The sequence below is a fragment of the Nocardiopsis chromatogenes YIM 90109 genome, from assembly GCF_000341185.1.
Taxonomy (GTDB): domain Bacteria; phylum Actinomycetota; class Actinomycetes; order Streptosporangiales; family Streptosporangiaceae; genus Nocardiopsis_A; species Nocardiopsis_A chromatogenes.
On the sequence record NZ_ANBH01000246.1, the window covers coordinates 1 to 55,476 of the forward strand.

48 protein-coding genes and 2 pseudogenes (1 of these 50 only partly in view) are annotated in these 55,476 nt (G+C 75.2%); 28 read left to right on the forward strand and 22 right to left on the reverse strand.

Annotation, left to right across the window (positions count from 1 at the left end; all coding sequences use genetic code 11):
- Nucleotides 1-94 precede the first annotated feature (94 nt).
- The gene (locus tag D476_RS0122480) at nt 95-1,924 is read right to left on the reverse strand and encodes a helix-turn-helix domain-containing protein (RefSeq protein WP_017626172.1); all 1,830 of its coding nucleotides are present in this window, start codon (nt 1,922-1,924) and stop codon (nt 95-97) included.
- Between the two features lie 474 nt (nt 1,925-2,398).
- On the opposite strand from D476_RS0122480, the gene D476_RS0122485 reads away from it, so the two are divergent.
- From D476_RS0122485 to D476_RS0122495, 3 genes are all read left to right on the forward strand, one after another.
- Nucleotides 2,399-4,096, forward strand: a complete 1,698-nt coding sequence (locus D476_RS0122485) for an ABC transporter transmembrane domain-containing protein (protein ID WP_017626173.1) — start codon at nt 2,399-2,401, stop codon at nt 4,094-4,096.
- Nucleotides 4,093-5,844: an ABC transporter ATP-binding protein gene (locus D476_RS0122490; RefSeq protein WP_017626174.1), complete on the forward strand. Its 1,752-nt coding sequence runs from the start codon at nt 4,093-4,095 to the stop codon at nt 5,842-5,844. The genes D476_RS0122485 and D476_RS0122490 overlap by 4 nt, the downstream gene beginning before the upstream one ends.
- Nucleotides 5,845-5,939: 95 nt before the next feature.
- Complete coding sequence (locus D476_RS0122495) at nt 5,940-7,445, forward strand: sodium:solute symporter family protein (protein WP_017626175.1); 1,506 nt, start codon at nt 5,940-5,942, stop codon at nt 7,443-7,445.
- Nucleotides 7,446-7,452: 7 nt separating this feature from the next.
- On the opposite strand, the gene D476_RS0122500 is transcribed toward D476_RS0122495, so the two are convergent.
- On the reverse strand, nt 7,453-8,172 hold the full coding sequence (locus tag D476_RS0122500; RefSeq protein ID WP_026123757.1) for a L,D-transpeptidase family protein: 720 nt from the start codon (nt 8,170-8,172) through the stop codon (nt 7,453-7,455).
- A 56-nt stretch (nt 8,173-8,228) separates the two neighbouring features.
- Nucleotides 8,229-9,143, reverse strand: coding sequence for a class A beta-lactamase (gene bla, locus D476_RS0122505; RefSeq protein WP_017626177.1), 915 nt, complete (start codon nt 9,141-9,143; stop codon nt 8,229-8,231).
- Nucleotides 9,144-9,283: 140 nt separating this feature from the next.
- Between bla and D476_RS0122510 the strand changes: the two genes are divergently transcribed.
- Together D476_RS0122510 and D476_RS0122515 are read left to right on the forward strand one after the other, a co-directional pair.
- Nucleotides 9,284-10,171, forward strand: coding sequence for a LysR family transcriptional regulator (locus tag D476_RS0122510; RefSeq protein ID WP_017626178.1), 888 nt, complete (start codon nt 9,284-9,286; stop codon nt 10,169-10,171).
- An 18-nt stretch (nt 10,172-10,189) separates the two neighbouring features.
- Nucleotides 10,190-11,092: a serine hydrolase gene (locus D476_RS0122515; RefSeq protein WP_017626179.1), complete on the forward strand. Its 903-nt coding sequence runs from the start codon at nt 10,190-10,192 to the stop codon at nt 11,090-11,092.
- Between the two features lie 4 nt (nt 11,093-11,096).
- On the opposite strand, the gene D476_RS0122520 is transcribed toward D476_RS0122515, so the two are convergent.
- Complete coding sequence (locus D476_RS0122520) at nt 11,097-11,858, reverse strand: SDR family NAD(P)-dependent oxidoreductase (RefSeq protein ID WP_017626180.1); 762 nt, start codon at nt 11,856-11,858, stop codon at nt 11,097-11,099.
- A 168-nt stretch (nt 11,859-12,026) separates the two neighbouring features.
- On the opposite strand from D476_RS0122520, the gene D476_RS0122525 reads away from it, so the two are divergent.
- A complete protein-coding gene (locus tag D476_RS0122525) occupies nt 12,027-12,605 on the forward strand; it encodes a TetR/AcrR family transcriptional regulator (protein ID WP_017626181.1) in 579 nt (192 codons plus the stop codon).
- A 7-nt stretch (nt 12,606-12,612) separates the two neighbouring features.
- Here the strand turns inward: D476_RS0122525 and D476_RS0122530 are convergent, their stop codons facing one another.
- Complete coding sequence (locus D476_RS0122530; RefSeq protein ID WP_017626182.1) at nt 12,613-13,527, reverse strand: LysR family transcriptional regulator; 915 nt, start codon at nt 13,525-13,527, stop codon at nt 12,613-12,615.
- A 108-nt stretch (nt 13,528-13,635) separates the two neighbouring features.
- On the opposite strand from D476_RS0122530, the gene D476_RS0122535 reads away from it, so the two are divergent.
- A complete protein-coding gene (locus D476_RS0122535; protein ID WP_017626183.1) occupies nt 13,636-14,718 on the forward strand; it encodes a tartrate dehydrogenase in 1,083 nt (360 codons plus the stop codon).
- A gap of 124 nt (nt 14,719-14,842) precedes the next feature.
- Here D476_RS0122535 and D476_RS40165 read toward each other — a convergent pair whose 3' ends face one another.
- Nucleotides 14,843-15,145, reverse strand: coding sequence for a DUF418 domain-containing protein (locus D476_RS40165; protein WP_394296941.1), 303 nt, complete (start codon nt 15,143-15,145; stop codon nt 14,843-14,845).
- A 975-nt stretch (nt 15,146-16,120) separates the two neighbouring features.
- Here D476_RS40165 and D476_RS0122545 point away from each other — a divergent pair.
- Nucleotides 16,121-16,426 carry an AbrB/MazE/SpoVT family DNA-binding domain-containing protein gene (locus D476_RS0122545; RefSeq protein WP_017626184.1) on the forward strand — a complete coding sequence of 102 codons (306 nt, stop codon included), beginning with the start codon at nt 16,121-16,123 and terminating at the stop codon, nt 16,424-16,426.
- Here D476_RS0122545 and D476_RS0122550 read toward each other — a convergent pair.
- Entirely contained in the window at nt 16,403-17,281 is an 879-nt protein-coding gene (locus D476_RS0122550) for a helix-turn-helix domain-containing protein (RefSeq protein ID WP_017626185.1), read from the reverse strand. The genes D476_RS0122545 and D476_RS0122550 overlap by 24 nt on opposite strands.
- 116 nt (nt 17,282-17,397) lie before the next feature.
- On the opposite strand from D476_RS0122550, the gene D476_RS0122555 reads away from it, so the two are divergent.
- Together D476_RS0122555 and D476_RS0122560 are read left to right on the forward strand one after the other, a co-directional pair.
- Nucleotides 17,398-18,204 carry an NAD(P)H-dependent oxidoreductase gene (locus D476_RS0122555; protein WP_017626186.1) on the forward strand — a complete coding sequence of 269 codons (807 nt, stop codon included), beginning with the start codon at nt 17,398-17,400 and terminating at the stop codon, nt 18,202-18,204.
- A 50-nt stretch (nt 18,205-18,254) separates the two neighbouring features.
- Entirely contained in the window at nt 18,255-18,896 is a 642-nt protein-coding gene (locus D476_RS0122560; RefSeq protein WP_017626187.1) for a suppressor of fused domain protein, read from the forward strand.
- Here D476_RS0122560 and D476_RS0122565 read toward each other — a convergent pair.
- Nucleotides 18,893-19,357 (reverse strand): PPOX class F420-dependent oxidoreductase, encoded by a 465-nt coding sequence (locus D476_RS0122565; protein WP_017626188.1) that lies wholly within the window; start codon nt 19,355-19,357, stop codon nt 18,893-18,895. The two genes, D476_RS0122560 and D476_RS0122565, sit on opposite strands and share 4 nt — an antisense overlap.
- 403 nt (nt 19,358-19,760) lie before the next feature.
- On the opposite strand from D476_RS0122565, the gene D476_RS0122570 reads away from it, so the two are divergent.
- The 4 genes and pseudogenes from D476_RS0122570 to D476_RS39310 all read left to right on the forward strand — a co-directional run bounded on the left by D476_RS0122570 (nt 19,761) and on the right by D476_RS39310 (nt 26,109).
- Nucleotides 19,761-22,664 (forward strand): glycoside hydrolase family 48 protein, encoded by a 2,904-nt coding sequence (locus D476_RS0122570; protein ID WP_017626189.1) that lies wholly within the window; start codon nt 19,761-19,763, stop codon nt 22,662-22,664.
- 217 nt (nt 22,665-22,881) lie between these two features.
- Nucleotides 22,882-23,742 (forward strand): annotated as a pseudogene (locus tag D476_RS39300) (glycoside hydrolase family 5 protein); the annotation flags it as partial.
- Nucleotides 23,743-23,968: 226 nt separating this feature from the next.
- Nucleotides 23,969-24,223, forward strand: coding sequence for a cellulose binding domain-containing protein (locus D476_RS39305; RefSeq protein WP_239648800.1), 255 nt, complete (start codon nt 23,969-23,971; stop codon nt 24,221-24,223).
- 119 nt (nt 24,224-24,342) lie between these two features.
- Complete coding sequence (locus tag D476_RS39310) at nt 24,343-26,109, forward strand: glycoside hydrolase family 6 protein (protein WP_026123760.1); 1,767 nt, start codon at nt 24,343-24,345, stop codon at nt 26,107-26,109.
- Between the two features lie 112 nt (nt 26,110-26,221).
- On the opposite strand, the gene D476_RS0122580 is transcribed toward D476_RS39310, so the two are convergent.
- Genes D476_RS0122580 through D476_RS0122600 form a run of 5 tightly spaced genes read right to left on the reverse strand, consistent with a single transcriptional unit; the run spans nt 26,222 to nt 32,542 of the window.
- Complete coding sequence (locus D476_RS0122580) at nt 26,222-27,130, reverse strand: aldose 1-epimerase family protein (protein WP_017626191.1); 909 nt, start codon at nt 27,128-27,130, stop codon at nt 26,222-26,224.
- 31 nt (nt 27,131-27,161) lie between these two features.
- Nucleotides 27,162-29,507: a glycoside hydrolase family 3 N-terminal domain-containing protein gene (locus D476_RS0122585; protein ID WP_017626192.1), complete on the reverse strand. Its 2,346-nt coding sequence runs from the start codon at nt 29,505-29,507 to the stop codon at nt 27,162-27,164.
- 43 nt (nt 29,508-29,550) lie between these two features.
- Nucleotides 29,551-30,375 carry a carbohydrate ABC transporter permease gene (locus tag D476_RS0122590; RefSeq protein WP_017626193.1) on the reverse strand — a complete coding sequence of 275 codons (825 nt, stop codon included), beginning with the start codon at nt 30,373-30,375 and terminating at the stop codon, nt 29,551-29,553.
- Nucleotides 30,375-31,220: a carbohydrate ABC transporter permease gene (locus D476_RS0122595; protein ID WP_017626194.1), complete on the reverse strand. Its 846-nt coding sequence runs from the start codon at nt 31,218-31,220 to the stop codon at nt 30,375-30,377. Before D476_RS0122595 ends, D476_RS0122590 begins: the two co-directional genes overlap by 1 nt.
- A 20-nt stretch (nt 31,221-31,240) precedes the next feature.
- Nucleotides 31,241-32,542 carry an extracellular solute-binding protein gene (locus D476_RS0122600; protein WP_017626195.1) on the reverse strand — a complete coding sequence of 434 codons (1,302 nt, stop codon included), beginning with the start codon at nt 32,540-32,542 and terminating at the stop codon, nt 31,241-31,243.
- Between the two features lie 188 nt (nt 32,543-32,730).
- Here D476_RS0122600 and D476_RS0122605 point away from each other — a divergent pair, with 188 nt between their 5' ends.
- From D476_RS0122605 to D476_RS0122615, 3 genes are read left to right on the forward strand one after another with little or no spacing between them, the layout of a single operon-like run.
- Entirely contained in the window at nt 32,731-33,771 is a 1,041-nt protein-coding gene (locus D476_RS0122605) for a LacI family DNA-binding transcriptional regulator (RefSeq protein ID WP_017626196.1), read from the forward strand.
- A gap of 52 nt (nt 33,772-33,823) precedes the next feature.
- Entirely contained in the window at nt 33,824-34,147 is a 324-nt protein-coding gene (locus D476_RS0122610) for an ArsR/SmtB family transcription factor (protein ID WP_017626197.1), read from the forward strand.
- Nucleotides 34,144-35,043 (forward strand): SRPBCC family protein, encoded by a 900-nt coding sequence (locus D476_RS0122615; protein ID WP_017626198.1) that lies wholly within the window; start codon nt 34,144-34,146, stop codon nt 35,041-35,043. Before D476_RS0122610 ends, D476_RS0122615 begins: the two co-directional genes overlap by 4 nt.
- Here D476_RS0122615 and D476_RS0122620 read toward each other — a convergent pair whose 3' ends face one another.
- Entirely contained in the window at nt 35,044-35,847 is an 804-nt protein-coding gene (locus tag D476_RS0122620; protein WP_017626199.1) for a helix-turn-helix domain-containing protein, read from the reverse strand.
- A 130-nt stretch (nt 35,848-35,977) separates the two neighbouring features.
- Between D476_RS0122620 and D476_RS0122625 the strand changes: the two genes are divergently transcribed.
- The gene (locus D476_RS0122625) at nt 35,978-36,613 is read left to right on the forward strand and encodes a YHS domain-containing protein (RefSeq protein ID WP_017626200.1); all 636 of its coding nucleotides are present in this window, start codon (nt 35,978-35,980) and stop codon (nt 36,611-36,613) included.
- A 5-nt stretch (nt 36,614-36,618) separates the two neighbouring features.
- On the opposite strand, the gene D476_RS0122630 is transcribed toward D476_RS0122625, so the two are convergent.
- On the reverse strand, nt 36,619-38,127 hold the full coding sequence (locus D476_RS0122630) for an MFS transporter (protein WP_017626201.1): 1,509 nt from the start codon (nt 38,125-38,127) through the stop codon (nt 36,619-36,621).
- 130 nt (nt 38,128-38,257) lie between these two features.
- Here D476_RS0122630 and D476_RS34210 point away from each other — a divergent pair, with 130 nt between their 5' ends.
- From D476_RS34210 to katG, 3 genes are all read left to right on the forward strand, one after another.
- The gene (locus tag D476_RS34210; RefSeq protein ID WP_017626202.1) at nt 38,258-40,861 is read left to right on the forward strand and encodes a BTAD domain-containing putative transcriptional regulator; all 2,604 of its coding nucleotides are present in this window, start codon (nt 38,258-38,260) and stop codon (nt 40,859-40,861) included.
- A gap of 110 nt (nt 40,862-40,971) precedes the next feature.
- Nucleotides 40,972-41,403, forward strand: coding sequence for a Fur family transcriptional regulator (locus tag D476_RS0122640; RefSeq protein ID WP_017626203.1), 432 nt, complete (start codon nt 40,972-40,974; stop codon nt 41,401-41,403).
- An 82-nt stretch (nt 41,404-41,485) separates the two neighbouring features.
- Nucleotides 41,486-43,681: a catalase/peroxidase HPI gene (gene katG, locus D476_RS0122645; protein WP_017626204.1), complete on the forward strand. Its 2,196-nt coding sequence runs from the start codon at nt 41,486-41,488 to the stop codon at nt 43,679-43,681.
- Nucleotides 43,682-43,755: 74 nt separating this feature from the next.
- On the opposite strand, the gene D476_RS0122650 is transcribed toward katG, so the two are convergent.
- Nucleotides 43,756-44,616 carry a helix-turn-helix domain-containing GNAT family N-acetyltransferase gene (locus D476_RS0122650; RefSeq protein ID WP_017626205.1) on the reverse strand — a complete coding sequence of 287 codons (861 nt, stop codon included), beginning with the start codon at nt 44,614-44,616 and terminating at the stop codon, nt 43,756-43,758.
- Nucleotides 44,617-44,710: 94 nt separating this feature from the next.
- Here D476_RS0122650 and D476_RS0122655 point away from each other — a divergent pair, with 94 nt between their 5' ends.
- The 3 genes and pseudogenes from D476_RS0122655 (at nt 44,711) to D476_RS39335 (ending at nt 48,348) form a co-directional block, all read left to right on the forward strand.
- Nucleotides 44,711-46,078 (forward strand): NAD(P)-binding domain-containing protein, encoded by a 1,368-nt coding sequence (locus tag D476_RS0122655; protein ID WP_017626206.1) that lies wholly within the window; start codon nt 44,711-44,713, stop codon nt 46,076-46,078.
- 125 nt (nt 46,079-46,203) lie between these two features.
- Nucleotides 46,204-47,319 (forward strand): annotated as a pseudogene (locus tag D476_RS39955) (MFS transporter).
- A gap of 402 nt (nt 47,320-47,721) precedes the next feature.
- Nucleotides 47,722-48,348 carry an NAD(P)-binding domain-containing protein gene (locus D476_RS39335; RefSeq protein WP_239648802.1) on the forward strand — a complete coding sequence of 209 codons (627 nt, stop codon included), beginning with the start codon at nt 47,722-47,724 and terminating at the stop codon, nt 48,346-48,348.
- Between the two features lie 18 nt (nt 48,349-48,366).
- Here D476_RS39335 and arsB read toward each other — a convergent pair whose 3' ends face one another.
- Nucleotides 48,367-49,473, reverse strand: coding sequence for an ACR3 family arsenite efflux transporter (gene arsB / locus D476_RS0122670; protein ID WP_017626211.1), 1,107 nt, complete (start codon nt 49,471-49,473; stop codon nt 48,367-48,369).
- Nucleotides 49,474-49,600: 127 nt separating this feature from the next.
- On the opposite strand from arsB, the gene D476_RS0122675 reads away from it, so the two are divergent.
- Nucleotides 49,601-50,032 carry an arsenate reductase ArsC gene (locus D476_RS0122675; protein ID WP_026123764.1) on the forward strand — a complete coding sequence of 144 codons (432 nt, stop codon included), beginning with the start codon at nt 49,601-49,603 and terminating at the stop codon, nt 50,030-50,032.
- Here the strand turns inward: D476_RS0122675 and D476_RS0122680 are convergent.
- Together D476_RS0122680 and D476_RS35750 are read right to left on the reverse strand one after the other, a co-directional pair.
- On the reverse strand, nt 50,017-50,334 hold the full coding sequence (locus D476_RS0122680) for an ArsR/SmtB family transcription factor (protein WP_017626213.1): 318 nt from the start codon (nt 50,332-50,334) through the stop codon (nt 50,017-50,019). The two genes, D476_RS0122675 and D476_RS0122680, sit on opposite strands and share 16 nt — an antisense overlap.
- 78 nt (nt 50,335-50,412) lie before the next feature.
- Complete coding sequence (locus D476_RS35750; protein ID WP_152529412.1) at nt 50,413-52,131, reverse strand: DUF6745 domain-containing protein; 1,719 nt, start codon at nt 52,129-52,131, stop codon at nt 50,413-50,415.
- Nucleotides 52,132-52,144: 13 nt separating this feature from the next.
- Between D476_RS35750 and D476_RS37600 the strand changes: the two genes are divergently transcribed.
- A complete protein-coding gene (locus tag D476_RS37600) occupies nt 52,145-52,387 on the forward strand; it encodes a hypothetical protein (RefSeq protein WP_152529413.1) in 243 nt (80 codons plus the stop codon).
- Between the two features lie 27 nt (nt 52,388-52,414).
- Here the strand turns inward: D476_RS37600 and D476_RS0122690 are convergent, their stop codons facing one another.
- Entirely contained in the window at nt 52,415-53,113 is a 699-nt protein-coding gene (locus tag D476_RS0122690) for a class I SAM-dependent methyltransferase (protein WP_017626215.1), read from the reverse strand.
- Nucleotides 53,114-53,288: 175 nt separating this feature from the next.
- Between D476_RS0122690 and D476_RS0122695 the strand changes: the two genes are divergently transcribed.
- Entirely contained in the window at nt 53,289-53,612 is a 324-nt protein-coding gene (locus tag D476_RS0122695; protein WP_026123766.1) for a MerR family transcriptional regulator, read from the forward strand.
- 91 nt (nt 53,613-53,703) lie between these two features.
- Here the strand turns inward: D476_RS0122695 and D476_RS0122700 are convergent, their stop codons facing one another.
- On the reverse strand, nt 53,704-53,907 hold the full coding sequence (locus D476_RS0122700) for a cold-shock protein (protein ID WP_017626217.1): 204 nt from the start codon (nt 53,905-53,907) through the stop codon (nt 53,704-53,706).
- Between the two features lie 293 nt (nt 53,908-54,200).
- On the reverse strand, nt 54,201-55,298 hold the full coding sequence (locus D476_RS0122705; RefSeq protein ID WP_017626218.1) for an alkene reductase: 1,098 nt from the start codon (nt 55,296-55,298) through the stop codon (nt 54,201-54,203).
- Nucleotides 55,299-55,389: 91 nt separating this feature from the next.
- Between D476_RS0122705 and D476_RS34235 the strand changes: the two genes are divergently transcribed.
- Nucleotides 55,390-55,476 carry the 5' portion of a MerR family transcriptional regulator gene (locus D476_RS34235; protein WP_017626219.1) on the forward strand. 348 nt of this gene lie beyond the right edge of the window, so only the first 87 of its 435 coding nucleotides appear in the window; its start codon is at nt 55,390-55,392; the stop codon falls past the right edge of the window.

The following is a 55,476-nucleotide window of genomic DNA, read 5'->3' on the forward strand; positions in this document are numbered from 1 at the left end:
CGCCGCGCACGCGGTGCAGGCGCTCGCCGGGGCCGATGCCGCCCGGCGGGTGCCCGCCTGAGCCGTCGGCCCCGCCTCGGCCGGGGGCGCCGCCTCAGCCGGGGGCGCCGACCAGGTCGCGCAGCCGGGTGAGGCGCAGGGCCAGGTGCAGCTCCATCGCCCGCTCCGGGTCCTGCCAGTCGGGGCCGAGCAGGTCGCCGATGCGCTCCAGGCGGCGCGAGACGGTGTTGGGGTGCACGTGCAGGCGCCGGGCGGCGTGCGTGGGGCTGCCCCCGGTGGCCAGGTAGGCCTGCAGGGTCGCGGCCAGCTCGGTGCAGTGCTGGCGGTCGTAGGCCAGCAGCGGCCCCAGCTCGGCGTCGACGAACTCGCCCACGCCCCGCCGGTCGGACAGCAGGGCGCCGAAGAAGCCGAGGTCGCGGGCGCAGGCCGCGGCCCCCTCCCGGCCCAGGGCGCCCAGCGCCTCCAGGGTGCGCAGCGCCTCCTCGTGCGCCCGGCGCACCTGCTCGATCCCGGAGGCCGGGCCCGCGCCGCCCGCGCTGACCGGGCGGCCGCACACCCGGCCCAGCTCGGCGGCGACCTCGGCCGCGGCGGCCCCCGGATCGTCGCCGGGCAGCAGGAGGGCCAGCCGCTCCCCCTGCACGGTGCGCAGCCCGCCGCGGCGCCGTACGTAGGCGTCGGCCCAGGACAGCGCGGTGGCGGACGGCTCGCCCGGCCCGCACTCGGCGGCGACGGCCACATGCGGCTCGGCCAGCTCGATCCCCAGGTGGCGGGCGCGCTGCTCGCGCCGCCGCGCGGCCTGCGGGTCGGTGGCCGTGGACTCGGTCAGGAGCTGGCTGAGCAGCTCATCGCGGATCTGCGCCTCGGAGATCGGGCCGTGCACCCGGAGCAGGGCGGTCACCGACAGCGCCTTGGCGGCGGCGCGCACGCGCTCGCCCGCATCGGCGCCGCCCGGCTCCTCGAAGACGGCCAGCAGCAGCCCGAAGTCGTCCGCCCCGGCGCGGATCGGCGCCGCCCAGGTGCGCCGGTCCACCGCGACGGGGGCTCCGGTGGGGCGGGTCCAGGGGGCGGCGCGGCGCACCTCCTCGGGGTCGGGCCAGCCGTGCTCCGGGGTGCCGGCCCGCGCCAGTTCGCGGCCGTCGGCGGAGCGCACGCACACCGCTGCCGCCAAGCGCTCGGCGATCTCGGCGGCGAGCGCGGACAGCTCGGCGCCGCCGAGCACGGCCGACAGCAGCCGGTCGAGCAGCGAGGGGAGGCCCTCGCGGGTGCGCGCCTCGGCGCGCTCCAGGCGGCGCTGCAGCTCCCCGCGGGCGGTCTCGGCCTCCTCCATGGCGGTGTACCGGCGCAGCAGGGCCCCGGCGACCTGGCCGAGGGTGCTGGCCAGGGAGACCTCCTCGGGCGTGAAGGAGCGGACGCTGCGCGCCCCGGCGTACAGGGTGGTCGAGGAGGCGGGGTCGCGGGCCAGGGGGACGGCGATCAGGCCGCGGAGCCCTTCGGAGAGCATCACGTCGTCGATGACCTCGTCGTGCTCGAAGCGGTCGTCGGCCAGGTAGTCGGCGGTCCAGGCGGGCGCGTTCGCCTGCACCGCCCAACTGCCCAGGCCCACCCCGGCGGGGGTGGCCATGCCCATGTTGAGCATGGTGGACACGTGGCCGTCGGGCGCGTGCACCACCCGGGCGCCGTCGGCTGACTGCACCCCGATGAAGGCCGCGTCCAGTCCCAGCAGCAGGCGCATGCGCCGGGTGAGCATCCGCTCCAGGTCCGTCCGGGTCTGCTGCTCGGCCAGCTCCCGGACCGTGTCGATCAGGCCGTTGAGCGCCCCCTCCCGCTCCCGTCTCTCCTCCAGTTCCTGGTGGACGCGGGCCACGTTCTCCACGACCTCGTCCAGTTCCGACTGCCCCGACCGCTGTTCTCGCCCCGTCGTCACGCCCTCGCCTTCCCGAGTCCCCGGCGGCGTTTTCTCTATTTCGCCTTTTGGTGACGAACATGATGATTTGGCTGAAGTGGGGGTGATGATAACGGATTATGGTGGTCTGGTGCATGTCAGTTAACGGTGTCGCCGTATCCGCTGGTCGGGGCATGATCAAGAATGGCGGGGCCGTGGAATTCCTGGTCAGGGGGTGGGTGGGAAGGCGCGGCCGGGGAGTGGGCCCGGCACGCGGAAGGCATCGAATTCGGTCGATGCGTGCGGGATCCGGGCGAGAGGAAAGGGGAGGTCCGCGGCGGTGCGCGCGGCGCGGCCGGACGAATTCCAGCGCGGAAGATTTTTTCTCGGCAGACACCGCCGGACCGCTCCGGGCGGGGCGCCGCCGCGCGGGCGGCCCCGGGCGGAGGGAAAACCGGTGGGCTCCACCGGAGCGGTGAGGATAACCTAACCGGGTTTGCTCGACCGGGGAGGGACATGTCCGAATCGCCCCTGAGGCGTGCCGTGCGGCGGAACCGGCGCGCCGTGGCGGTGTCGGCGCTGGGCCACACGCTCTACCAGGTGTGCGAGACGCTGGTGCCGGTCGCCATCGGAGTGGTCGTCGACCGCGCGGTGGCCACCGGCGACACGGCCGCGCTCGCGGTCTCGGTGGCGGGGCTGGCCGCCCTGTTCACCGTGCTCACCCTGTCGTGGCGGTTCGGCGCGCGCGCGTCCGTGCGCGCCGCGGAGTCCGAGGCGCACCTGCTCCGCGTGGAGGCCGCCGACCGCGCTCTGCACCCCCGCGCCCCCGCCACCGGGCTGGGCGCGGGCGAGCTGCTCACCGTCGCCACCACCGACGCCGACCGCACCGCCCAGGTCCTGCACCCGCTGACCGGCGTGGTCGGCGCGGTGGCCGGGCTGGCCGTGGCGGCCGCGGTCCTGCTGCGGATCGACCCGGTCCTGGGCGGCGGCGTGCTGGTGGGCGTGCCCGTGCTGGTGGCCATCGTGCAGCTCGTCGGCCCAGTGCTCACCCGGCGCACCGCCGCCCAGCAGGAGGCGCTGGCCCGCGCCTCCGGGCTCGCCGCCGACCTGGTGCGCGGCCTGCCCGCGCTGCGCGGCGCCGGTGCCGAGGAGCAGGCCGCCGCGCGCTACGCCGAGGCCAGCGCCGGTGCGCTGCGCGGCGCCCTGCGGGCCGCCGTGCCCCGGGGGCTGTACCAGGGCGCCACCGGGCTGGCCGGGGGCCTGCTGCTGGCGGCGGTGGCCGCGGGCGCCGGGGTCTTCGCGCTGCAGGGCCGGATCAGCGTCGGCGAGCTGGTCACCGTGGTGGGCCTGGCCCAGTTCCTCACCGAGCCGGTACGCGAGGTGGGCTACGCCGCCATGGAGCTGGCCTCCTCCCGGGCCTCCGCGCGGCGGCTGGAGAAGGTGCTGCACGCCCCCTTCCGGCTGGAGGCGGGCGAGCCCGGGGCGCCGGCGCGCGTCGGTGCGCCCGGCGCCTGCCCCGTCGAGCTGAAGGGGGTGGGCGGCCCCCTGGGCGGCCTGGACCTGCGGGTGGGGCCGGGGGAGTTCGTCGGGGTGGTCTGCTACGACCCGGCCGACGCCCGCGCCCTGGCCGACGTGCTGGCCGCCCGGGTGCCCGCCGCCGACCACGGCGGCTCCTACCTGGTCGACGGGGTCCCGGCGGAGGCTCTGGGGCCGGAGGAGGTGCGCGCCCGGGTGCTGGTCGAGCCGCACGAGCCGGACCTGTTCGAGGGCACCCTGGCCGCGAACGTGCTCACCGGCGCCGCCCCCGGGGCCGACCCCTGGCCCGCGCTGCGCGCGGCCGCCGCCGACGAGGTGGTGCGCACCGTCCCCGGCGGACTCAGGGCCGCGGTGACGGACCGGGGCACCACCCTGTCCGGCGGGCAGCGCCAGCGCGTGGCCCTGGCCCGGGCGCTGGCCGCCGACCCGCCGGTGCTGGTCCTGAACGACCCCACCACCGCGGTGGACGCCGTGACCGAGGAGGCGGTCGCCGCCGGGGTGCGGGAGCTGCGCCACGGCGGCGCCGGCCGCTGCACGGTGGCGGTCTGCTCCAGCCCGGCGCTGCTGGCCCGCGCCGACCGCGTCGTCGCGGTCGGCGGCGGCCGGGTGGTCGCGGAGGGAACCCACGCGGGGCTCGCGGCGAGCGACCCCGACTACGCCGAGGCGGTACTGCGGTGACCTACAGAACGCTCCCGGTGGCCTCCGGCCGCCGGACCCTGGCCGTGGTCGCGCGGCAGGTGCGCGCGGTGGGCCCGGTCGGTGCGGCCGCCGTGGCCGCCAGCGTCGCGGCCAATGCCTGCGTGCTCGCCGGACCGTGGGCGCTGGGCCTGCTGGTCGACGCGGTCGTCCGGGGGGACGGGCCGCGCGGCGTGCTGGTCCCGGCCGCCGTCATCGCGGGCGCGGCGCTGGCCGGGGGCGTGCTCTCGGCGCTGGAGTCGGTCCTGCTCGCGCGGACCGGGGAGACCGTCCTGGCCCGGCTGCGCGAGGCGGTGATGCGCAGGGCGATGCGGCTGTCCGAGGAGGAGCTCTCCCGGCTGGCCCCCGGCGACCTGCTCTCCCGGGTCGGCGACGACGTGGCCGAGACCTCCGAGGTGGTGCGCGAGCGCGCCCCGCTGGTGCTCACCTCGCTGGTGCTGGTGGTCATGGCGCTGGGCGGGATGGCCGCCCTGGACTGGCGGCTGGGGCTGGCCGGGGCGTGCGCCCTGCCGGTGCACGCGCTGGCCCTGCGCTGGTACCTGCCGAAGTCCGCGCCGATGTACGCGCGCCAGCGGGCGCAGCTCGGCGAGCGGGCCCAGGCGCTGGTCGGCACCCTGCAGGGGGCGGCCACCGTGGACGCCTACCGGCTGCGCGAGCGGCGCACCGCCCTGGTCGCCGAGCGCTCCGCCGCCGCCCGGGACACCGAGGTCGGGGTGTTCGGGCTGTTCACCCGCTTCATCGGGGCGATCAACGCGGCCGAGTTCGTCGGACTGGCGGCGGTCCTGGCGGTCGGCTTCCACCTGGTGGCCGCCGACGCGGCCACGGTCGGCGCGGCCACCGCGGCGGCGCTGCTGTTCCACCGGCTGTTCGACCCGTTCGGGGCGCTGCTGACCACCTTCGACGACGTGCAGTCGGCGGGGGCCTCCCTGGCCCGCATCGCCGGGGTGCTGGACCTGCCCGAGCCGCCCGAGCCCGCCGACCCCGCCCGGCCCGCGCACGGCGGCGTCCGGGTGCGCGGCGCGGTGCACCGGTACGGGGAGGGGCCCGCCGTGCTCGACGGGGTGGACCTGGAGGTCGCCCCGGGCGAGCGGGTGGCGGTGGTCGGCGCCAGCGGCGCGGGCAAGACGACCCTGGCCCGCGCGGTGGCCGGGGGGCTCGCCCTGTCCGGCGGGCGGGTGCTGGTCGGCGGCGCCCCGGTGGACCGGGTGCCCCGCGCCGAGCTGCGCCGCCACGTGGTGCTGGTCAGCCAGGAGGCGCACGTGTTCGCCGGGACGCTCGCCGACAACGTGCGCATCGCCGACCCCGGGGCCGGGGACGACCGGGTGCTGGCGGCGCTGGAAGCGGTCGGGGCCCGGGGGTGGGCGCTCGGGCTCCCGGACGGGATCGCCACCGCCGTGGGGGAGAACGGGGTGCGGCTCACCGCCGACCGGGCCCAGCTGCTGGCGCTGGCCCGGCTGGTGCTGGCCGACCCGCCGGTGGCCGTGCTGGACGAGGCGAGCGCCGAGGCGGGCAGCGCGGGCGCCCGGGGGCTGGAACGCGCGGCCCTGGCGGCGACCGAAGGGCGCACCGCCCTGGTGGTGGCCCACCGCCTGCCCCAGGCGGTGGAGGCCGACCGCGTGGTGGTGATGGAGGCGGGCCGCATCGTGGAGTCGGGGACGCACGGGGAGCTGGTCGCCCGGGGCGGCCGCTACGCCGACCTGTGGAGGGCCTGGAGCGACGACCGTGCCTGAGGGCGCGGGGCGCCGGTGCACCACGGGCTTGTGCAGTGCAGCACGATCCCTTCCGGGGGGTCCCATCGGCGAGGCCCGGCGCCACCATGTCCCCCATGGCGGATGATCTCTCCTCACCGGTCTACCTTCCCGTCCTGCTCGCGGTCCTGGCGGCCATGCTCGGCCTGGCGGTGTGGGTGGCCCGCCGGGCCCGCAGCGGGGAGGACTTCCTGCTGGCGGGGCGGAGCCTGGGCACCCCGCTGCTGCTCGGCACCACCCTGGCCACCCTCGTGGGCACCGGCTCCAGCCTGGGCGCCGTCGGGTTCGGCTACGAGAACGGCTGGGCCGGGGCGCTGTACGGTATCGGCGGCGCGGCCGGGGTGCTTTTGCTGACGGTCCTGTTCGCCGACGTGCGCCGGCACGGGTTCATGACCTTCTCCGAGGAGATGAGCTCCTACTTCGGCGCCAGCCGGGCGGTGAAGGGCGTGGTCTCGGTGGTCCTGGTGCTGGCCTCGGTGGGCTGGCTCGGGGCGCACATCATGGGCGGGGCGCTGTACCTGTCCTACCTGACCGGGATGGACCCGCAGCTCGCCAAGGCCGTGGTCGCGGCCGGGTTCGGTCTGTACACGGTCGTCGGCGGCTACCTGGCGGTGGTCGTCACCGACGCGGTGCAGGGCACCGTGCTCTTCATCGGGTTCACCGTGCTCGCCGTGCTGGCGCTGGCCGCCGCGGGCGGCCCGGCCGGGCTCGCGGCGGGCGTGCCCGAAGGGGCGGCCTCCTTCCTGGGCGTCGGGGCGCTCGGCCCGCTCCCGGCGCTGTCGCTGGCGGCGGTGGTCGCGGTGGGCGTGCTGTCCACCCCCTCCTACCGCCAGCGGATCTACTCGGCGCGGGACACCGCCACGGTGCGGCGGAGCTTCCTGTGGGTCGGCGGCCTGTTCGCCGTGTTCGCGCTGCTCCCGGCGGTCGCGGGGATGGCCGCCCGCGCGCTGGAGCCGGGGCTGGACAACCCGGACATGGCCTTCCCCTACCTGGCCACCACGCTGTTCCCCGTGTGGATCGGGGCGTTCCTGCTGGTGGCCGGGCTGTCGGCGACGATGTCCTCGGGCGACTCCGACGCGGTGGCGGCCACCACGATCCTGCTGCGCGACGTGGCCCAGATGGTGACCGGGCGCCTGCCCCGCGCCGAGCACACGGTGCGCCTGTCGCGGCTGTGCCTGGCCGGGGTGCTGCTGCTGGCGCTGGCCTTCGCGCTGGCGGCGACCACCGTCATCGACTACATCACGACGATGGTCTCCACCGTGCTCACCGGCCTGCTGGCGGCCTCGCTGCTGGGCCGGTTCTGGCGGCGGGCCACCTGGCAGGGCGGCTTGGCGGCGATGGCCGGGGGGTCGGCGGCGGCGCTGGCGGTCAACGGGGTCGGCGCGTGGACGGAGTTCTGGGGCAACCCGGTGTTCCCGTCGATGGCGGCGGCGCTGGTGTGCGGCGTGGCGGTGAGCCTGGTGACGCCGCGGACCCGCATCACGCAGGAGGAGGCGCGGGAGCGGCTCGCCGAGGAGCGGGCACGGATGGACGTGGGGACGGCGGTCCGGCGGAGCGGGCAGGACCCGCACCGCCGGACGTGAGGGCGGGTCAGCGCACCAGGACCGTGTCGTACACGTCCAGGTGGCCGCTCTTCCACAGCCAGTCCATGGCCTTCAGGCTCACGCGTGCGCAGCCGTGGGAGGCCGGGTAGGGCGGCACCGAGCCGTAGCCGTGCACGGCGATGCCGCCGTTGAAGTACTTGGGCCGGTACAGCGCGCCCAGCGGGCCGGGGTCCCAGGCGTCCACCTCGCGGAAGACCTGGTAGCTGCCGGTGGGGGTGGTCGCGATGTGCCGTTCGCCGCGGGAGGTGTAGGGCTCGCCCGAGCCGGTGGAGGTGCTGAAGACCTGCTGCACCTCGCCGTCCTCCACGGTCATCAGGAGCTGGCGGTCCAGATCGATCTCCACGGCGCGGCCGTCGGCGGTCTCGGCGGAGGGGCGCACGCCGTCGTCGAGCGCCCCGCGGGTGTCGGGGCCGACGATGCCGTCGCGGTCGATCCCGGCGGCCTTCTGCAGGGCCTGGACGGCCAGGGCGGTGTCGGTGCCGAACGCGCCGTCGGCGCCGCCGGTCCAGTAGCCGAGTTCGGCCAGGCGCTCCTGGACGGCCTCGACCTCGGGGCCGGAGTCGCCCGCGCGCAGCTCGCCGGAGGCGGGGGCGACGGCCGCGTAGGCGGTCCCGGCGGGTGGGGCATCGGGAAGCGGGACGACGGCGGCCGCGAGGGCGAGCGCCGCCACCGTGGCCGCACGGCGGGGGGAACGTCGTTGGGTCATCTCCCTCTTTTACCCCTCTTGTCCCCGTCTTTACCAAGAGTGAGGGGGAGCGGGGGTCAGTCCTCCAGCGCACCGACGGCGACCTCCGCCGCCTGCGCCACCAGGGCGTCCTCGGACTCGGCGTCCTCGGTGTCCTTGGTCGAGTACACCGCGAGCACGATCGGGTCGCCCTTCGGCGGCCACATCACGGCGATGTCGTTGCGCCCGCCGTACCCGGGCATGCCCGACTTGTCGCCGACCTTCCAGTTCTTTGGCACCCCGGCCCGGATCAGCGTGTCCCCGGTGGTGCTGCGGACCATCATGTCGGCCAGGGCCTTGCGCTCCTTCTTCTCCAGCACGTCGCCGAGCACGTACTCCTCAAGGTTCTGCGCGAACGCGCGCGGGGAGGTGGTGTCGCGCTCGTCCCCCGGCTTGTTCTCGTTCAGCTCGGTCTCCCAGCGGGCGGAGATCGTCGTGTCGTCGCCCAGCTCGCGCATCGCCTCCTGGAAGCCCTCGGGGCCGCCGAGCTCCTCCAGCAGGAGGTTGGCCGCGGTGTTGTCGCTGTAGCGCAGCGCCGCGTCGCACACCTCCATCAGCGTCATCCCCGAGTCCACGTGGTCCTCGGTGATGGGCGAGTAGTCGACCAGGTCCTCCTCGTCGAAGTGGACGACGTGCTTCCGCATCTCCTTGAGGGAGTACTCCTCCATGACCGCACCGCACGCCGGAACCTTGAAGGTGGAGGCGTAGGCGAAGCGCTGGTCGGCGTTGTAGGCGACCTCTTCACCGCTTCCGGTGTCGATGGCGTAGACGCCCAGGCGGGCGCCGAACTCCTCCTCCAGGTCGGCGAAGTCGGCGTCGGCCTGCGAGGGGTCCGCCCCCGACGCCTCGGAGGCGCCCCCGGTCGGGGCCGCCTCCTCCGCGGGAGCGCAGGCGGTCGCGGCGGGCCACACGGCCGCGGCCAGGAGCACGGGCACTGCACGTTCGATCAGCATGGTTCGGCCTTCCTCATGCACGACGTCATCGGCGGTTCGGAAGGGCCCCGGGAACCCTGCGCAGCAGTCTGGCCGCCGGAACGGATGCTGTCCAAGACGGAAACGGCCCCTTCCATGCCGATCCGGCATAAGGTGAGGCCATGGATCTGGTGGCCGCCTGCAAGGCGTTCGTTCACGTGAGCGAGCAGGGCAGCTTCACCCTGGGCGCCTCCGCCGCCCGGGTGGCCCAGCCGGTGGCCAGCAGACGGATCGCCGCCCTGGAGCGCCACCTGGGCGGGCGGCTGTTCGACCGGTCGAGCCGCAGGGCGCGGCTCACCCCCTTCGGTCGGGAGATGCTGCCGCCCGCGCGCCGCCTGGTCCGGCTCGCCGACGCGCTGGAGGACACGGCCGAGCAGGCCCGGCACGCTCCGCTGCGGCTCGCCGTCCCGGAGGTGTGCACCACCGCCGACCTGGCCCGGCTGGACGTGCGCGCCCGCCGCCTGGGCCTGCGCCTGGACCTGCACGCGGCGCCGCCCGAGGCCCGCACCGACCTGCTGCGCTCCCAGGAGGTGCGCGCGGCGCTGGTCGCCGTCCCCGAGTCCGAGGCGGTGTGGCGGGTCCCCCTCGGCGCCGCCTCGGTGGCGGTGCCCGACGGCGGGGCGGTGTACCTGGAGACGCTGCGCGCCGGGCGCGGTGGCGCCGCCGGGCGGCCGCACCGGCTGTGGATCCAGCCCGAGGACGACGTGCCGCACGTGCGCGACCGGGTGTTCCGGCTGCGCGACCGGGTGGGCCTGCGCCCGGCGCAGGTGGCGGTGGCGCGCACGCTGGCGGCGGCGCTGGCCGAGGGGCTCGACGGCGGCGACCTGCTGCTGGCCTCCGAGCGCCAGGCCGAGGACCTGGGGCTGCACTGGCGGCCGGTGGGCGAGGAGGATCTGGCGCGCGGGTTCGACGCGGCCACCAGCGGGGGCGAGGACCCCGGGCGGCTGCGCGGCCCGCTGCGCACGGGGATCGCCCGGTGCCTGGGCGACCCGGCGGGCGACGAGGACTGAGAGGGAGAAGGAGGCGGTGTGCGCGAGGAGGCCTTCCTCAGACGGCTGCGCGAGGAGCTGGACGACGGCGGCCTGCGCGGCTCGTTCCTGGTGCGCGACCTGGATTCGGGCGAGGAGATCGGGATCGAGCCCGACCTGGAGTTCAGCACCGCGTCGCTGGTGAAGGTCCCGCTGGCGATGGCGGTGCTGGAGCGGATCCGCCGCGGGGAGCTGGACGGCGCCGAACCGGTGGTGCTGACGCCGGGCGTGGACGCCGTGCCGGGCCCCACCGGGATCAGCCGGTTCCGCCACCCGGTGCGCGCCGCGGTGGAGGACCTGCTCTACATGAGCATGGCGGTGAGCGACAACGCCGCCTCCGAGGCGCTCTTCGCGTTCGCGCCCCCGGCGCAGGTGGCCGAGCTGCTCAAGGGGCTGGGGCTGTCGGGGGTCACCATCCGGAACACGCTGCGGGACATGCGGGACACCCCGGAGACGCACCTGGCCCGCTCCGACGGCCACCTGGCGCAGCGGCTCGCCATCGAGGCGGGGACCCAGGGGCGCGGGCACAGCGTCCCGCAGCTCGACGTGACCCGGGCCAGCGCCGGGTCCGCCCGGGCCTACGCCGACCTGCTGCAGGAGCTGTGGCGGCCGCGCGGGCTCCCGGAGTGGACGGCGGCGCGGGTGCGGGACCTGATGGGCGCCAACCTGATGCGGCAGCGCCTCACCCCGGACTTCGCCTCCGACGCGACGGTGTGGTCGTCCAAGACGGGCACGCTGCTGAACCTGCGGCACGAGATCGGCGTGGTCGAGCACGACGGCGGCGGGACCTACGCGGTGGCGGCGCTCACCGAGTCGCGGGTGGCGGCCATCGTGCAGCCGGAGGCGGAGGCGCTGATGGGCGGCGTGGCGCGGCGCCTGCGCGACCGCCTCCGGGCGGGGTGAGCCCTCACACCGCCGACCAGCCGTTGTCGACCGGCAGCACGGCCCCGTTGATGTTGCTCGCCGCGTCCGAGGCCAGGAACACGATGGCCGCGGCGAGCTCGTCGGCCTCGGCGACCCGGCCCACGCCCGCCATGTAGGGGGCCAGGGCCCGCGGCCCGGCCGCCTCGGCCGCCGCGTCCACCGTGATGTTGGTGGCGGTGCCGCCGGGGGCCACCGCGTTCACCCGGATCCCCTGGTCGCGGTACATCACCGCGGTGGACTTCACCAGCCCGGCCACCCCGTGCTTGGCGGCGGTGTAGGCGGCCCCGGCGGCGCTGCCGCGCAGCGAGGCCTCGGATGCGGTGAACACGATCGCGCCCGACCCCCGCTGCACCATGCCCGGCAGGACGGCGCGGGTGAGCAGGAACGGCGCGGTCAGGTTGACCCGGATGAGCCGCTCCCACACCTCGTCGGTGACGTCGGCGGCGGCCGACATGTCGTCCATGATCCCGGCGTTGTTGACCAGCACGTCGACCCCGCCGAAGCGTTCGGCGGCGGTGGCGGCGACCCGGTCGACGACGTCCTGGCGGCTCAGGTCGCCCACCACCGCCTCGGCCCGGGCGCCCAGGGCGCGCACCTCTTCGGCGGTCTTCTCGGCGGCCCCGGCGGCGATGTCGGCGATGAGGACGCGCGCCCCCTCCTCGGCGAAGCGCAGCGCGGCGGCCCGGCCGATGCCGGACCCGCCCCCGGTGACGACGGTGCTCTTGCCTTCCAGTCCGGTCCGCATGGCGGCCTCCTCGTGCGCGGTGCTCTTATTTGTCACTCTACGCCTATTTGTCTCTGAGTGACATTATGTGGACGCGCGGGGGGCGCGACTAGGCTGGGGCCTTCGACGCGGGGGAACGGGAGGCAGGGGCCGGTGCCGGACGGGACGAAGGGGCGGGGGCGCCCGCCGATGAGCGCGCGCCGCCGGGAGGCCGTGCGCACCGAGATCGCCCGCGCCGCCACGGCGCTCTTCGCCGAGAAGGGGGTCGCCGCCACCACCGGCGAGGACATCGCCCGGGAGATCGGCATCTCCTCGCGCACCCTGTGGCGCTACTTCCCCAGCAAGGAGGGGTGCGTCCGGCCGCTGCTCACCTCCGGGCTGGAGGCGATGGCCGGGTGGCTTCGGACGTGGCCGCACGGAACCGGCCTGACCGCCCACTTGGGGGCCCAGGACGCCCTGCACGACGAGCGCCTGGCGCCCGGACCCATCGACGCCCTGATCCGGATGACCCGCACCGAGCCCGGGATCAGGGCGGTGTGGATGGACGTCCACCGCGAGGCCGAGGAGGTCTTCGCCGCCATCCTCGCCGAGCGCTCCGGGCGCCCCGCCGACGACCTGGCCGTGCGGGTGCACGCCGCCGCTCTCAACGCCGCCCTGCGCCTCGGGGCCGAGCACCGCGCGCTCGGCGGCGGGGACGCCGACTACGCGGCCTCGGTGCGGGAGGCCCTGCGCCCCCTGGAGGACGGGCTCCCGCTCCTGCGGGGGTGAACCCTCCTCACCCCCCGTCCAAGCGGGCCGCCAGCCCTTCGGCCAGGTGGTCCAGGAGGGCCCGGGTGCGGCGGGGGAGGAACGCGGTCGCGTCGGTCACCGCGAACACGTCGGCGGGCGGGGTCGGGACACCGGGGAGCACCTGCACCAGCCGCCCCTCGCGGATCAGCGGCAGGACGTGCCACGCCGAGCGCATCATCAGGCCGCGGCCGTCCAGGCACCAGCCCACGATGGCCTCGCCGTCGTTGCTCGCCATGTCGCCGGTGACCCGCACCGCCGTCTCGTCGCCGGGGCCGGTGCCGAACCGCCACACGCCGAAGTCGGCGTCGTTCTCCTTGATCACCAGGCAGTTGTGGTCGACCAGGTCGGCCGGGGAGCGCGGGGCGCCGCGGGCCCGCAGGTAGGACGGGGCGGCGCAGACCAGCCGCCGGTTGGGGTGCAGCCGCCGCAGGCGCAGGTGTGCGTCGGGCGGCGGGCCGACCCGGACCGCCGCGTCGTAGCCGGACCCGGCGATGGTGAAGGCGTGCTCGGACAGCGTCAGCTCCACGCCCACCTCGGGGTGGGCGTCGGCGAACGCGCGCAGCAGCGGGGCGATGTGGTGGCGCCCCAGCCCCATGGTGGAGTGCAGGGCGATGGGCCCGCGCAGCCGCCCGGAGGACCGGCCGACCCGCTCCTCCAGGTCGGCGCGGTCCTGGAGGATGCCGCGCGCGCCGGAGGCGTACAGCTCGCCCGCCTCGGTGAGGGTGAGCCTGCGGGTGCTGCGCCGGACGAGCTGGGCGGCGAGGCGCTCCTCCAGGCGGGTGAGGCGCTTGCTCACGGCGGACAGGGTGACGCCCCACTCGCGCGCGGCGGCGGTCAGGCTCGGCGAGCGCGCCACCGCGGCGAAGAACTCCAGGTCGTCGATGTCGGAGAGGGACCTCATCGCCTTCTTTCCCACCAGGCAAGGCACCGTTGCTCGGCGCGGCATTCTCCCATGCTTTGTTGCCCGGTAGTTTCGGCTCGGACACGAACCCGGGAAGGGAGCACCCGCATGAGCCGCAGCCACCGCATCGCCGTCATCCCCGGCGACGGGATCGGGACGGAGGTCGTCCCGGAGGGGGTGCGCGCGCTGCGCGCCGCCGCGGACGCCTACGGGATCGGGCTCGACCTGGTCGAGTACGACTTCGCCTCGGCCGCGTACTGGCAGCGGCACGGCACCATGCTCCCCGACGGCTGGTTCGACGAGCTGAAGGACTACGACGCGCTCTTCCTCGGCGCGGTCGGCTGGCCGGACACGGTGCCCGACCACGTGTCGCTGTGGGGGAGCCTGCTGCAGTTCCGCCGCCGCTTCGACCAGTACGCCAACGTCCGCCCGGTGCGCCTGATGCCCGGGGTGACCAGCCCGCTCGCCGGGCGCGGGCCCGGCGACATCGACTTCTTCGTCGTGCGGGAGAACACCGAGGGCGAGTACAGCTCCATCGGCGGGCGGATGTTCGAGGGCACCGAGCGCGAGACGGTCGTGCAGGAGACCGTGATGACCCGCACCGGCGTCGACCGCATCCTGCGCTACGCCTTCGAGCTGGCGTGCGGCCGCGGGCGCCGGAGCCTGACCTCGGCCACCAAGAGCAACGGCATCTCCCAGACCATGCCCTACTGGGACGAGCGGGTCGCGGCCATGGCCGCCGAATACCCCGACGTGGCCGTGGACCAGTACCACATCGACATCCTGACCGCGCAGTTCGTGCTCCACCCGGAGCGGTTCGACGTGGTCGTGGCCAGCAACCTGTTCGGCGACATCCTCTCCGACCTGGGACCGGCCTGCGCGGGCACCATCGGCATCGCGCCCAGCGCCAACATCAACCCCGAGCGGCGCTACCCGAGCCTGTTCGAGCCGGTCCACGGGTCCGCCCCGGACATCGCGGGCAAGGGGATCGCGAACCCGGTGGGGCAGATCTGGAGCGCCTCGATGATGCTCGACCACCTCGGCGAGCCGGAGGCGGCGGCCGCGGTGCTGCGTGCCGTGGAGGAGGTGCTGGCCGGGGAGCGGACCGCGCTCACCCCCGACCTGGGCGGTGCGGGCACCACCGCCTCGCTCGGGGCTGCCGTGGCGGCGGCGGTGAAGGGGGCCGCGTAAGGGCGCCCGGGACGCTCATCCCCTCCTTCGCCGCCGCCCGGGAGGGGCGGCTCTCCGACGTCCCGGCCGCCTGGTGCGAGGCGGCCGGGCCCCGGCGGGGGTCCCGGACCGGGGGCGGGCGGGCTCACCGGTAGGCGAGCCGACGCAGCAGGACCTCTGCGGGGCCCCGGCGCCCGGCACGGCGCATCAGGTCGGCGGCGGCCAGCGACACCAGCCACACGGCGGCGGCGACACCGAAGGCGCCCGCCAGGCCGACGTCGTCCTGCAGCCCCAGGGCGTAGGGGCGGAAGACCGCCAGGAACGCGGCGGTCTGGAACAGGTAGAAGGTCATCGACCGCTGCCCCAGCGCTTGGAGCGCGGCGGTCAGGGGGCCGTCGGTGCGTGCCGCGGCGATCGCCGCCAGGGCGATCACCGCGGCCAGGCCCATGCCGCCGAAGAAGCCGGTCAGCGGCTGGGGGGGGGGGGNGCGGCCGCCCAGAGCAGCCCCGGTCCGGGGTCGGCCCACACCTCCGAGTGCACCAGGATCGCCGGCAGCGCCCCGGCGACCGAGACGGCCTGGGTGGCGGCGACGGCGCGGACGAGAAGGGCGCGGTGCCGTTCGGGCTCCTCCAACAGGCGCGACCGCGCCGCCCACATCCCGAAGACCATCGCGGGCGCGACCGCCACCCCTCCGAACAGCAGGGAGAAGCCCCAACCCGGTATCCGCGCGGCGAGATCGGCCAGGGGGTCCGAGGCGGGCGGGACGGCCCCGATCTCGAAGGTCCACACGCCCTGGGACATCGCCTGCCACATCCCCAGGCCGACCGAGAGCGTCGCCGGGACGAGGAGTGCGCAGCCGGTCCACAGCAGCGTCCGCCGCCCCGCGCGCAGCAGGCCCACCAGCGCCACCGAGACCGCCCCGTACACCGCCAGGATGTCGATCGGCACGAAGAGCGTGTGCACGGCACCGAACGCCACCAGCCACCCGCCCCTGCGGCGCAGCATGCGGCGTACCCCGGCCGGGTCGGCGCCCGCCGCCGTGCGCCGGTCGAGCATCTGCACCAGGGCGTAGCCGAACAGGAAGGCGAACAGCGGCCGCGCGTGGTTGCCCACGGCCACTTCGTGCAGGACGAGCGCCGCGGCGTTGGCCGGGGCCGGGCCGCGGTCGACGGCGGTGACGAACAGCGGGGCGTGGGCACAGGCGATGGCCAGCAGCATGGCGCCCCGGGCGAGGTCGGGGGCCAGGGCGCGGGCCGGAGCCCGGGTCGCGGTGGCGGTCACGGCGCCTCCTTCCGCCGGGTGGATGATCCACATGCTATGGCATGTAAATCATGTACGTCCGTGTGTGACCGGTTGCGGACATGTTCCGCTTGCTAGGCTTTGCAGATCATGCGCACCGATGCGCACGGAGGGCGGTGGAGACATGGCGGCGGACGGCGCGGCCTCGTACGGTCCCGGGGGCCGGGGCTTCTACGGCGCGGTGACGGTGAGCGAGCGCGGCCAGATCTCCCTGCCCGCGCAGGCCCGGCGCGATCTGGGCATCACGCCCGGGACCAAGCTGCTCGTCCTCGGCGACCCCGAGCAGGGCCTGGCGCTGATGACGCTCGACCGCCTCATGGCCAACCTGCAGGCCTCCGACGCCCTTGCGGGCATGCTCCGCGCGCACATGGCCGAGGAGGGCGGGACCGAGGGCGGGGACGGCGGGTCAGCCGACGGCGACCCGTCCTGAAAGCCGGGCCAGCGCGTCGGCCTCGCAGGTGCCCTCCTCGGCGCTGAACACGTGCACGACCAGGCCGGTCACCCCGGGCGCCGCTGGGACGTGCAGGGTCTCGTAGTCCAGCAGCAGGTCACCGGTGCCGGGGTGGGACAGCCGCTTGCGTCCGGCGCCGCAGGACACCACCTCGCCGCTGTCCCAGATGCGCCGGAAGTCGGCGCTGAGCGAGAACAGCTCCGTGACCAGTGCGGACAGTGCGTCGTCGTCGGAGAAGCGCCCGACCGCGTCCCGGAGCATCCCCACCGCCTCGGCCGCCCGCGGCTCCCACTCGGGGTACACCCGCCGCGCGGCCGGGTCGAGGAAGAGGAACCGGGCGTTGTTCCGGTCGCGCCGCACCGGGTCGTCGAGCCCGCCCAGCAGCTCGGAGCCGAGGCGGTTCCAGGCCACGATGTCGAGGCGGTGGTCGGTCACGAAGGCGGGGAACCCGCCGGCGGCGTCCAGCAGGCGCCGAAGCAGGGGGCTGACCGCCATGTCGGGGGCGGGGCCGGTGCAGCTCTCGGCGAGCGTGCACAGGTGCCGCTGCTCGGCGGCGTTCAGGCCCAGCGCGCGGGAGAGCGCGTCGAGCACCTCCCCGGAGGGCTGCACGGCGCGGCCCTGTTCGAGCCGCACCAGGTAGTCGACGCTGATCCCGGCGAGCTGGGCCAGCTCCTCCCGGCGCAGCCCGTGCACCCTGCGGCGGCCCCCGCTCGGCAGGCCGACGTCGGACGGGGCGACCCGGCCCCGCCGCGCGCGCAGGAAGGAGCCCAGGGCCCGCTCCGGGGCCCCGACTCCGTCGACGGCCGCACCGTCCGTCCCGTCAGTCGTCCGCATGCCTCCAGTATGCGGGGCGGCGCGGCGCGAAGGTGGCCCTCGGGGTACCAGGAACAGGGGTCCTCCGGACGCACAGGGTTCTGGCTGCACGGCGGCGGCCGCGCGAGCGTGGCGCCATGACCGAAGCGAGAACCGGAACGAACACCGGACCGAACGCCGAAGCGACCCGCAAGAACGTCCTGATCGTCTCCGCGCACCCCGACCCCCGTTCCCTCACCGCCTCCCTGACGTCATTCGCGGAGGAGGAGCTGAAGGCGGCCGGGCACCGGGTGCGCGTGTCGGACCTGTACGCCATGAAGTGGCGGAGCGGGCTGGACGCCGACGACTTCCCGGAGCTGGGCGGGGACCGCCTGCTGGTGCAGGACGTCCAGGGCCGCGCCACCCGGGAGGGGAGCCTGGCCGCGGACATCGCCGCCGAGCAGGAGAAGGTGCGCTGGGCGGACGCGGTGATCCTCCAGTACCCCCTGTGGTGGTTCTCCGTCCCGGCGGTGATGAAGGGCTGGATCGACCGGGTGTTCACGTTCGGGTGGGCCTACGGCGCCGAGCACCCGCCGCCCTACTCCGAGGGCGCCCTTGCGGGCCGCAGGGCGCTGGTGTCGGTCACCGTCGGCGCGCGCGAGGGCGCCTTCAGCGACCGGGGCATCCACGGGCGCCTGTCGGACGTGCTCTACCCCGTCCAGCACGGGCTGTTCTGGTTCTCGGGCATGGCGCCCCTGGAGCCGTTCGCGCTCTTCGACGCCAACGAGATGTCCGACGAGGAGGGGGAGCAGGCCAAGCGCGCCTACGCCGAGCGCCTCAAGGGGCTGTTCACCGATGCCCCCGTCCCCTTCCGGCGGCTGGACGAGGACTACGACCACGACATGCGGCTGCTGCCCGGCCGGGAGGCGCCGGGCGCGAGCGGAACGGACCTGCACCTCCGCTGAGGGCGTCGGGAACCGGGAACCGCGCCCCGTCCGGGTGCGTCAGTGCCGTCATGGACGATGGCAACGCGCCCGGATGGGGCGCGATCGACGCGGCACTCCAGCGGATCTACGACAAGCCCACCCAGTGGCACCTGGGCGCGCAGCACCCGTGGGCCCTGGGCGGACCCGATCCGCTGGACGGGATCAGCTTCTACCCGCGCACCGACCCCGTGCCGCACTGGCACGTGGTCGGCTACGGGATGAGCGAGCTCTACGAGAAGGAGTCGGAGAACCCCGAGGTCTCGGGGTGGGGCCTGGAGTTCACCTTCCGGCTCGCCCGCACCCCCGGACAGGAGGAGCCCCCGCAGTGGCCCGCGGTGCTGCTGCAGAGCCTCGGGCGGTACGTGTTCGACTCCGGGAACGTGTTCGCCCCCGGGCACACCATGGGCGTCGGCGGGGCGCTGGGCGGGGACGACGGCGGGGGGCAGATCACCGCGATCACCTTCATCGAGGACCCGGAGATGGGCACGGTCGCCACGCCGAACGGGCGGGTGTCCTTCCTCCAGGTGGTGGGCCTGACCCGGGACGAGTACGAGGCCGCGAAGGGCGGCCGGGCCCCGGAGCTGATGCGCGCCCTGGCGCCGTGGATGCCCCTGGGGGTGACCGACGCCGGCCGCGGGTCGCTGCTCGACCGGTCGCCGGGGGCACCCTAGTCCTGCGCCAGGTGTGCGGGGAACCCGCCGGTGGCCACGGGGCCCCACCGCTCGGGGGTGAGGCGGATCAGGGACTTGCCCTGCCGGACCATGGCCGCCCGGTACTCCTCCCAGTCGGGGTGCTCGCCGGAGATGGAGCGGAAGTACTCGACGAGCGGCTCGACGGATTCGGGGGCGTCCACGACCTCGGCGGCCCCGTCGACCTGCACCCAGGGGCCGTCCCAGTCGTCGCTCAGGACGACGGCCGAGGCGCGGGGCGTGCGCCGGGCGTTGCGGGCCTTGGCGCGGTCGGGGTAGGTGGACACGACGATCCGGCCGGAGGGGTCGACGCCGCAGGCGACCGGTGAGGCCTGCGGGGACCCGTCGGCCCGGTGGGTGATGAGCAGGGCGCGGTGGCGGGGCCGGACGAAGTCGAGGAGCCCGGCGAGGTCGACGCGCGTTCTGGTGGCGATGCGGGACATGGCGCGATCCTAGCGGCCGAATACCTCGTGCTCCCGGATCCGGCCACCCTCCCTCGGGTGGCCGGATCCGGCCGCGGGCGGGGCCCAGAAGACCGGTGCGCCCGCTGAACTCGCCAGAGGCGGATGGGCGGCCCGGGAAGCGGGGTATGCGCTTTCCTCCGGTGCCGGGACGGGGGTTCCCAGCGAGCGCACCGGATGCCTACCGTTCGGGGTGTGGGAGCGCTCCCAAGCGGTGGCGCCGCCGCTTGGGGGCTCCCACGATCTGGGAGCGCTCCCATCGGCAGTGCCGCCGTCCCTGACCCGACGCCCGCCCTCCGCCCCTCCCGCTCCCCTGTGCGCCCGCGCCGCGGCACCCCCGCGGCGGCCCCGCGCCGGGAGAGGAGCATCCCCTGGAGGTTTCCCCATGAGCCCCCGGCACCGACCCCTGCGCCTGCTCGCGGGCGCGCTGACCGCCGCGCTCGCCGCGGTGCTCGCGCCCACCGCCCCCGCCCACGCCGCCCCCTCCTGCTCGGTCGACTACGAGGTCGCCGACGAGTGGGGCGGCGGCTTCACCGCCGCCGTCACCGTGGTCAACGGCGACGAACCCGTCTCCGGCTGGTCGCTCGGCTGGACCTTCCCCGACGGCCAGCAGATCACCAACGGCTGGAACGGCGGCTTCTCCCAGGACGGGGCCGACGTCACCGTCTCCCACCCGTCCTGGAACCCCGACCTGGACCCCGGCGAGGCCGCCTCGTTCGGGTTCCAGGCCTCCCTGTCCGGCGCCAACGGCGCGCCCACCGGATTCACCCTCAACGGCACCCCCTGCGGCGGCGGGGGCGGGAACACCCCGCCCGAGGTCGCGCTGACCGCGCCCGAGGAAGGCGCCGTCCTGCTCGCCGAGGACACGGTCGGTCTGGCCGCCGAGGCCTCCGACGCCGACGGGGAGGTCGAGCGCGTCGTCTTCCAGGCCGACGGCACCGAGATCGCCTCCGACGCCACCGCCCCCTACACCGCGGAGTGGTCCGGCGCCGAGCCGGGCCGGTACTCGCTGACCGCGACCGCCGTCGACGACGAGGGGGCGGCGACCGCCTCGGCCCCGGTGGCGGTGGAGGTGCTGGCCGAGCCGACGATCACCGCGCGGCCCTCCTCGGTCACCGTGCGCCAGGGCGGGTCCTCCTCCTTCACCCTCGAACTGTCCAACGCGCCCGAGGACGCCGTCCAGGTGGAGGTGGCCCGCACCGGCGGCAGCGGGGACATCACCGTCGCCGACGGCGCCTCGCTCTCCTTCGGCCCCGGCGACTGGGACGAGCCGCAGGAGGTGGTGGTCGCCTCCGCGGACAACGGCGGCGAACCGGCCTCGGCGGTGCTCACCGCGTCGGCCGGGGGGTACGGCTCCGCCGAGGTCGAGGTCACCGAGATCGGCGGATCGGCCTCCGACTACGACGAGGCGTTCCTGGAGCAGTACGACAAGATCAAGGACCCCGCCAGCGGATACTTCCGCGAGTTCGACGGGCTGCTGGTGCCCTACCACTCGGTGGAGACCCTCATCGTCGAGGCGCCGGACCACGGGCACGCCACCACCTCCGAGGCGTTCAGCTACTACCTGTGGCTGGAGGCCGCCTACGGCAGGGTGACCGGCGACTGGGAGCCCTTCACCGACGCGTGGGCGTCGCTGGAGGAGCACATCGTCCCGGGTACCGCGGACCAGCCCACCAACGGCGCCTACGACCCGTCCTCCCCGGCGGCCTACATCCCCGAGCACGACGAGCCCGAGGGCTACCCGTCCGCGCTGGACCAGAGCGTGCCCACGGGCGAGGACCCGCTGGCCGAGGAGCTGAGCGGCACCTACGGCACCGACGAGGTCTACGGCATGCACTGGCTGCTCGACGTGGACAACACCTACGGCTACGGCTTCTGCGGCGACGGGTCCGACGACGCCCCCGCCTACATCAACACCTTCCAGCGCGGGTCGCAGGAGTCGGTGTGGGAGACCGTCCCGCACCCCTCGTGCGAGACCTACGCCCACGGGGGCGAGAACGGGTTCCTCGACCTGTTCACCGACGACCAGCAGTACTCGCAGCAGTGGCGCTACACCAACGCCCCCGACGCCGACGCCCGCGCGGTCCAGGTGGCCCACCTGGCGCAGACATGGGCCGAGGAGCAGGGCAACGCCGGTGCCGTGGCCGACGTGGTCGACGACGCCGCCCGCATGGGCGACTACCTGCGCTACGCCATGTACGACAAGTACTTCAAGCGGATCGGCGACTGCGCCGGGGAGCACGAGTGCCCCGGCGGGCAGGGCAAGAACAGCGCCCACTACCTGATGTCGTGGTACTACGCCTGGGGCGGCGCCATGGAGAGCGCCCAGTACCCGTGGGCGTGGCGGATCGGCGGCAGCTCGGCCCACCAGGGCTACCAGAACCCCATGGCCGCCTACGCCCTGTCGGAGACCGAGGCGCTCACCCCCGAGTCGCCGACGGCCGCGGAGGACTGGGCCACCAGCATGGACCGCCAGCTGGAGTTCGTGCAGTGGCTCCAGTCGGCCGAGGGCGGCATCGCCGGGGGCGCCACCAACAGCTGGGCCGGGCGGTACGCCGAGCCGCCCGGGGACGCGGCCCGGTTCTACGGCATGTACTACGACTGGCAGCCGGTCTGGCACGACCCGCCGTCCAACAACTGGTTCGGCTTCCAGGTGTGGAACATGGAGCGGATCGCCCAGCTCTACAGCACCACCGGCGACGAGCGCGCGGGGGCGATCCTGGACGCCTGGGTGCCCTGGGTGCTGGAGAACACCGAAGTCGGCGCCGGCGGCGAGTTCGCGGTCCCGTCCGACCTGGAGTGGTCCGGCCGCCCCGACGACTGGACCGGTTCGCCGACCGGGAACCCGGACCTGCACGTTGAGGTCGCCGCGCACGGACAGGACGTCGGCGTGGCCGCCGGGCTGGCCAAGACGCTGATGCACTACGCCGCCGGGTCGGGCGACACCGCCGCGCGCACCGCCGCCGAGGGGCTGCTCGACGCCCTGCTGGAGCACCGGGACGGCCTCGGCATCGCCGTGGAGGAGACCCGGGCCGACTACGCGCGCTTCGACGACGAGGTGTACATCCCGCAGGGCTGGTCGGGCGCGATGGCCAACGGCGACCCGGTCGAGCCGGGCGCCACCTTCACCTCGATCCGGTCCTTCTACCGCGACGACCCGCAGTGGCCGAAGGTCGAGGCCTACCTGGAGGACCCGGACGGGCCCGCCCCCGCCTTCACCTACCACCGGTTCTGGTCCCAGACCGAGATCGCCACGGCCTTCGCCGTCCACGACGAGCTGTTCGGCTGACGGCGGCGAACGGAAAGGAGGAGACCCCATGCGACGCGCCCGACTCACGGCACTCGCCCTCGCCGCCGTCCTCGCCGCGGTCCCGGTGGCGGCCGCCCCCGCCCCCGCCGCCGGGGCGGCCCCCGCACCTGCGGAGGCGGCCCCGGCGGGCACCGGCGACGGCCCCTGGAGCGCCGAAGGGGCCCAGCTCGTGGACGCCTCCGGCGACCCCGTCCGGATGACCGGCGTCAACTGGTTCGGCTCCGAGACCGAGACCTACGCCCCGCACGGCCTCTGGGCCCGCAACCTGGAGGACATGGTCGCCCAGATGGCCGAGCTGGGCTTCAACACCATCCGCCTTCCCTACTCCAACGAGGCGCTCGACCCGGGCGCCGAGCCCTCCGGGATCGACTTCGAGCTCAACCCCGGCCTGGAGGGGCTGTCCGGGCTGGAGATCATCGACCGCGTCGTGGAGGAGGCGGACGAGAACGGCATGCGGGTCCTGCTCGACCGGCACCGCCCCTCGGCCGACTCCCAGTCGCCGCTCTGGTACACCCCCGACCGGCCGGAGAGCGAGTGGATCGACGACTGGACGATGCTCGCCGAGCGGTACGCCGGCGACCCCACCGTCATCGGCGCCGACCTGCACAACGAACCGCACTCCACCGCCGACGGGCAGGGCGCGTGCTGGGGGTGCGGCGACCCTGAGCGGGACTGGCGCCTGGCCGCCGAGCGCGCGGGCGACGCCGTCCTGGAGGCCAACCCCGACTGGCTGGTCATCGTCGAGGGGGTGGACTGCGTCCCCGGCACCCCCGCCCCCGAGTGCGGCTGGTGGGGCGGCAACCTCTCCGGCGTCCCCGAGTACCCGGTGCGCCTGGACGACCCGGACAAGCTCGTCTACTCGGCGCACGACTACGCCACCTCGGTGGCCGACCAGGACTGGTTCGACGACCCCGCGTTCCCGGACAACATGCCGGGGCTGTGGGACGCCTTCTTCGGGCACATCGAGCACGAGGAGACGGCGCCGCTGCTGCTCGGCGAGTTCGGCACCACCCTGGAGGACCCGCGCGACGGGGTGTGGCTGGGCGAGCTCATGTCCTACCTCGGCGAAGGGCCGACCGGGATCGACTTCACCTACTGGTCCTGGAACCCCAACTCCGGGGACACCGGAGGCATCCTCCAGGACGACTGGACCAGCGTCGACCAGGACAAGTACGCGTACCTGGAGCCCTACCTGCTGCCGCCCGGCGGCGGTGACGGCGGGGGGGGGNNNCGTCGGCTACCGGGTCACCGACGCCTGGGACTCCGGGTTCACCGCCGAGGCCGTGCTCACCAACGACGGCTCCGAGGCCCTGGAGGACTGGACGCTGACCTGGACCGCCCCGGCGGGCGTGCAGGTCGCCAACGGGTGGGGCGCCGAGGTCTCCCAGGACGGGAGCACCGTCACCGCCACCGCGCCCCGGTGGGCGCGCGTACTGGAGCCGGGCGCCTCGGCCGCCGTCGGCTTCCAGGCGACCGGACCCTCCGCCCCCGGGCCCGACGACTTCCGGATCGGCGGTACCGCCTGCGCCGCCGCCTGACGGCGCGGGCCGCCGGTCCGGAAGGGGCGGCGCCCGGCCTCCGGGCGCCGGTCCCAGCACCCCATCCCCCGGCCCGCCGCGCCGACACCGGGCGGCGGGCCACCCCCAGAGGAGGATCGATGACAGCACACACCCACCGCCGCCACCGGCGGTGGCCGGGACGGGCCGCGGCGGGCGCCTCGGCGCTCGCCCTGGGCGCGGCCGTGTTCGCCGTGGGCTCCCCGGCGCAGGCCGCCGCGGGCTGCGCCGTGGACTACACCGTGGCCAACGACTGGGGCTCCGGATTCACCGCCGAGGTGTCGGTGACCAACCTGGGCGACCCCCTGGACGCCTGGACGCTGGAGTGGGACTTCCCCGGCGACCAGCAGGTCACCAACGGGTGGAACGGCGACTTCTCCCAGGACGGCGCGCACGTGGAGGTGGCGGGGGCGGCGCACAACGCGGTCCTGGGCACGGACGCCACGGCGCGGTTCGGCTTCAACGGGAACTACAGCGGCGACAACGCGGTGCCCGGGACCTTCACGCTGAACGGTGTGGAGTGCGACGGCACCGCCGACCCCGATCCCGACCCGGACCCGGACCCCGACCCGGATCCCGACCCGGATCCCGACCCGGGTGAGCGCGTCGACAACCCCTTCGTCGGCGCCGACACCTACGTCAACCCCGTGTGGTCGGAGAACGCCGCCTCCGAGCCCGGCGGCGGTGCCGTGGCCGACGAGTCCACCGCCGTGTGGATGGACCGGATCGGCGCCATCGAGGGCAACGACAGCCCCACCACCGGCGACATGGGCCTGCGCGACCACCTCGACGCCGCCCTGGAGCAGAGCTCCGGGGACCGGCCCATGGTGATCCAGACCGTGGTCTACAACCTGCCCGGCCGGGACTGCGCCGCGCTCGCCTCCAACGGCGAGCTGGGCCCCGAGGAGATCGGCAGGTACAAGCAGGAGTACATCGACCCGATCGCCGAGATCCTCGGCGACGAGAAGTACGCCGACCTGCGCATCGTCGCCACCATCGAGCCCGACTCGCTGCCGAACCTGGTCACCAACGTCGGCAGCGAGCCCGGCGCGACCGAGGCCTGCGACACCATGCTCGCCAACGGCAACTACGTGGAGGGGGTGGCCTACGCCCTCGACACGCTGGGCGAGATCCCCAACGTCTACAACTACGTCGATGCCGGGCACCACGGCTGGCTCGGCTGGGACAGCAACCTCGGCCCGGCGGTGGACCTGTTCTACGAGACGGCGACCTCCCACGGGGCCTCGCCCGACGACGTGCACGGGTTCGTCACCAACACCGCCAACTACTCGGCGCTGACCGAGCCGCACTTCGACGTGGGCGACACCGTCGGCGGGCAGCCGGTGCGGCAGTCGGACTGGGTCGACTGGAACCGGTCCATCGACGAGCTGACCTTCGCCCAGGCCCTGCGCGAGGAGGCGGTCTCCGCCGGCTTCAGCGCCGACACCGGCATGCTGATCGACACCTCCCGCAACGGGTGGGGCGGCCCGGAGCGGCCCTCGGGCCCCAGCTCCTCGACCGACGTGAACACCTTCGTCGAGGAGAGCCGCGTCGACCGGAGGATCCATGTCGGGAACTGGTGCAACCAGTCCGGCGCGGGGCTGGGCCAGCGGCCCACCGCCGCGCCCGAGCCCGGGATCGACGCCTACGTGTGGGTGAAGCCGCCCGGCGAGTCGGACGGCTCCAGCGAGGAGATCCCCAACGACGAGGGCAAGGGGTTCGACCGGATGTGCGACCCCACCTATGAGGGGAACCCGCGCAACGGGAACAACCCGTCCGGCGCGCTGCCGGACGCCCCGCTGGCGGGCCACTGGTTCCCCGCGCAGTTCCAGGAGCTGCTGGCCAACGCCCACCCGTCGGTGGGCTGACGCCGGGAACCGACAGGTACCGACAGGAGCCGAAGGACCGCCGCGCCCCCGCTCGTCTTCCCCCCTCCGGCGGGGGCGCGGTGCCCTCCCGTGCCGTCGCGGACCGTCCGGGTCAGTCCCCGCCGACGGCCGCGACGGCCATCTCCATGGACAGCCGCTCGCCCGGCTCCAGCACGGCCAGGCCGTCGCCGCTGTTGAACGCGTCCGGCGCGCAGGTCATGGGCTCGATGGCGACGGCCCGCCGGTGGTCCGGACCGTCGGGCAGGGCGAGGGTGTAGACCTGCACCCACCCGCACCCGGCCGACCAGCCCACCCGCACCCCGCGCCCGTCGGGCCCGGTCAGGACGGCGGCCGGGGCCTCCTTCGCCGCGGCGCCGGTGAACGCGTGGTCGATCGCGGCGTCTCCGATGGGGCGCGGCGCGGTGAAGTCGAGGCCCAGCTCGGCGGCGGGCTTGCGGCCGGTGGGGATCAGCCGCTCGTCGACGGTGAGCACCTCCGTGCAGGGCAGGTGCAGCGTCCAGTCGTCGCAGGCGCCGCCCCCGGCGGTGAAGTAGGGGTGCGCGGACAGCCCGGCGGGGGCGGCCCCACGGCCCCGGTTGGCGGCGGTCAGCTCCACCGACAGCCCGTCCGGCCCGAGGGCGTACCGGGCCCGCACCTCCAGGGTGAACGGGTAGCCGGGGCGCGGCCAGACGACGTCGGACAGGGTCACCGAGGACGCGTCGCGCTCCTCCACCCGCCAGCGGTCCCACAGCGCCAGGCCGTGCAGGGCGGTGCCGCGCTCGGGCTCGTCGACCGGAAGATGGTGGTCGCGGCCGCCGAAACGGTAGCGGGCACCGGCGATGCGGTTGGGCCAGGGGGCGAGGACGGCCCCGGCGTAGCGGGGGAAGGGGACGGTCTGCGACCGGTCGAACAGCAGGTCGCGGCCGCCGTACCGGACGCCGCGCAGGGCGGCGCCGAGCTCGGAGACGACGGCCTCGTACGGGCCTGCGGCCAGCCGGTGGTGCGGGATGTCGAGGGGCATGGCGGGGAGCGTACCCGGGGCGGTGCGGCGCTCACCGGGGCGGGTCGGCCTCGGCCGGGGTGGTTAGCACGCGGGCGCCCTCCAGGGGCCGCACCCCTCCGGTGACGGTGAAGCGGGCGCGCAGCGGCAGGTCCTCGCTGGAGCCCCCGGCCGCCAGGGTGAACGCGCCCGGTTCCACGATCCGGCGGCCGTCCCGGCCGGTGAAGGAGGTGCGGTCGGCGTGCAGCCGGAACCGGACCCGGCGGGAGGCGCCCGCGGGGACCTCCACCCGGGCGAAGCCGACCAGCTCCCGCTCGGGCCGGGTGACCTGGGCCGTCTCGTCGGACAGGTAGAGCTGGACCACCTCGTCGCCGTCGCGCTCCCCGGTGTTGCGGACCGTCACCGCCGCCTCCAGCTCGCCGTCGGCGGGGATCCGCTCGGTACTCAGCTCCAGGCCGGTGTAGGTGAAGGAGGTGTAGGACAGGCCGTGCCCGAAGGGGTACAGCGGCGAGGGGTCGATGTTGGAGATGCCCTCGCTCGCCCGCCCCAGCGGCGGCGCCAGGTAGGGGGCGGGCTGGCCGCCGGGGTGGCGGGGGATGCCGATCGGGAGCCGCCCGCCGGGGGTGACGCGCCCGGAGAGCACCCCGGCGATCGCCGCCCCGCCCTCCTCGCCGGGAAGGAACGCCTGGACCAGCGCGGCGCACCGGTCGGCGTAGGCGCCCAGGGCGTAGGGGCGGCCGGAGACACAGACCAGCACCACCGGTGTGCCCGTGTCCAGCACCGCCTCCACCAGCGCGCCCTGGAGGCCGGGCAGCGCCAGGTCGGCGGCGTCGCAGCCCTCGCCGGAGGTGCCGCTCCCGAACAGCCCGGCCAGGTCGCCGACGGCGACCACGCAGACGTCGGCGCGGGCGGCGGCCGCAACGGCCGCCGGGATGCCGGCGTCCTCCGCCTCGCGCACGGGGACGCCCTGGGCCTGCTCCACCTCGGCGCCGGGGAACTCGGCGCGCACCGCGTCGGCCAGGGGGTCCACCCGCACGCCGGTGCCGCGGTCGGTGTACCGGGAGAGCACGTGGTTGGGGAAGGAATAGCAGCCCAGGAACGTACGCGGTTCGGCGGAGCAGGGGCCGACGAGGGCGATCCGTCCCACCGCGGCGGGGTCCAGCGGCAGGGTGCCCCGGTTCTCCAGCAGCACCACCGAGGCCTCGGCGGCCTCCCGGGCCAGCGCGCGGTTGTCCGCCGAGTCGAGGTCGATGCCGGGCCCGCCGCCGTCGGCCTCGGGGACCGGCGGCGCGTCGGCGTCCAGCAGGCCCAGTTCGGCCTTCTGCCGCAGGACCCGGCGCAGGGCGCGGTTCACCAGGCGCTCGGGGAGCTCCCCGGTGGCGACCGCCTCGGCCAGCCGCGGGTAGGCGTCGCCCTCGGGCAGCTCGACGTCGATCCCGGCGCGCAGGGCCAGGGCCCCGGAGGCGGCCCGGTCGGCGGTGACGCGGTGGGTGATGTCGAGGAAGGGGATCGACCAGTAGTCGGAGACGACCGTCCCGGTGAAGCCCCACCGGTCCCGCAGCACGCCGGTGAGCAGCTCCTCGTCGGCGGCGGCGGGCAGGCCGTCGATGTCGCTGTAGGAGTTCATCACCGAGCGGGCGCCGCCCTCGCGCACGGCGGTCTCGAACGGGGGGAGCAGGACGTCGGCGAATTCGCGCGGCCCGACGGGGACGGGGGCGTGGTTGCGGCCCGCGCGGGAGGCCGAGTACCCGGCGAAGTGCTTGAGGGTGGCGATGACGCCGTTCTCCTCCAGGCCGCGGACGTAGGCGGTCCCGACGGTGCCCACCAGGTAGGGGTCCTCGCCCATGGTCTCCTCCACGCGGCCCCACCGGGGGTCGCGGGCCACGTCCATGAGCGGGGCCAGGCCCTGGTGGACGCCGAGTGCGCGCATGTCGCGGGCGATCGCCCCGGCCATCCGGCGGACCAGGCCGGGGTCGAAGGCGGCGGCCCAGGCCAGGGGGGTGGGGTAGACGGTGGCGCCGTAGGCGGTGACCCCGGTGAGGCACTCCTCGTGGGCGATGGCGGCGATGCCGGGACGGGTACCGCCGGTCAGCCGCTTCTGCAGGGCGGCCAGGCGGGCGCGGCCCTCGCGCACGGAGACCGGGGCGCTGCCGAACACCCGGGTCAGGTGGCCCAGTCCGTGCTCGGAGGCCTCCTCATAGCCGCGGTGCCCCTGCTGGAAGGCGTGTTCCATGGGGGCGACGCCGCCCCCGTCGGGGTCGGCCCCCTGCGGCCTCTCCCCGTTCTCCGGGCGCGGCCAGTAGGAGGAGAGCTGGGCCAGCTTCTCCTGCACGGTCATGGAGGCGACCAGGGCCTCGACCCGCTCCTCGGCGGTGGGCGGCGGGGTGTGCTCGGGCATGCTTCTCCTTGTTCGGGGCGGGGCGGGGCGGGGCGGGGCGCGGTCAGCGGCCGAACCCGGCGGTCAGCCCGGCGACGAGCTGGCGGCGGGCGACGGCGTACACGGCGGCGACGGGCAGGACGGACAGCACGACGGCGGCCAGCAGGCCGGGCACGTCGACCCCGAAGGCGCCCTCGAACGCCCACAGCGTCATCGGCAGCACCCGGGTGCTCTCGCTCTGGGTGAGGACCAGCGGGAACAGGAAGCCGTTCCACACCTGGAGCGCGTCGTAGACGCCCACGGTGATGAGGGCGGGGCGGGTCAGCGGCAGGGCCAGGCTCCAGAGGATCCGCCATTCCCCGGCGCCGTCCACGCGCATCGAGGCGAACAGGTCCTCGGGCACGTCGCGCAGGAAGTTGACCAGGATGAGCACGGTCAGCGGGATGGCGAAGGCGGCCGAGGGCAGGACGAGCGCGGCCAGGGTGTCGTAGAGGCCGAGCTGCACGATCAGGTAGTAGACCGGGACGATGGTGGCCTGGATGGGGATGGCGATGCCCAGCAGCACCGTCTGGAACACCCGGCGGGCGAACCGGGTGCGGCCGCGCACCACCACGTAGGAGGCCATCAGCGACACGGCCAGGGTCCCGGCCACCGCGCCGGCCGTGACGACGACGCTGTTGGCGAAGTAGCCGAGGAACCCGGCGTCCAGGACGCGGCCGTAGGCGGCCAGGGTCGGGTCGGAGGGCGGGGCCAGCGGGTTGGCCTCGTAGTAGTCGGCCTGGGTGCGCAGGCTGGTGACGACGATGTAGTAGACGGGCAGCACCGTGACGGCCAGCCAGAGCCAGCCGCCCAGCGCGCCGGGGATGTTCGGTCGGCGCCGCACGTCCATCACGCCCCCTCCTGCCGGCTCTCCATGCGGTGGGCGCCGGAGAGCCGGTTGAGTCCGAGCGCCAGGGCGAGGCCGACGGCGACCAGGACCACGCCGACCGCGCTCGCCTGGCCCATGTCGTAGGAGCGGAACCCGGTCAGGTACATGTCCAGCGGGAGGATGCGGGTGGCGCCGCCGGGTCCGCCCGCGGTCAGCACGAACACCAGGTCGAAGTAGGTGAGGGAGCCGACGAGCATCAGCGTGGAGGAGGTCACGATCGTGTACTTGAGCTGGGGGAGGGTGATGTGCAGGAACTGGGCGATCGGCCCCGCGCCGTCGATGCGCGCCGCCTCGTAGAGGGAGGCGGGGATCTGCCGGACCCCGCCCTGGTAGAGCAGGGCGTGGAACGGGATGAAGGACCATCCGACGACGAACACGACCACGCCCAGGGCCAGGTCGGGGTCGCCCAGCCAGTCGCGGGACAGCAGCGGCAGGTCCAGTGCGGCGCCGAGGCCGAAGTTGGGGTCGAGCAGGCCCTTGAAGGTCAGGGCGACCGCGGCCGAGCTGAACAGCAGCGGGAGGAAGTACAGCACCGCCAGCACCTCGCGGTGGCGGGTGCGGGAGGCGGTGTACACCCCCAGCAGCAGGCTGACGGGCGCCTGGAACAGGTAGCCGAACACGGTCAGCTTGACCGTCAGCCAGACCGCGTTGCGGGTCACCGGGTCCGCCGCCGCGCCCGCCCAGTTGTCCGCTCCGGCCCACTGCGGGGAGCCCAGCCCGTCCCAGGAGGTGAAGGAGAGGACGACCACCCCGGCGAGGGGGACCAGCGCGAAGACGCCGAAGAGCAGCAGCGCCGGGGCGGCCATCCAGGGGGTGGGCCCGCCCCTCACAGGGTGCTGTCCATGGCCGCGCCGAACTCCTCGGGCGTCAGCTCGCCGAGGAAGAGCAGGTCGAGGTTGGACAGCAGCTCCTGGGCCTGGTCGGGCGGGAGCGCCTGGTCCCAGGAGAGCTGGAAGTGCCCGGCGTCGCGCACCATGCCGTAGGTGAACTCCAGGTGGTCCGGGTCGTCCTGGGCGGCGATCTGCTCCTCCAGGCCGGTGACGGGCGGCACGGCGCCCAGGTCCAGCAGGGACTGCACGTTCTCCTCGCCGTAGACCTGGTCGTTGATGTAGTCGACCGCGGTCTCCCGGTCCTCCTCAGAGGCGTCGGTGGAGACCGACCAGAAGTTGGCCGGGTTGCCGACGATGTTCGACGGGTCGCCGGAGCCGTCCTCGACCACGGGGAACGTGGTGTAGCCCAGGCCGTCCTCCACGAACCCGGGGGCGTCGGCGACCATGTTCGGGTAGACCCAGCTGCCCTGCAGCAGCATCCCGGCCTTGCCGGTGTGCAGCAGGGCGGTGTCGGCGCCGGAGTCGGCGTCCACCGAGGCGAAGCCGTCGCCGAAGGCGCCCGCCTCGACCAGGTCGGAGATGGCGGCGGCGGCCTCGATGACCGCCGGGTCGGACCAGGCGCCCTCCTCGCCGTCGAGGACGCGCTGGAACGCCTCGGGGCCGCCGATGCGGTCGGTGAGGTACTGGATCCACATCAGCTCGGGCCACACGCTCTGCCCGGCCAGGGCGATGGGCACGACGTCCTCGTCCTCCAGGGCGTCGACGGCATCCAGCATGTCGGCGAAGGTCTCCGGCGGCTCCACCCCGGCGTCGGCCAGGACCTGCTCGTTGTAGTAGAGGACGACCGGCTGCGCCTGGTTGTTGGGCACGGCGTAGACCTTGCCGTCGACCTCGCCGTTGGCGGCCACCGAGGGGAGGAGCTTGTCGGTGACGGTGTCGACCCGCCCGGACAGGTCCTCGACCTGGCCGCTGGCGGCGTAGTCGGCCAGGGTGCCGCCGGACCAGTTGAACACCAGGGTCGGGGCGTTCCCGGCGCCGACGGCGGTGCGGATCTTCTCCTTGTAGGCGTCGTTGGCGAACCACTCGACGGAGATCTGTCGGTCCGGGTTGGCCTCGTTCCAGGAGTCGAACGAGGTCCGGAAGGCCTCCTCCGATCCGCCGGTCAGGGCCCAGGCGGTGGCGCCTGCGCCGTCGGGGGAGTCGCCGCCTCCGCCGAAGCCGCCGCATCCGGCGGCCGCGGCCAGGGCGAGGGCGGCCGACGCGGCCGTCAGGGTGCGTCCCGCACTGTTCGGTGCCATGGGGGGTCCGTCCCTTTCGCCGGGCCCGAGGGGGTGCGAGCCGCGGCAGATTGTGCGAAATATTTTCGTAGGATTTCCGGCAGTTTTCGTGAGTGGCCTCACAGTAGGAAGGGGGTATTGCGGTGTCAACGCCCCGTGGCGGTATCAATTTGGTGGTAAATTAACGAAAAAGTTTCGGGAGGTGGGCGGTGGAGGGTGCACGGCCGACCCTGGATGCGGTGGCCGCCGCGGCCGGGGTGTCCAAGGCGACGGTGTCCAAGGTGCTCAACGGGCGGCCGGGGGTGGGCGAGCGGACCCGGGCGCGGGTGCGCGGGGCCGTCCGGGACCTGGGGTACGCGCCGACCACCGGGCCGCGCGACCCCGACCCCGCGCCCGCGGTGCACGTCGTCTTCGACAGCATGGTGAGCCTGTACGCGCTGCAGGTGCTGGACGGCCTGCTGGCCGCCGGGCGGGAACTGGACGCCGAGGTGGTGACCAGCGCGCTGGCCTCGGCCGAGGCGGCCGGGCCCGTGCCGCTGGGCGTGGGCCTCATCGAGCGGCTGGCCGGGCGCCGCAGGTCCGGGCTGGTGGTGGTGACCTCGCGGCTGGCGCCGGAGGAGGTCGCCGCCTGCCGCCGCCTGGGCCTGGGGCTGGTCGTGGTCGACCCGATCAACCCCCTGGACGAGGACGTGGTCAGCGTCGGCGCCACCAACTGGGCCGGGGGCGTGCAGGCCACCGACCACCTGCTGGCCCTGGGGCACCGGCGGATCGGGCACGCCGGGGGGCCCACCGGCTCGGTGCCCGCGCGCGAGCGGCTGCACGGGTTCCGCGAGGCGCTGGAGTCGGCGGGGGCGGTCCCCGGGCCGGTGCTGTCGGCCCCGGAGGACCCGCCGGCGTTCACCGTCGAGGCGGGCCGGGCGATGGCCGCCCGGCTGCTGGACGCCGACGACCCGCCCACGGCGGTCTTCGCGGCCAGCGACACCATCGCCGTCGGCGTCCTGCAGGAGGCGCGCGCCCGGGGCCTGTCGGTCCCGGGCGACCTGAGCGTGGTGGGCTTCGACGACACCCACGGGGCGATGTGGACCGACCCGCCGCTGACCTCGGTGCGCCAGCCGCTGCACGACATGGGCCGGGTGGCGATGCGCACGGTGCTCCAGCTCGCCCGGGGGCAGAGCCCGGACTCGCACCACGTCCAGCTGGCGACCCGCCTGGTGGTGCGGTCCTCGACCGCGCCCCCGCGCAGCGGGTGAGACCTGCGTGTATGCCCTTGTCGTTATATAACTATCCGGGTATATTGGCGGCATGCCCCTCCCGTTCACCGCGCTGGCCGATCCGACGCGGCGCCGCATCCTCGACCTGCTGCGCCGCCGCCCCCGCCTCGCCGGGGAGATCGGCGAGGCGCTGGGGCTCAGCCAGCCCGGTGCCTCCAAGCACCTGCGGGTGCTGCGCGAGGCCGGGCTGGTGCGGGTGCGGCGGGAGGCGCAGCGCCGGTGGTACGAGCTGGACCCCGCGCCGCTCGCCGAAATGGACGCGTGGCTGTCCCCGTACCGGCGCATGTGGCGGGAGAGCCTGGACGCGCTGGAGCGCCACCTCGACGAGGGGCGCGACGACGAGGAGGAGCCATGACCCCGGATGAACTGACGACCGTCGACGGTCGCCCGGCCCTGCGCATGGAGCGGCGCCTGGCCCACCCCGTCGAGGAGGTGTGGCGGGCGGTCACCGAGCCCGAGCGGCTGAGCCGCTGGTACCCGTTCGCGGTGGTCGCCATGGACCTGCGCGTCGGCGGGGCGATGCGCTTCGACGACGGCGAGGGGACTGTCCTGGACGGGGTGGTCGTCGAGCTCGACCCGCCCCGGCGGTTCGCCTTCAGCGAGCACGCGCCGGAGGAGATGCACCGGGAGAGCGACGACCTGGTCCGTATCGACCTGGAGCCGGACGGCGACGGGTGCCTGCTGGTGTTCACCCACGTCTTCGACGACCGGCCGGGCGCGGCGAGCTACGCCGTGGGCTGGGACCTGTGCCTGCGGATGCTGGGCGCGGTGCTGGACGGGGAGGAGCCGGACTGGCCGACGCCGCCGCAGGGGTCGTTGGAGGAGCGCATCGACGCCCTCGGCCTCGGCGCGGGCCGCGTGGAGGAGGGGCCCGGCGGGGCGGTGCTCACCGTGGAGCGCCAGCTCTCCCGCCCGGCGGAGGAGGTGTGGGCGGAGATCGCCGGGGACGCCGCAGAAGGCGTCGGCCGGGACTCGGCCGGGGTGCCGGAGGGGGTCCGGGTCCCCGGGGTGGCGGCGGGCCGCCGCACCGGGGTGAAGGCGCCGGAGCTGTTCGAGTACGCCTGGACCGTCGACGGCGCCGACGCCGGGCGGGTGCGGTGGGAACTGTCGCCGGGGACCGGCCACGGGGCGCGCCTGGTGCTGACCCAGACCGGCCGCGCGGCCGACCGCGACCGCCTCGCCGCCGCCCTTCCGGCCTGGGAGCGGCGGGTCCGCGAGGTGGGCCGCCGGGTCGCGGGCCTGGAGGCGTGATCACTCCGCCGGCCCGGCGAGGGCCCGCAGCAGCTTGGCCGTCGCGGGGTCGGCGGGGTAGAAGCTCTCGATCGCGATCTCGTCCAGCGTCACGTCGCGGGCCGCCCCGAACACGGTGACCGTGTACAGCAGCGCCAGGTCGCCGTGGTCGGTGGCCACGTGCATGGGGACCGCGATGTCGTCGAGGCGCCCGGGGGCGGGCGCCTCCTCCGTGCCGTCCGGTGCCGGGGCCGGGTAGGCGCTCAGCTCCGCCAGCAGGTCGGCCAGGACCGGGGAGGCGGTGCGGTCGAGCTGGCGGCGCACCCGGCGCAGCACGTGTGCGCGCCACTGGGCCAGGTTGCGGATGCGCGGGGCGAGGCCCTTCGGGTGCAGGGTCGCGCGCAGCATGTTGAGCGGCGGCCCGGCCAGGTCCGGCGGCACCTCCTCCAGGAAGGCCGCCATCGCCGGGTTGGCCGCCAGCAGGTCCCAGTGCGCGTTCACCGCCGCCGCCGGGTTCGGGAACTGGCCGTCGAGAACCGACCGCACCGCGTCGGCGGCCGCTCCCAGGCCGGTGAAGGGGCGCTCGGCGTGCGCCGGGGCGAACCCGGCCGCCAGGTGCAGCGCGTTCCGGTCGCGCAGCGGCACCTCCAGCTCCTCGCACAACCGCTCGACCATCTCCGGGCTCGGGTTGGACCGGCCCGTCTCCAGGCAGCTCAGGTGGCGGGGGGAGACGTCGGCGGCGAGCGCCACGTCCATCTGCGACCGCCGCCGGCGCGTGCGCCAGCGCCGGAGCATCTCCCCGAACGGATCAGTGGTGGCCGTCATGCGCCGAGCCTGGCGCATCCCCGTCCGCGCGGCAATGACCCGGGAGGTCATCGACGGACGGCGCCCGGCGGTCCACGCTCGTCCGCAACGGCGGTGCCACCGGGCGCCGCACCGGCCGGAGGAGGAAGACGTGTTCCTGATCGAGATCGCGCACCCCGAAGGGGCGCTGTCGGACGGAGACCGGGAGATGCTCGCGGCGGAGATCGTCTCGGGGCTGACCGGCGCCGGAGAGGAGGAGGCGCCCGAGGAGACCATGCGGCGGGCCCGGCGCATGACGCACGTCGCGTTCCGCGGGCTCGGCGCCTGGAGGACCGGGGACGGGCCGGTCCCCGACGGGGCGGCCCCGCCGGTGTGGGTGACCGTCACCCTCCCGGAGGCCTGGCGGGACGAGTCGGCGCGGCACAGCATGGGCTGGATCCGCCGCGCCGTCCGGAAGGTGGACCGGGCGCACGGGTGGGAGCGGACCGGTGGCGACCTGTGGATCAACGTGGTCGGGGTCGCCGACGGCTGCATCGGCCTGAACGGAAGGGCCGCCACCGCGGACACGGTGCTGGAGTACATGACCGAGGAGTTCCACGCCGCCATGGAGGAGGGCCGGATCGAGGTCCCCGAGGGCAGACTGCTCGACCCGGTGTGCGGCATGCAGGTGCGCAACGGGCCGCGCGCGCTCACCCTCGAGCACGGCGGCACCCTTTACGGGTTCTGTGCGCAGGGCTGCCTCGACGTCTACGCCAAGCGGAACGGCATCGAGGCCCCGGCGGCCTGAGGGGGTCAGGGCCGGGCGCCGACATGCCGCAGGACCACCGCCGACACCGCGGCCAGGGTCAGCACCAGCGCCGCACCGGTCCACCCGGCCGCGTTCATCCCCGCCATGAACGCCTCCTCGGCCCGTTCCGGCACGCCTCCGGGCGTGCCGTGGGCCGCGGCGGCCGCGTCGGAGAGGCCGGGCGCCCCGGGGCCCATCCGGGCGCTGTAGACGGCGGCGGCGAGGCTGCCCACCAGGGCGATCCCCGCCGCCAGCCCCAGCTCTTGGACGGTCTCCGACAGGGCCGCGGCCGACCCGGCCCGCTCCGGCGGCGCGGCGCCGACCACCAGGTCGGTGCCGAGCGCCGCGATCGCCCCCAGGCCCAGGTAGACCAGGGTGAACGCGGCGACCACCGGGACCGGGCCGCCGCCGGGCGCGGCCGTGCCGAGCAGGATGTAGCCCGCCGAGGAGAGCGCGAGCACCCCGGCGACCACCGTGCCCGGCCGGATCCACCGGGTCAGCACCGGCGCCGCGGTGGAGGAGAGCACCATCGCCAGCGCGGGCGGGCCGAACCACAGCCCGGCCTCGATCGGCGGCATTCCTTCAATGAGCTGCAGGTGGCGCGTGGTCAGCAGCATCGTGCCGCCCACGCCCACCAGCCCGGCCAGCATCATCGCCAACGCCGTGCTGAAGGCGCGGCTCCGGAACAGCGACACGTCCAGCAGCGGGTCGGCCAGGGTGCGCTGGCGGCGCACGAACACGGCGGTGAAGACCGCGCCGACCGCCGCGGCCGCGGCCGCAGCCGGGTCCGGCCCCTCCGCCGCGGCGTGCTTGACCGCGTAGACGACCGGCAGGACGGCGGCCAGGGACAGGGCGACGCTGGCGGGGTCCAGGCGGCCCGCGTCCGGGTCCCGGTACTCGGGCAGCAGCAGCGGCGCCAGGGCGAGCATCACCCCGATGACCGGGACGGCGAGCAGGAACGCCGCACCCCACCAGAAGGACTCCAGCAGCGCGCCGCCGACCAGCGGCCCGGCGGCCATGCCCCCGGCGAAGAACGTCGCCCACAGGCCGATCGCCAGCGCCCGCTGCCGCGGGGCGGCGAACATGGTGCTGATCAGCGCCAGGGTGGAGGGCATGAGGGTGGCCCCGGCGACGCCCAGAGCGGCGCGGGCGGCGATCAGCGCCTCGGGGGTGGGGGCGTAGGCGGCCGGGACGGACGCGGCAACGAACGCCGCGCCTCCGACCATCAGCAGCCGCCGCCGCCCGATCCGGTCGCCGAGCGTGCCCATGGTGACCAGGAACCCGGCGATCATGAAGCCGTAGGCGTCCATGATCCACAGTTCCTGGGCGGCGCTGGGGCGCAGGTCCGCCGCCAGCGACGGCAGGGCCAGGTGCAGCACGGTCAGGTCCAGTCCGAGCAGGACCGTGGGCAGGGCGAGCACGGCCAGGCCCGCCCATGCGGCGGGTCCGGCCCGGCCGTCGCGGGGCCGGGAGGTCGTTCGGAGCACGGTGGTCCCTTCGTCGGCACACGCCATCGGGGCGTGTGGGCGGTGGCGGGCCACCACCTTCGGAGGGGCCGCGCACGCTCGGCGCACGGCGCACGCACGGCGCACGCACGGAGCCCGCGCCACGCGCACGCGGAGCGGGACTCAGTAGGTTGGGGGCATGCGATTCGGGGTGCTCGGGCCGCTGGCCGTATGGCGGGACGACGGCGGGCCGGTCGCCGTTCCCGAAGGGAAGGTCCGGGCCCTTCTGGCCGACCTGCTCGTGCACGGCGGGCGCCCCGTCTCCGCCGACCGGCTCGTGGAGGACCTGTGGCCCGAGCACGCCCCGGGCCGCCCCCTCAACACCCTGCAGACCAAGGTCTCCCAGCTCAGGAAGGCCATCGGCGCCGACCGGGTGCTGCTCTCGCCCGCCGGGTACCGGCTCCGGGTCGACGGGGGCGAGGTCGACGCGGACCGGTTCGAGCGCGCCGCCGCGGCCGGAGGGGCAGGGGCGCTCGCCGGGGCACTGGGGCTGTGGCGGGGCCCGGCCTACGCCGAGTTCGCCGAGGCGCCTTTCGCCCGGGAGGAGGCCGCCCGGTTGGAGGAGCTGCGGCTGTCGGCGGTGGAGGCGCTGGCCGAGGCGCGGGCGGATTCCGGCGGCGCCGCGGCGATGGCCGCCGAGCTGGGGGCGCTGGCCCGTGCGCACCCGCTGCGCGAGCGCCTGCACGGTCTGCACATGCTGGCCCTGTACCAGGCGGGACGGCAGGGCGAGGCGCTGGAGGCCTACGAAGGGCTTCGGCGCAGGCTCCGGGACGAGCTGGGCGTCGACCCGGGCCCGGCGGTCGCCGGGGTGCACGCCCGTCTGCTGCGGGGCCGGGTCCCGGCCCGGGAAGAGCGTCCCCGGGACGGCCTGCCGTGCCCGCCCACCGCGCTGATCGGGCGGGAGGAGGACGCCGCGCGGGTCCGTGCGGCGCTGCGCGCTCCGGACGCCGGGGGACCGGTGACGGTGACCGGTCCCGGGGGCGTGGGCAAGACCCGCCTCGCACTCGACGTGGCGCGGTCCTCCGCCGGAGACTTCCCCGACGGCGTGTGGGTGGTCGAGCTGGCCGGGCTGGACCGTGCGTCGTCCGCGTCCGACGTCGCCGAGCGCGTGGTCACCGCCCTGGGGCTGTGCGACGGGGCGGCCGACGAGGACGTGGACGACCTGGCGCAGTGGTGCCGCGGAGCCCTCGACGGCCGGCGCTGCCTCGTGGTCCTGGACAACTGCGAACACGTGCTCGACGCGGTCGCCGACCTGGTGGCGGCGGTGTCGGCGGCCGACGGGGTGCGGACGGTGGTGACCGCCCAGGAGGCCCTGGGCATCCCGGGAGAGACGGTGCTTCCGCTGGCGCCGCTGCCGGACGCGGACGCGGTACGGCTGTTCGCCGAGCGCGCCCGCGCCGCCGAGCCGGGGTTCGCGGTGACCGCGCACAACGCGCAGGACGTCGCCGCGATCTGCCGACGCCTGGACGGCATCCCGCTCGCCATCGAGCTGGTCGCCGCCCGGATGCGGTCGCTCACCCCCGCCGAGGCCGCCGCCGGGCTCGACGACCGCTTCGCGCTGCCGACCGGTCCCGGCCGCGGGCGCCCCTCCCGGCAGCGCACGCTGCGGTCGATGATCGACTGGAGCTGGGGACTGCTGGACGGCGGCGAGCGCGCGGTGCTGCGCCGCCTGGCCGTGCACCGCGACGGCTGGACGGCGGACGCGGCCCGCGCCGTGTGCACCGGCGCCCCGGGGCCGACGGCCGCCTCCGGCGTGCTCGGCGTCCTCGCCTGCCTGGTCGACCGGTCGCTGGTGGTGCGCGAGGGCGGGCGGTACCGGCTGCTGGAGTCGGTCGCGGCCTACTGCGCGGACCGGCTGGAGGAGGCCGGGGAGACCGGGGAGGTGCGCCGCCGGTTCACCGCCTTCCACGTGGAGCACGCCGAGCGGGCCGGAGCGGAGCTGTGCGGGGACCGGCAGCGCGGGGCCCTGGAGGAGCTGGACGCCGAGACGGTGAACAAGCGCGCTGCGCTGGAGGCGGCCGTGCGCGCCGAGGACGCGGAGGGCGCGCTGCGCCTGGCCGCGGCGCTGGCCTGGTTCTGGCGGCTGCGCAACCGCGCGGGGGAGGCGCGGCGCTCGCTCGACGCCGCACTGGCCGTGCCCGGCGGCCCGCCCGCGGTGCGGCGCCGGGCCGAGGCCTGGCGGGCGGCGTTCGACGGGCGCGTCCCCTCCGGCGGCTCCGCCGACCCGGGCACCCGGGCGCGCCTGCTGTGGTGCGCGCGGATGTCGGGCGCCCCCGGCGGGGCGGTCGCCGAGCGCATCGAGGAGGTCCGGGCCCGGGCCGCGGGGGCGGACGACCGCTGGGCCCGGGCCGCGGTGCTCGTGCTCCGGGCCGAGTGCGGGGGCTCCGGCGGCGCGGACGCCGAGTGCGGCGCGGCGCTCTTCGGTGCGCTGGGGGACCGGTGGGGGCGGCTGCGCGCGCACATGGCGCTGGCACGGGCGGGCGGCGCCGACGGACCGCTGGCCGGGGACCTGCCCGCGGCCGAGGAGCTGGGCCTGTGGGGCGAGGCGGTCGAGGCGCTGCTGCTCCTGGGGCGGATCGCGGACGAGCGGGGCGACGCGGACGGGGCGCGGGGGCGGTACGGGCGCGCCCTGCGCATCGCCGAGGAGCACTCCTACGGGCGCGGTGCGGTCGGGGCCCGCGCCCGGCTGGAGGGGGGCCGACGCCGGTCGCGCCTTGAGGCGTCTTTGGACTCGGTTGAATAGACCAATTCGCGTCCGAGTGGAGGGAACGCCTGCACAGTAGGCGTTTGACGCCTCCAGGCGGCGCGCGGTCTTTTTTGACTTACTCCAGAAAAGGGGTGAGACTCCGAGACATGTCGACGCCCTCGGACTTCGAGCACATGCTCCGCGAGTCCGCGCTCCGGGTGACGGGTCCCCGGGTCGCGGTCCTGTCCGCCGTGCACGACAACCCGCACGCCGACACCGAGTCGATCATCGGTGCCGTGCGCGCGTCCCTCGGGGCCGTCTCCCACCAGGCCGTCTACGACGTGCTCAAGGCGCTCACGGAGGCCGGGCTGGTGCGGCGCATCCAGCCCCGGGGCTCGGTCGCCCGGTACGAGACGCGGGTGGGGGACAACCACCACCACGTCGTGTGCCGGTCGTGCGGCGCCATCGCCGACGTCGACTGCGCCGTCGGACACGCCCCGTGCCTGACCGCCTCGGACAACGGCGGCTTCACGATCGACGAGGCCGAGGTCGTCTACTGGGGGGTCTGCTCCGAATGCCAGGGTGAGGGCGGCGCGTGAGCCCGACCGCCCGCCAGGGGCACACCGCCCACGACCCGACCGTCCGATCCACCTCTTCCTCCCCAGCCTCGGAAGGATGACCATGACCGAAAGCACCGACGCCGCCACCGGCGGCTGTCCCGTCGCGCACGGCGGCCGCGCCCCCTACCCCACGCAGGGCGACGCCAACCGCGGCTGGTGGCCCAACCGGCTCAACCTCAAGATCCTCGCCAAGAACCAGCCCGTCTCCGACCCGATGGGCGACGGCTTCGACTACGCCGCCGAGTTCACCTCCCTCGACCTGGACGCGGTCAAGCGGGACATCGCCGAGGTGCTGACCACCTCGCAGGACTGGTGGCCCGCCGACTTCGGCCACTACGGCCCGCTGATCATTCGGATGGCCTGGCACTCGGCCGGGACCTACCGGACCTTCGACGGCCGCGGCGGAGGCGGCACCGGCCAGCAGCGGTTCGCCCCGCTGAACAGCTGGCCCGACAACGGCAATCTGGACAAGGCCCGCCGCCTGCTCTGGCCGGTCAAGAAGAAGTACGGCCGCAAGATCTCCTGGGCCGACCTGATGATCCTGTCGGGCAACGTGGCGCTGGAGTCGATGGGCCTGAAGACCTTCGGCTTCGCCGGGGGCCGGGTGGACGCCTGGGAGCCCGACGACGACGTCTACTGGGGCCCGGAGACCGGCTGGCTCGACGACGAGCGCTACAGCGGCGACCGCGACCTGGAGAAGCCGCTGGCCGCGGTCCAGATGGGCCTGATCTACGTCAACCCGGAGGGGCCGAACGGCAACCCGGACCCGCTGGCCGCCGCCCGCGACATCCGCGACACCTTCGGCCGGATGGCGATGAACGACGAGGAGACCGTCGCCCTCATCGCCGGCGGCCACACCTTCGGCAAGACCCACGGCGCGGCCCCGGACAGCAACCTGGGCCCCGAGCCCGAGGCGGCCCCGCTGGAGGCCCAGGGCCTGGGCTGGCAGAACGCCCACGGCACCGGCAAGGGCGGCGACGCCATCACCAGCGGCCTGGAGGTCACCTGGACCACCACGCCCACCAAGTGGAGCAACGGGTTCTGGGAGAACCTCTTCGGCTACGAGTGGGAGAAGTACCAGGGCCCCGGCGGCGCCTGGCAGTGGCGGCCGAAGGACGGCGCGGGCGAGGGCACCGTCCCGGACGCGCACGACGCGTCCAAGAAGCACGCCCCGACCATGCTCACCACCGACCTGGCGCTGCGCTTCGACCCGGTCTATGAGCCGATCTCCCGGCGGTTCATGGAGAACCCGGAGGAGTTCGCCGACGCCTTCGCCCGCGCGTGGTTCAAGCTGACCCACCGCGACATGGGCCCGGTCGTGCGCTACCTCGGCCCGGAGGTCCCCTCCGAGGAGCTGATCTGGCAGGACCCGATCCCGGCTCCGGAGTTCGAGCAGATCGGCGCCGCCGAGGTCGCCGACCTCAAGGAGCGCATCCGCGCGTCCGGCCTGACCGTGCAGCAGCTCGTGTCCACGGCCTGGGCCGCGGCCTCCACCTACCGCGGCAGCGACATGCGGGGCGGCGCCAACGGCGGGCGCCTCCCCCCNTGGGAGGTCAACGAGCCCGCGAAGCTGGCCCCGGTGCTGCGCACCCTGGAGGGCATCCAGGAGGCCTTCAACTCCGGCCGCACCGACGGCAAGGGCGTCTCCTTCGCCGACCTGGTGGTGCTCGGCGGCGTCGTCGGCGTCGAGGAGGCCGCCAAGAAGGCCGGGTTCGACGTCGAGGTGCCGTTCACCCCGGGCCGCGGCGACGCCACCCAGGAGAAGACGGACGTGGAGTCCTTCTCCTACCTGGAGCCGCACTCCGACGGGTTCCGCAACTACCTGGGCAAGGGCCACCCCCTGCCGGCCGAGTACCAGCTGATCGACCGGGCCAACCTGCTCACGCTGAGCGCCCCGGAGATGACGGTGCTCGTCGGCGGCCTGCGGGTGCTGGGCGCCAACTTCCAGGACTCGGCGATGGGCGTGTTCACCGACGAGCCGGGCACGCTGACCAACGACTTCTTCGTGAACCTGCTCGACCTGGGCCACACGTGGAAGCCGGTCGACGAGTCCTCGGAGACCTTCGAGTGCCGCAGCGACGCCACCGGCGAGGTGCTGTGGACCGGCAGCCGGGTCGACCTGCTGTTCGGCTCCAACTCCGAGCTGCGCGCCGTCGCCGAGGTCTACGCGGCCGACGACGCGAAGGAGAAGTTCGTCGAGGACTTCGTCGCCGCCTGGGACAAGGTCATGAACCTGGACCGGTTCGACCTGGTCTGATCCCTGTGCGATGAACGAGGGCCGGTCCGGGCGCACGCCCGGGCCGGCCCTTCGTCATGCGTGCGCGCCCGTGCTCAGGCGGGGGCGCACTCGTACTTCGAGTAGCGGCGCTCCAGCAGGACCGTGTCGCGCCACCGCCCGTCCAGGCGGGCGACGCGCTCCCGGACGCCGACGGTCCGGAACCCGGCCGAGCGGTGCAGGGCCAGGCTCGCCTGGTTCTCGGGGAAGACCGACGTCTGCAGCGTCCACAGCCCCTCGTCCGCGTCGGCCTCGGTGACCTGGCGGTGGATGAGCGCCTTGCCGACGCCGCGCCCGCGGAAGGCGTCCCCGACGTACATCGACGTCTCGGCCACCCCGGAGTAGGCCGCCCGGGCCGACGTCGGCGCCGCCGCGGCCCACCCCGCGACCTTGCCGTCCGCCTCGGCCACCCACCGGTGCCCCGCCAGCCACTTCGCGTCCAGTTCCTCAGCGGTGGGCACCTCGGTCTCGAAGGTGGCGTTGCGGGTGGCGATGCCCTCGCCGTAGATCCGCCGCACCTCCTCCATGTCGCCGGGCTCCATCGCCCGCACCGCCACGTCGGCGGGCAGGTCGGTGGGGCAGCAGGGGCGTGCGGAGAGCAGCCCCATCACGGCGTCGGCGGCGTGCGGCAGGCCGGTGCAGCAGGCCGGGTTGACCGCCACCCGGGTGGAGGTGCCCTCCCGGGTCAGCACCACGAACCCGGCGTCGGCCAGCCTGCGCAGGTGGTGGGAGACGGTGGGCTGGCCGATGCCCAGCTCGGCCGCCAGTTCGCCGACCCCGGTGCCGCCCGGCCGGGTGGCCACCGTGTGCAGCAGGCGGACCCGGGTGGGCTCGGCCAGGCAGGCGAACCAGGAGGCGTAGGTCGCGGCGTCGGCGGGGTCCAGGGGCGGGGGCGCGGGGTCGGTCGTCAGTGCCATGCGTCCATTATCGACCACCGTCGATGGTTGCGTCCATCGATCTTCATCGATAAAGTCCGATTCAATCGACAGGCATCGATGAAAGGTGGCGGTGATGGCGGACCATGCCGAGGGGCTCCCGGTCGCCGTGGTCGGAGCCGGGCCGGTGGGCCTGGCCGCGGCGGCGGAGCTGGCCGAGCGGGACGTGCCGGTCGTCGTGCTGGAGAAGGGCGGGCGGGCCGGTGCGGCGGTCGCCGAGTGGGGCCATGTGCGGCTCTTCTCGACCTGGCGCGACCTCGTCGCCCCGGCGGCCGGGAAGCTGCTCGCGGGCACCGGGTGGGACCGCCCGGACGAGGGCGCCTACCCGACGGGGGCCGACTGGGTCCGGGACTACCTCGAACCGCTGGCCGCCGCGCTGGGGGAGCGGGTGCGGTTCGGTACCGAGGTGGTCGGGGTGGGCCGCCGCGGCCGCGACCGGGTCGTGGACTCCGGCCGCGCCACCGAGCCGTTCACCGTGCGCGTGCGCACGGCCGACGGAGCCGAGGAGCGCATCCTCGCCCGCGCGGTCATCGACGCCTCGGGCACGTGGGGCGCCCCGAACCCGCTGGGCGCCGACGGGCTGCCCGCGCTCGGCGAGGCCGCGGCGGCCGACCGCATCTCCTACCGGGTCCCCGACCCGGCCGGGGCGGCCGAGCGGGAACGGTACGAGGGGCGGCGCACGGCCGTGGTCGGCAGCGGGCACTCGGCGCTGACCGCCCTGGTGCTCCTGGCCGAGGCGGCCGAGCGCGACCCGGCCACCCGCGCGGTGTGGGTGCTGCGCCGGGGAGAGGTCGGCGACGCCTTCGGCGGGGGCGCCGACGACCGGCTGGCCGCCCGGGGGGCGCTCGGGAAGCGGGCCCAGGAGGCGGTGGCCTCCGGTCACATCACCGTGGCCGCCGGCTTCCGGACCGCCGGGGTCCGCACGGGTGCGGCCGGGGCCGTGCTGGTCGCCGAGGACGGCCGCGAGCTGGACCCGGTCGACGAGGTCGCCGTGCTCACCGGGTTCCGGCCCGACCTGTCGTTCCTGTCGGAGGTCCGGCTGGGACTGGACGCGACCCTGCAGGCGCCCGCGGAGCTGGCCCCGCTCATCGACCCGAACGTCCACTCCTGCGGCACCGTCTACCCGCACGGCGCCCGGGAGCTGTCCCACCCGGAGCCGGGCTTCTACCTGGCCGGGATGAAGTCCTACGGGCGGGCGCCGACGTTCCTCGCGCTGACCGGGTTCGAGCAGGTGCGCAGCATCGCCGCCGAGATCGCGGGCGACCGCGAGGCGGCGGAGCGGGTGGAGCTGGTGCTGCCGGAGACGGGCGTGTGCCAGGGCTCGGGCCTGCCCGGCGCCGAGGAGGCCGCCCAAGAGGAGGCCACCGGGGGCGGGTGCTGCGGCCCCGCCGCGGGCCCGCAGCCGGTGGAGGCGGACCTGCCGGTCCCGACCGGGCGGCGGTGAGCGGGCGGACCGGGGCGGCGGGCCGCGCGACGGCGCCCGCCGCCCCGCTCCGTTCCCGGGCGCCGCTGATCGCCCTGTGCGTGACCGTGACGACCAGCTACGGGGTGCTGTTCTACGCCTTCCCCGTGCTGGCGCCCGCGATCGGCGCCGACACCGGGTGGCCGCTGTCGGCCACGACGGCGGCCTTCTCGGCCGCCCAAGTGGTCGCCGGGCTCGGCGGGATCGCGGTCGGGCGGTGGCTGGAGCGGGCCGGTCCCCGGCCGGTCATGACGGCCGCCGCCGTCGCGGCCGTGCCCGCCGTCGCCGCCGTCGCCCTGGCCCCGGCTCTGTGGGTGTTCTTCCTGGCCTGGGCGGCCGCCGGGGCGGCGATGGCGGGCCTGTTCTACCCGCCCGCGTTCGCCGCCCTCACCCGCTGGTACGGGGGCCGGCGGGTGCGGGCGCTGACCGCGCTGACCCTCGTCGCGGGCCTGGCGAGCACGGTCTTCGCCCCGGTGGCGGCCGCCCTGGAGCAGGCCTTCGGGTGGCGGGGCGCCTAACTCGCCCTGGCGGGGGTCCTCGCGCTGGTCGTCGTACCGCTGCACGCCTTCGCCCTGACCCCGCCGTGGCCGCGCGGAAGCGGACGGACGGGCGGGGGCGGCCCGCGCCGGACGGACGGCGGGACCGGCCCCGTCCTGCGGAGCCGGTCCTTCCTCGCCCTGGGCGCGGCTCTGGCGCTCGGCGCGTTCGGGGTCTACGCGGCCATGGTGAACCTGGTGCCGCTGCTGGAGGGGCGCGGGTACGGCACGGCCGCGGCGGCGTGGCTCCTCGGCGTGGGCGGCATCGGCCAAGTGCTCGGAAGGCTCGCCTATGCGCCCTTGGAGCGCCGGACCGCGCCGGTGGCCCGGTCGGTCGCCGTGCTCGCCGTCTGCGCCGCCACCACCGGCCTGTTCGCCCTGGTCTCCGGGCCGACCGCGCTGCTCGCGGCGATCGCGCTGACGGCCGGGGCGGCGCGGGGCGTGCTGACCCTGCTCCAGGCCACGGCGGTGGCCGACCGGTGGGGCACCGAGCGCTACGCCGTACTCAACGGGGTCCTGCACACCCCGGTCATGCTGGCCGTCGCGCTGGCCCCGTGGGCCGGGGCGGCGCTGGCCGTACCCCTGGGCGGCTACCCCGCCATGTTCGCCGCCGTCGCCGGAGTCGGCGCGCTGGGCGCGGCCGCGGCGGCGGCGACCGGCCCGCGAGGCCGCGCGGCGCGCGCCTGACCCGCCCCGCCCTTCCCTCATTCGCATCCTTCGTTTCCCGAGGAGCTTCGATGACCCGTGTCCCCCTGCTGATCATCGGCGCCGGCCAGGCCGGACTCGCCACGGCCCGGGCGGGGCGTGGCCGCACTATGACGACAGCCTGACCCTGTTCTCCCCGGCACGGTTCTCCCCACTGCCGGGGCGCCCTTTTCCCGGGGAGCCCGACCACTACCCGCTGCGCGACGAGGTCGTGGGCTACCTGCGCGCCTACGCCGAGGACCTGGAGGCCGACATCCGCTGCGGCCGGGCCGTCACCGCGCTGGAGCCCACCGGCGACGGCCTGGCGGCGGCCACCGCCGCAGGGGAGCGCTCCGTGCGGCCATCGCGGCGACCGGCGCCTTCGGCCGCCCCCGCCGTCCGGACCTGCCCGGCCTCGACGGCTTCACCGGGGCCGTGCTGCGCACCGCCGACCACCGGTCGCCCCGGCCGTTCGCCGGGCAGCGGATCGTGGTCGTGGGCGGCGGCAACTCCGGGGTGCAGATCGCCGCCGAGCTGGCCCGTACCGCCCGGGTGACCCTGGCGACCCGGGCGCCCGTGGCCTGGGCGTCCCAGCGACCGCTGGGGCGCGACATCCACTGGTGGTTCGTCCGCAGCGGCCTGGACGCCGCGCCCCTGCGGCGCGTGTGGGAGAAGGGGCCGACACAGGTGAACGACGACGGCCGCTACCGCGCCGCGTTCGCCACCGGCAACCCCGACCGGCGCGCGGTGTTCGACCGCCTGGAGGGGGACAAGGCGGTATGGGCCGACGGCGAGGTCGAGCGGATCGACACCGTCCTCCTGGCCACCGGCTACCGCCCCGCCCTGGACTACCTGGAGGGGACCGGCGCGCTGGCGGCCGACGGGACGCCGCTGCACCGTGGCGGGGTCTCCACCGCGGTGCCGGGGCTGGGGGACGTGGGCCTGGAGTTCCAGCGCAGCTTCTCCTCGGCCACCCTGCGCAGGGTGGGCCGTGACGCCCGCTCCGTGCTGCGGCGGCTCGGCGTGCGGTGACCGGTGGCGGTCGCGGTGTCAGGAGGCGGCGGCCCCGGTCGGTGAGGGGAAGAACCGGCGCGCCCACAGGGACACGTACACCAGCCCGACCAGGACGGGCACCTCGATGAGCGGGCCCACGACCCCGGCCAGGGCCTGGCCCGAGGCCACGCCGAACACGCCGATCGCCACCGCGATCGCCAGCTCGAAGTTGTTGCCCGCGGCGGTGAAGGCCAAGGTGGCCGAGCGGTCGTAGGCCAGCCCGACCGCGCGGCCGAACACCATGGACACGCCCCACATGAGCACGAAGTAGACCAGCAGCGGCACCGCGATGCGGGCCACGTCCAGCGGGGCCGAGGTGATGGCCTCGCCCTGCAGGGCGAAGAGCATCACGATGGTGAACAGCAGCCCGTACAGGGCCAGCGGGCCGACGCGGGGCAGGAACCGGTCCTCGTACCAGGCGCGGCCCTTGGCGCGCTCGCCGAAGGTGCGGGTGAGGTACCCGGCCAGTAGCGGGACGCCGAGGAAGACGAGCACCATGGCGGCGATCTCCCAGCCGGAGACGTCGATGCCGCTGGTGGGCAGGCCGAGCCATCCGGGAAGGACCGACAGGTAGAACCAGCCGAGCACACCGAAGGCCAGCACCTGGAACACCGAGTTGAGGGCCACCAGGACGGCGGCGGCCTCGCGGTCGCCGCAGGCCAGGTCGTTCCAGATGACGACCATGGCGATGCAGCGGGCCAGTCCGACGATGATCAGGCCGGTGCGGAACTCGGGCAGGTCCGGCAGCAGGAGCCAGGCCAGGGCGAACATCAGGGCCGGGCCGATCACCCAGTTGAGCACGATGGAGGAGGCGAGCAGGCGCCTGTCGCCGGTGACCGAGCCGAGCCGGTCGTAGCGGACCTTGGCCAGGACGGGGTACATCATGACCAGGAGGCCCAGGGCGATGGGCACCGAGATGCCCTGGACCTTGACCGCGTCCAGGGCGCCCTGCAGGCCCGGCACCCAGCGGCCGAGGAGGAGCCCGGCGGCCATGGCCAGGCCGATCCAGAGCGGAAGGAACCGGTCGAGCGTGGACAGCCGCGCCGCCTCGGGCGCAGGGGCCGGGGCCTGCGGCGCGGGCGTGTGGGCCTCGGGGCGGGCCATGGCGTCTCCTCCGGGAACGGTGCGGTGCGGGTTCGCCAGGCCACGATACATCGACGTAGGCTGATATCAACTCGGGTCGATGGATTCGGCCCGTGCGACCGCGACGTCCCACAGAGAGGGCAGCACCGTGTCGGACACCCCTAGCGTCCTTTTCGTCTGCGTGCACAACGCCGGGCGCTCCCAGATGGCGGCCGGACTGCTGGCCCACCTCGCGGGCGACCGCGTCGAGGTGCGGTCCGCGGGCTCCGAACCGGCCGAGGCCGTCAACCCCGCCGCCGTCGAGGCCATGGCCGAAGTCGGCATCGACATCACCGCCGAGCGGCCCAAGGTCCTCACCCCGGGCGCGGTCCAGGCCAGCGATGTGGTGATCACCATGGGGTGCGGGGACGCCTGCCCCGTCTTCCCCGGCAAGCGCTACCTCGACTGGAAGCTCGACGACCCGGCCGGGCAGCCGGTGGAGGCGGTGCGCAGGGTGCGCGACGACATCCGCGCGCGGGTCGAGACCCTGATGGCCGAACTGGGGGTGGCCGGGGAGGACGGCGCTCAGCAGGGGCGGTAACGCCCCTGGGCCCCCTCCGCGCGGGCGGCGAGGTCGCTCAGCTCCCCGGCCAGGGCGGCGACGGCCTCGGCGCGCAGCCGGTAGTAGGTGTAGCGCCCGCGCGGCTCCGTCTCCACGAGCCCCGCCTCGCGCAGGATCTTCAGGTGGTGGCTGACGGTCGGCTGCCGGGCGCCGGTCTCCTCGATGAGGTGGCAGGTGCACAGCTGCTCGTCGGCGAGTAGCGCCACGATCCGCGCCCGCAGCGGGTCCCCGAGCAGGGCGGTGGCCCGTTCTCCGAGGGGCGCGCCGGAAGAGATCAGCATGGACTGATGCCACCATGCCGCCGGGGCGCCGTCAACCGCGCCCCGGCGGACGGCCCGGGGCCCGGGCCGGGCGGCGGGTCAGTCCGTGTCGTCCCGGTACTCGTAGGCGTTGCCCTCCTCGGTCATGATCAGGGTCAGCGCGGTGCTCATCGCGCGGGCGGAGGCGACCCGGGCCCCGTACTCCTCGGGGGTGGACGGCGGGGTGAGCCTCAGCTCCTCGATGAGGTCCTCGACGGCCGCGATCTCCTCCCCGGCCTCCTCGTCCTCCCGGTAGTCGTCGAGCGCTTCGGCGGCGAGCAGTTCCAGGGCCTCCTTCAGGTCGCGGCCCAGCACCCGGGCCCCGCCCTCGGAGTCGGCGAACAGGACCGGCCGCCGCGGACCCCGGCCGCACAGGTAGTAGGTGCCGCCCGCGCCCTCGCTCGCGAAGGGCTCCAGCGGCTGCCCGCCGATCAGGTGCACCTCCTCCACGTGCTCGATGTCGTCGTCCGGCTCCATGTCGAGGACGGAGACCTCGTCGCCGAGCGCCCAGGGCTCCTCGTCCGGGCCGGTCAGCCAGGACGCCGCGGCCACCGGGTCGTCGGCGTCGGCGGGGACGAGGAGGGCCTCGCCGTCGCCCGGCCCGCCGGACCGGACGACCACCCGGGCCGGGCGGCCGAACAGCGGCTCGGGAAGGTCGTACAGGGCGAGTGAGGACGCGGGCTCGTCCGGGTCGGCGGTGGGCCCCGCCACCGGCTCCAGGCCCAGGTCGCGCACCATCCGCGCCCAGCCGAGGCGCTCGGCGGCGCACCGGCGCACGTCGCCCGCGTCGTGCCGGACCGTGCCCGGGCCGAGCTCGGCCTCCGCGCGCCGCCGGATCTCCTCGTCCGGCGCGAAGGCGATGTCCTCCGCCGTCCACCCGGGCACGATCGCGCTCGGCGGCATCTGGTGCGCGTGCCACAGGTGGACGCCGAACCCGTCGGCGAAGCGCACCGCGGGCCCGTCCGCGCGGTGGAGGCGTCCGCGGGCGTCGGTGTGGACCTCCACGGGCGGGTCGGTGGCCAGCAGTACCCCGTCGAAGGCCCACCATGGGCCCAGACCGGGGGCGATGGCCAGAAGGGGGTGGTCCTCCAGGGAGCCGCCCTCACGGCCCGGCGCCCCGAGCAGCAGCGCCGTCAGCACCGCCGCCGGGTCGTTCGGGTGGCGCACGCCCCTGACGACCTTCCCCCACCGGTCCTCGTCGTCGGGGGTCCGGGCGAGAACGGCCCCGGCCTCCGCCCGCGGGTCGGCGGGCAGGAGGGCGTCGGTGAGCGCGGCCACGGCCGTCTCCCGGACGCGGTCGGAGAACTCCGGGTCGGCCGGGTACCGGGCCTGGATCTGGGCCTGCTTCAGCACCCAGTAGCCCGCCCACGCCGGGCTGGGGACCAGGTCCCCGGCGGCGACGTGGAGGGCGGCCATCAGCCCTTGGGGGGTGTCCTCCGGAAGGAGGCGGCCGACGCGGATCACCCCCGCGAGCGGGTGCGGCGACGAGGTCTCTTCGGACGGGAGGGGCGTGCTGCGGCGGGCCCACTCCCCGGCGGCGGGGCTGTCGGCACGTTCGAGCTCCTTGCCGCCGAAGGCCAGCGTGTAGGCGGCGACCATGCCCGCCATGGGCGAGTCGAACCACACGATCAGCGGCGGCTCCATGCCCTGCTCCCGGTAGAGGCGGGCGAAGCCGTCCTCGACGGCCGCCCGGTCGGGGGTGGCGGCCCGTGTGTTCCACCGCTCGGCCAGTTCCCGCAGCGTGCGTCGGTCGTCGTCGGTGATCGGGTCCAAAGGCACGGGTGCTCCTCGCGTGAGGTCGTCTGAGACTTCTCGGACGGCACCGGGAGGAGGCGGGTTCCCCTGCGGTCGGGGATTCGGAGGGGAGCGGCGGCGGAGCCGCCACGCGGGCGCGGCGGGCGGCAACGCCGTCGGCCCGGAGCTCGCCCGGCTCGCCCCGGGCGAGCGGCCCGAGGTCTCCGCCGCCGAGTCGCGCAGGCCCGCCGCCCGGACCTTCACCACCGACGTCGCCGGGCTCTCCTGCTGCGCGGGCTGACCCCGGGGCCGCGCTCGTCGACGGCCGTCACCTCTTGACCTGGGTGACCCGCCACAGCCGCCGGGGCAGCTCGCCCTCCTCGAAGGCGTGGACCTCCTGCAGTTCCCAGCCGTCGGCCAGCGTGTCGACCAGGGCCCGGTCGAAGAAGTGCACCGCGAAGCCCCCGTGCTCGTAGATGTCGTCGCCGTGGGAGACACCCTGGCCGTAGTGGGCGTCGCCGGTGTGGCGGACCGAATAGACGAAGGCGCCGCCGGGCCTGAGGGTCCGGCGCACCTCCTGCACGAGTGCGCGGATGCGCTCGGTGCTCAGCGCCATGCACAGGAGCATGTGCGCCATGGCCCCGTCCAGGGAGGCGTCGGCGAAGGGCAGGGGGTCGCGCGCGTCATGCACGAGGGGATGCACCGATCCGCCGAGGCCGCGCTCGTCGGCGGCGGCCCGGAGCTGCTCCAGGCCGGTGGCGCTGAAGTCGGTGGCGGCCACCTGCAGACCCTGTCCGGCGAGCCAGAGCGCGTCGCGGCCGTGCCCGGCGCCCAGCTCGGCCACGGAGCGGGCGCCGCGCCCGGCGAACACGTCGGCCGCGTGCCGGGCGACCGCCGAGGGCTCGCTGCCGTACATGTGCGGGTTGCGGGAGTAGACCCGCGTCCAGTGGTCCTGCTGCTCCTCGCCGAGTTCCATCGCCGCCCCCTCGCCGAGCACGTCCTGGTACCGCCCGAGGGTATCTCGCACGTCGGAGAGGAAGCCCCCTGCCTCCTGCTTTAGTACCCTGAACACCTGGCAGACGGGCACGAGAGGGGGCGAGTCCGGCGCGAGCGCGCGGTGGGCACCATGTCGGCGGCGCTGCCGGTCCGCCTCCGAGACGGCGGTGCCCAGGCGTCGTGGGCCTCGGTTTGCAGAGGATGCAGTGAGTCGAGAAGCACGAGACATCGACAGCAAGTTCGACGATGAGGACTATCCCGCATACAGCATGGGGCGAGCGGCCGAGATGCTGGGCACGACCCCCGGTTTCCTCCGCAGCCTGGACAAGACCAAGGTGATCGCGCCTCTGCGCTCCTCCGGTGGGCACCGCCGGTATTCCCGCTACCAGCTGCGCATCGCGGCACGCGTCCGCGAGCTGGTCGACGGCGGTACGCCGTTGGAGGCCGCCTGCCGGATCGTCGTCCTGGAGGACCAGCTCGAGGAGGCGCAGCGCATCAACGCGGAGATGAGCGCCGAGCGCGACGGGTAGCCGGCCGGGCGGTCGGATGGGGCCGTGATGCGGCGGGCCGCGGTCCGCACCTCCCAGGTGCGGACCGCGGCCCGCCGGACGTCCGCGTTCTTTAGGCGGTAACGATGTTCTCCGCCTGCAGGCCCTTCTGGCCCTGGGTGACGTCGAAGGTCACCTTCTGGCCTTCAAGCAGCTCGCGGAAGCCGGTGGCGTTGATGTTCGAGTAGTGGGCGAAGACGTCGGAGCCGCCGTCCTCCTGCTCGATGAAGCCGAAGCCCTTTTCCGCGTTGAACCACTTGACGGTGCCAGTAGCCAAAATACTTCTCCTTCAGGGTGGTGTCCGGCGCCCGCACCTCGCGGGGCCGGAGTCGCCGCAATGATTACCCGTCCGGAAAACCGAATACCGCACAGCGCTCCAAGAGCTCGCCTGAGGCGCCGAAGTCTTTGGGAACCATGGCCGCAACCGGCTTCAACGCTAACACCGCAGCGGGGCACGACAAAGCGGTCTGCGGTTTCAATTTTTCCGGCCGAAAAATGGTGTCCGCGGCTCGTCGGAATATCTGGTACGGCCACCGGAGCTTTTCTGCGGCCGCCCGGACGCCTTCCCGGTCAGTAGCGGAACGGGGGATAGGTGAGGTAGCCGGTGTCGCCGCCCTGGTAGTAGAAGGACCGGTCGGCCTCCTCCAGGGGCAGGTCGGCGCGCAGGCGTTCGACCAGGTCCGGGTTGGCGATGAACGCGCGACCGAAGGAGACCAGGTCGGCGCCCAGGTCGAGCCAGTGCTCGGCCGCCTTCCGGTCCGCCGGTACGGGGCTCTGCGGGTCCGACGGGTTCACGATCAGCGTGCCCGGCCACGCGCGGCGCAGGCCCAGCAGCGTCGGCTCGTCGGCCGTGGCCTCCAGGTGGACGTAGGCGGGGCCGATCGGCGCCAGCGCGGCGAGCAGGGCGCCGTAGAGCCCGGGGACGTCCTCGTCGATCGCGTCCCAGATCCCGGCCCCGGGGGAGAGGCGGATGCCGACCCGCTCGGCGCCGACCGCCTCGACCGTCGCGGCCACGGCCTCGACGGCGAACCGGATCCGGCCTTCGACCGAGCCGCCGTAGGCGTCGGTGCGCAGGTTGGCGTTGGAGGAGAGGAACTGGCCGATCAGGTAGCCGTTCGCGCCGTGCAGCTCCACGCCGTCGAACCCGGCGTCGATCGCGCGTTCGGCCGCGGCGGCATAGGAGAGCGCCTCGGCCGCGGCCTCCTCGGTGCTCAGCGCGCGCGGGACCGGGGCGGGCCGGAGGCCGCCGGGGGTGAACACCCGGGCGTCGCGGGCGGCGACCGCCGACGGCCCCACGGGCCGCATCCCGGTCGTATCGGGGTGGCTGATCCGCCCGCCGTGCATGATCTGGGCGAAGATCCGGCCGCCGTTGGTGTGGACGGCGGAGGTGACCTGCCGCCACGAGGCGGTCTGCTCGTCGGTGTGCAGGCCGGGCGTTCCCGGATTGGACTGGCCGACCCGGTTGGGCTGGATCCCCTCGGACACGATCAGCCCGGCGGAGGCGCGCTGGGCGTAGTAGGCCGCCATGGAGGCGGTGGCCAGGCCGCGGTCCTCGGAGCGGACCCGCGTCATGGGCGCCATGACGACGCGGTTCGGCAGGCGCAGGCCGCCGAGGGAGGAGGCGTCGAACAGGGTGGCGGTACGGTCGCTGGTTCTCGTTTCGGTCATGCCGGTACGCTAAAAGCTGACATTGATGTGAGGGGCAAGGGTGAGGGGCGTGCTGTGGCCGGGGTCACGGCGGCGGCCCGCGGGAGGGCGAATGCGGATCGGTGAGCTGTCCGAGCGGTCGGGCGCGAGCGTCCGGTCGCTGCGCTACTACGAGGAGCAGGGGCTGCTCACCAGCGAG

What these genes read in the sequence shown, in the direction of transcription:
- D476_RS0122500 (WP_026123757.1), bottom strand. Translation starts at nt 8,172, where the DNA reads ATGACCCAACGACGTTCCCCCCGCCGTGCGGCCACGGTGGCGGCGCTC.
- D476_RS0122610 (WP_017626197.1), top strand. Translation starts at nt 33,824, where the DNA reads ATGCCCCTCCCGTTCACCGCGCTGGCCGATCCGACGCGGCGCCGCATC.
- arsB (WP_017626211.1), bottom strand. Translation starts at nt 49,473, where the DNA reads ATGGCCCGCCCCGAGGCCCACACGCCCGCGCCGCAGGCCCCGGCCCCT.
- D476_RS0122560 (WP_017626187.1), top strand. Translation starts at nt 18,255, where the DNA reads ATGGACGATGGCAACGCGCCCGGATGGGGCGCGATCGACGCGGCACTC.
- D476_RS0122600 (WP_017626195.1), bottom strand. Translation starts at nt 32,542, where the DNA reads ATGGCACCGAACAGTGCGGGACGCACCCTGACGGCCGCGTCGGCCGCC.
- D476_RS0122535 (WP_017626183.1), top strand. Translation starts at nt 13,636, where the DNA reads ATGAGCCGCAGCCACCGCATCGCCGTCATCCCCGGCGACGGGATCGGG.
- D476_RS0122620 (WP_017626199.1), bottom strand. Translation starts at nt 35,847, where the DNA reads ATGACGGCCACCACTGATCCGTTCGGGGAGATGCTCCGGCGCTGGCGC.
- D476_RS0122580 (WP_017626191.1), bottom strand. Translation starts at nt 27,130, where the DNA reads ATGCCCCTCGACATCCCGCACCACCGGCTGGCCGCAGGCCCGTACGAG.
- D476_RS0122585 (WP_017626192.1), bottom strand. Translation starts at nt 29,507, where the DNA reads ATGCCCGAGCACACCCCGCCGCCCACCGCCGAGGAGCGGGTCGAGGCC.
- D476_RS0122680 (WP_017626213.1), bottom strand. Translation starts at nt 50,334, where the DNA reads ATGCTGATCTCTTCCGGCGCGCCCCTCGGAGAACGGGCCACCGCCCTG.
- D476_RS0122650 (WP_017626205.1), bottom strand. Translation starts at nt 44,616, where the DNA reads ATGGCACTGACGACCGACCCCGCGCCCCCGCCCCTGGACCCCGCCGAC.
- D476_RS0122520 (WP_017626180.1), bottom strand. Translation starts at nt 11,858, where the DNA reads ATGCGGACCGGACTGGAAGGCAAGAGCACCGTCGTCACCGGGGGCGGG.
- D476_RS0122570 (WP_017626189.1), top strand. Translation starts at nt 19,761, where the DNA reads ATGAGCCCCCGGCACCGACCCCTGCGCCTGCTCGCGGGCGCGCTGACC.
- bla (WP_017626177.1), bottom strand. Translation starts at nt 9,143, where the DNA reads ATGCTGATCGAACGTGCAGTGCCCGTGCTCCTGGCCGCGGCCGTGTGG.
- D476_RS0122495 (WP_017626175.1), top strand. Translation starts at nt 5,940, where the DNA reads ATGGCGGATGATCTCTCCTCACCGGTCTACCTTCCCGTCCTGCTCGCG.
- D476_RS0122630 (WP_017626201.1), bottom strand. Translation starts at nt 38,127, where the DNA reads ATGGCGTGTGCCGACGAAGGGACCACCGTGCTCCGAACGACCTCCCGG.
- D476_RS0122615 (WP_017626198.1), top strand. Translation starts at nt 34,144, where the DNA reads ATGACCCCGGATGAACTGACGACCGTCGACGGTCGCCCGGCCCTGCGC.
- D476_RS0122485 (WP_017626173.1), top strand. Translation starts at nt 2,399, where the DNA reads ATGTCCGAATCGCCCCTGAGGCGTGCCGTGCGGCGGAACCGGCGCGCC.
- D476_RS0122655 (WP_017626206.1), top strand. Translation starts at nt 44,711, where the DNA reads ATGGCGGACCATGCCGAGGGGCTCCCGGTCGCCGTGGTCGGAGCCGGG.
- D476_RS0122550 (WP_017626185.1), bottom strand. Translation starts at nt 17,281, where the DNA reads ATGCGGACGACTGACGGGACGGACGGTGCGGCCGTCGACGGAGTCGGG.
- D476_RS0122590 (WP_017626193.1), bottom strand. Translation starts at nt 30,375, where the DNA reads ATGGACGTGCGGCGCCGACCGAACATCCCCGGCGCGCTGGGCGGCTGG.
- D476_RS0122705 (WP_017626218.1), bottom strand. Translation starts at nt 55,298, where the DNA reads ATGACCGAAACGAGAACCAGCGACCGTACCGCCACCCTGTTCGACGCC.
- D476_RS34210 (WP_017626202.1), top strand. Translation starts at nt 38,258, where the DNA reads ATGCGATTCGGGGTGCTCGGGCCGCTGGCCGTATGGCGGGACGACGGC.
- D476_RS0122565 (WP_017626188.1), bottom strand. Translation starts at nt 19,357, where the DNA reads ATGTCCCGCATCGCCACCAGAACGCGCGTCGACCTCGCCGGGCTCCTC.
- D476_RS0122525 (WP_017626181.1), top strand. Translation starts at nt 12,027, where the DNA reads ATGAGCGCGCGCCGCCGGGAGGCCGTGCGCACCGAGATCGCCCGCGCC.
- D476_RS0122530 (WP_017626182.1), bottom strand. Translation starts at nt 13,527, where the DNA reads ATGAGGTCCCTCTCCGACATCGACGACCTGGAGTTCTTCGCCGCGGTG.
- D476_RS40165 (WP_394296941.1), bottom strand. Translation starts at nt 15,145, where the DNA reads ATGGGCCTGGCCGCGGTGATCGCCCTGGCGGCGATCGCCGCGGCACGC.
- D476_RS39310 (WP_026123760.1), top strand. Translation starts at nt 24,343, where the DNA reads ATGACAGCACACACCCACCGCCGCCACCGGCGGTGGCCGGGACGGGCC.
- D476_RS0122555 (WP_017626186.1), top strand. Translation starts at nt 17,398, where the DNA reads ATGACCGAAGCGAGAACCGGAACGAACACCGGACCGAACGCCGAAGCG.
- D476_RS0122595 (WP_017626194.1), bottom strand. Translation starts at nt 31,220, where the DNA reads ATGGCCGCCCCGGCGCTGCTGCTCTTCGGCGTCTTCGCGCTGGTCCCC.
- D476_RS0122545 (WP_017626184.1), top strand. Translation starts at nt 16,121, where the DNA reads ATGGCGGCGGACGGCGCGGCCTCGTACGGTCCCGGGGGCCGGGGCTTC.
- D476_RS0122640 (WP_017626203.1), top strand. Translation starts at nt 40,972, where the DNA reads ATGTCGACGCCCTCGGACTTCGAGCACATGCTCCGCGAGTCCGCGCTC.
- D476_RS0122510 (WP_017626178.1), top strand. Translation starts at nt 9,284, where the DNA reads ATGGATCTGGTGGCCGCCTGCAAGGCGTTCGTTCACGTGAGCGAGCAG.